We start from the raw sequence: 57,671 nt of genomic DNA, 5'->3' as shown, positions 1-57,671 counted from the left end.
CGCTGCAGTCGGGCTAAACTCACTGGCAACAACAACATCTGTAGGGACAGGGATATCGCCGCCACGGCTTTGTGCATTGGCCACTAAACGCTTAGCTTCATCAACTAAGTCAGCTTCAAAGAGTGATTTACCCACTTGATGGCCTGCTGCTGCAACAAAAGTATTAGCAATACCACCGCCTACAACTAACTGATCAACTTTAGTTGATAAGCTTTCAAGTACCGTCAGCTTAGTTGATACTTTTGAGCCACCCACAATCGCCACCATTGGACGAGCTGGATTATCAAGTGCTTTACCTAACGCTGCTAGTTCACCTGCAAGTAGCGGGCCAGCACAAGCGATAGGCGCATGTAAACCAACACCATGGGTTGATGCTTGCGCGCGATGAGCGGTGCCGAAAGCGTCCATTACGTACACATCACATAATGCAGCCAATTTTTTAGCTAATGCTTCATCGTTTTTCTTTTCGCCAATATTAAAACGCACATTTTCAAATACAACCACTTCACCCACTGACCCAGTAACGCCATCAAGGTAATCACTGGCAAGTGAAACTGGGCAATCTAATGCCTTTTGTAAGTAGTTAACCACTGGCTGCATTGAAAATTCAGCATTAAATTCGCCTTCAGTTGGGCGACCAAGGTGAGACATCACCATTACTGCAGCGCCTTTTTCAAGGGCCAGCTTAATTGTCGGTAAAGCAGCGCGTAAACGTGCATCACTGGTAACAACACCGTCACTGACTGGCACGTTAAGATCTTCACGAATAAGCACACGCTTATTGGTTAAATCTAACTCACTCATATTGATAATAGCCATGGAGATATTTCCTTTTAATTTAAAAACAAAGCTGTTGTTACAATTGAGCGCTTTACCTCATAAGATAAAGCGCTCAACTGACATAAATTAATTACCGTTATTTTTAGCGTTAATCATCGCTAAACTGGTATCAAGCATTCGATTAGCAAAGCCCCATTCGTTATCACACCACAGTAATAGCTTTACTAAATGCCCTGCACTCACCCGAGTTTGAGTGCCATCAACAATACTGGAACGAGGATCGTGGTTAAAATCACACGATACTAGTGGTTCATCAGTATAACCCAAAATAGCATTAAAACGACCGCTGGCGGCATGTTCTAGCACATGATTTACACTGGTAATATCAACCAGTTTATCAACGGTGACTGATAAGTCGATTGCGGTCACATTGATGGTTGGAACGCGCACTGAGATCGCTTCAAACTTGTCTTTCATGTGCGGTAAAATCCGCTCGATGCCACGGGCAAGTTTAGTATCAACTGGGATAATTGACTGACCTGCTGCGCGGGTTCTACGTAAATCATCATGGTAGGCATCAATCACTTGCTGATCGTTCATCGCTGAATGAATTGTTGTAATTGCGCCGCTTTTTACTTCAAAGTGCTTATCCAGTACATCGATGATTGGCACGATGCAATTGGTGGTGCAAGATGCATTTGACACCACAGTATGATGCGGCTGAAGTAAGTGATCATTAACCCCGAATACGATAGTGCCATCAACATCGGCAGAAGATGGATGACTTATTAGCACTTGTTTGGCCCCTGCATGAATGTGGGCTTCACAGGCTTGCCTTTCAATTAAGCTGCCGCTGCACTCATAGACAATATCGATGTCTAACTCTTCCCAAGGTAATTTACTGGCGTCAGCTTGATGAAATAGTTGGATGACATCATCACCGATATGTAATTGGTCTTCATGCAATTTAACGCTGTTTTGAAAGCGGCCATGGGTGGTGTCATATTGGGTTAAATGACTAATAGCGGCAGGTTTAGCAAGCTCGTTAATGGCAACAATTTGGATCTGTTGACGTTTACCCGATTCGTATAAGGCACGTAAGATTGAACGGCCTATTCGGCCATAACCATTGATAGCAACTCGGATCATTGAGGGTTAAGCTTCCTCTTAACAGTACTCAGCAGAATTCAGATAAAAAAACGGCCTGCAAGTGATTGCAGGCCGCCATTATACAGATTAAAAGGCTAAAAGTTTACCCTTTAATTGAGTCGCTTAGGGATTAACCTAATGAGTTAACCGTATTAACGACATTCTCAACAGTAAAGCCGAAGTGTTTAAGTAAGTCGCCACCTGGCGCTGATTCACCAAAGGTCGACATACCAACCACTGCGCCATTGAAACCAACATACTTATGCCAGAAATCAACGTGAGCTGCTTCAATCGCAACACGCTTAAGTACTGATGAAGGTAAGACAGACTCTTTATACGCAGCATCTTGCTTATCAAATACGTTCGTTGAAGGCATAGAAACAACGCGAACCTTTTGACCTTTTTCAGTCAATGCTGCTGCCGACTCTAATGCAAGTTGTACTTCACTACCTGTGGCAATCAAGATAACGTCTGCAGTGCCTTCACAATCAGCAAGTACGTAACCACCTTTAGCAACATTGGCTAACTGCTCGGCTGTGCGCGCTTGTGCTTTTAGGCCTTGGCGGCTAAAGATTAATGAGGTTGGCGACTTGCGCGTTTCAATTGCTGACTTCCAAGATACTGCGGTTTCAGCAGCATCACATGGACGCCAAACCGTCATGTTTGGTGTCATGCGTAAGTTAGCTAATTGCTCAACCGGTTGGTGAGTTGGACCATCTTCACCTTGGCCAATTGAATCATGGGTATAAACAAAGATATTTTGAATGCCCATAAGTGCTGACATACGTACTGCATTACGTGCATATTCCATGAACATCATGAAAGTTGCACCATAATTGATAAAGCCGCCATGTAATGATGCACCATTCATGATCCCGCTCATACCAAATTCACGTACGCCGTAGTAGATGTAGTTACCAGCTGGATCGTCTTGAATACCTTTTGAACCAGACCAAAGGGTTAAGTTTGAACCGGCTAAATCAGCACTACCGCCTAATAACTCAGGTAGCATTTCACCGAAGAAACCAATGGCATTTTGTGATGCTTTACGACTGGCAATGCCTTCAGCTTTATCTTGGCACTCTTGAATAAATGCTTGTGCTTTAGCTTCGAAATCTGCTGGTAAGTCACCGTTTAATACACGACGTTCAAATTCAGCAGCAAGCGTTGGCTCTGCCGCTTTATACGCTGCAAATTTTTCATCCCATGCTTTTTCGTTAGCCACGCCAACTTCTTTAGCATCCCAACCTTGGTAAACATCAGCAGGAATTTCAAATGGCGCATGTGGCCAGCCAAGGAATTCACGTGCTGCAGCGATCTCAGCATCACCCAGTGGTGCGCCGTGACAATCATGGCTACCAGACTTGTTTGGCGAACCAAAACCAATGACAGTTTTACAACAAATCATTGTTGGTTTGTCTGTTACTGATTTAGCTTCTGCGATTGCAGCGCGAATAGCATCACTGTCGTGACCATCAACACCCGCAATAACATGCCAGCCGTATGACTCAAAACGCTTAGGGGTATCGTCAGTGAACCAGCCTTCGACGTGACCATCGATAGAAATACCATTGTCATCCCAGAATGCAACTAGCTTACCAAGACCTAAAGTACCCGCTAATGAACATGCTTCATGGGAGATACCTTCCATTAAACAGCCATCACCTAAGAAACAATAAGTGTTGTGATCAACAATCTCGTGACCTGGACGGTTAAATTGTGCTGCTAAGGTTTTTTCAGCAATCGCCATACCGACAGCGTTACTGATACCAGCGCCTAAAGGGCCAGTAGTGGTTTCAACACCCGGTGTGTAACCAAACTCTGGATGACCCGGTGTTTTAGAATGCAGCTGACGGAACTGTTTTAGTTCTTCAATCGGAAGTTCGTAACCCGATAAATGCAGTAAAGAGTAGATAAGCATTGAACCATGACCATTTGATAAGATGAAACGGTCGCGATCGGCCCAGTTAGGATTGGTTGGGTTATGCTTTAAAAAATCATTCCATAACACTTCAGCAATATCTGCCATACCCATTGGTGCGCCTGGGTGTCCAGAATTTGCTTTTTGAACGGCATCCATACTTAACGCACGGATTGCGTTGGCGAGTTCTTTACGAGATGACATGCTCTCTCCTGCTTGTTGATGATGAGGTCTAGCGGGCAATTGTGGGGACATATTTTCCCCTACTCAGCGATGGGACGCAAATTATAATTAAATATAAGTAGCAATTTTTTATCCCAAGCAATACTGCTTACACCTGACGATATTATTAATGGCTCGATTTATACCATGTTATCGGTAACATTTAAATCACATTTACACCAATAATTAACATTTTGTAAAAGTTGAACTTTGGATGCGTTGGGGAGCCAATAGCTGAAATGATAACGGGAAGGAAAAAAAGGCCAACATCCTTGTTGGCCTTATAAAGGTCATTAAACAATAAGAAGTACTGCCACCAACCCGATTAATTATATGACTTGGTAATTAAAGGGGCTGATATTAACAACGAGTTTACAGTTAGTTTTTTAAACTATTTCTGAACACGTTTACGTTGGCGAATACAAGCCATGATAAGTAACATCATCCAACCCATACCCATAGCGCCACCGCTACTGCTTTTAGTTGGTTCTTCGATTACTGGAGGTATAACCTCTGGCGCTGCGGCAACCGTTAGTGTGAACATACTAAATGCTGATAACTCACCATCTGTTGCAGTCACTTTAATTTCAAATGTCCCCGCTTCAGTCAAGCTGCCAGATAACGTCATGCCATTGATACTTAATGAATCAAGACCTGTGACGCTGTAGGTCAGTTCTTCGCTTTCTGCATCAGCAAATACATCTGTTAAATCAACAGTAAAGGCAACACTGCCTGAGTCAGTAAGCTCAGTTTCAATATTGCTAAGTGGATTAACTACCGTTGGCGCCGTATTAACTGGCACTTCAACAGGAGCCAAACCTTCAACTTTAACCAGCGTAGCACCAATATTGCGTTTAAGGTTTGCCTTAGTCCCAAGCTCTACTAAGCCGTAATAGACTTCATTTTCAGCCAATGGTTCTAATGATTCAGAATCATCAAGGTAGCCATTCACTGTTAACGTCACATCAAACTCTTCATCTTGAGCTACTGCGACTGGCGCATCAACATCAAACGAAGCTTCATTGGTATAACCAACATGAGTTAATCGAATAGTGACATCATCAGCTTCATCTTCAACTGTGCCACGATAATTATGAGCAAATATCCAATAGTTACCTGTAGGTGGCGTTTCAATCAAACAACGCTCATTTGAGTCTTCATTACCACTGATACAGGCCAGAGAATAAAACACCTCTAAGGCACTAGGAATACCATTACCATCCTCATCAACACCAACAAATAAATCCATATCAGGTGAGCTTGAGTCAATAATTTCAACCACTAAGCGCTTAGTATAAGGTTTAACGGTTGTCGCGATAGTATGGATAGTATGCTGATGCATCCAAGGGGCATTTCGTTCAGCATCATTTGATGAACCAATTGCAGAGCCTTCAAACAGTTGTGACTTATAAAGACCAAACCCTTTAACCTGCAGCTCGGTACTCCCTGAACTGGTGATATCTTCAATGACGACTTGGTTTTCAACATTGTTGATTTTAGCTGAGACTTCCGCTATCACTTCACCAGCTTTAAAGCCAATAGTTGCCTGCAGATGAGTATCACTCATGCTGGCATCACTGTTGATTAAGTTTACATAACCATGAACCCATTCATCGGCAAGATTTTCATTTGCTCGAGCAGTGATGGTTATCTCTTGAGAGCCACCTGCTTGTAAGCTAAACGTTGCTGGCGAGACTTCTAAGCTAAAGCCATCATTTAAGTATTCAGGCGCTGCAGTCCAACTGCTGGCTTGGGTCGCCGTTACAGTTCGAGTCCAACTACAAAATGAAATACATAAATTTTGCACCATAGATGTTGAGTTAAGGGTACTTGGGTCGCCATCTTCAGTCGGTGAAGCATCTAAATAATCTTGCTTAGTAATATCAAGTAACAGGCCTGCATTAACGGCATCATTAATGCGTAAACTACCGGCGCCTTGATCAAAGAAATCAGAGCGTTCAGTAACCCCATCAAAATCATCATCTTTATAGGTCACCTGATGGGCAGTTGACATCATTGCTGACTGAGCCTGTGCTGGTGTCCAGTCAGGATGAGTCGCTTTTAGTAGCGCTAATGCACCAGCAACATGGGGACTAGACATTGAAGTTCCCGACATGGTGGTGTAAGGAATATGTCCGCCTTCTTCAGCATATGGCATATCTTCAGCATTAGCGGCATAAATATCTACACCAGGGGCTGCAATATCAGGGGCAAAGATATTGGGATATGGCAAGTTAGGCCCACGAGAAGTAAAGCTACCAGCAATATCACCCGCAGCAGGATCTTGAACCATTGATGACGCGGTAATCGTCACTTGATGATCGCTACCTGTTGCTAACCAATCAACGAGAGTTTGACCGTTATCCATATCCAAATGTATGGCAGGGATAAGATGGTTATCAGCATTGGTAGAGTTGGCATCAACGTCGGTATTAATCAAAATCAAACCACCAGCGCCGCCTAACTGAACGTTAAGCCCTTTACGCACTCGCGCAATATCACCACGTTCACAGATAACAATTTCACCATCAAAGGTACCCGCTTCAAATGGCTCTAAACATAATGCATCGCCAAAATCTTCTGCTAACACTACCTCACCAGTGTATTCCTGTGTAGCACCTTTACCGGTTAACGCAGCAGGAGTTGACTCGCCACCAATAAAACCTGTTAATTCTTTAGCTGTAAAACTTCTGTCGTGCGTATAAGCCGCAACTGTGGTTATCCAAGGTGAGTTACCAGGTGAGCCCACAGTTTGTGCATCTGGGCCACTATTACCGGCAGATGTTGCCACATGGATACCTGCATCACGGGCATTTAAAAATGCCAGAGAATCTTCAGATGTCCATGGATCACGAGCTGAACCGCCCACAGAGTAATTAATCACGTTAACGCCATTGGCAATTGCATGTTCAAGTGCCAAAACTGTTAATTCTGGGTAGCAACCATAATCATCACATACTTGGTATGAAACAATATTCGCATGGGGCGCGACACCACTAATATCATCGAAAACATAACCGCTTTGACCAGTTATCACGCCTTGTTCATCTGTCACACTTAGGTAATAATTTACATCATGTAAAATATTACCTGCTGCAGTTGAAGCAACATGGGAGCCATGACCATTAAAGTCATAACCTACTTTAACTTTATCTTCGATATCATCATAATTGTCATCAATGATGGCTGAACGAGAATCGACAATTTCAGGGTAACTAACAATACCGATGAGCTTATCATTACAGTATTTAGGGTAATCTTGACAATCACCCAAATAATTATTTTCACCTAATGGATTGATATGTTGATAACCATCAACACCTTGGGCTGCAAATGACGGGTGAGTCGCATTAATACCAGTATCAATAATACCGACAACAACCCCTTCACCTTGCGTGCCAACACCCGAGGCTGAGCCATCCCAGATTTGTTTCGCACCAATAAATGCAGGGCCTGATGAAGTATGTAATTGGTGCAAACCAATTTTTTCAACATTTTCAACATCGTTATCTTGTGCAATAACGGCTGCTTCAGCAGCTGTCAGCTCGACAGCAATTGCATTCAATAATACTTGGTACTGATGTTTTGGCGTTAAAGTACGTCTGACTTTAGCGCTTAAATTTTGGGTAATTGTAGCTTGCTGTTGTTCAAGGTATTGGCCGTAATTAATACTGACTCTAGAGTTTAAATCCAACACACCTTTGGCTGTTTTATTTTTTTGGTTAGATGCCTGAATGTTGGTAGCACTATAGCCCATAATATCGCCTTGATAACTGGCGACAGGACTATCTTTAAAACGTACAAAGTAAAGTTGATCTGAACGAGTTTTATCACCGCGGACTTGTTGTAATTTTTCTTGACCCGGAATGACAGAATTGATCTGTTTTACATCATCACTAGCAGCAAAACCTGAGTTGACCATGGTCGCTGCGGTGAAACCGAGAACCAAACTGATACGACTTAATTTCATTTGATTTTCCTATTTATATAAAAAAGGGAAAACCCAGTAAGGGTTTTCCCATTAACACTTATGGACGACGACGAATCGCAACCAAACCACCTAACAACAGTGATAACCAACCTAAGCTGCCGCCTGAACTTTTAGCTTCAAACTCAGATTCAACCGTCATACTATGACTTTCTTCATGGATACCATCTGAAGCAATCACGGTTAATTGATAAGAACCTTCCTCTTCAAGTTCACCTGTAACACTCATGCCATCGATAGAAAGTGATTTAAAGCCGCTACCTTCTACAGAGTAGCTCAATACATCCCCTTCAGGCTCAATAAATAAACCTGAAATATCAATACCAAACGTACCAGCCTCACCTTTTTTGAATACCATAGTAGGTACAGATAGTTGCGCAGCTACCGCCTGGTCCAACATTGGTGCCATATCATTAATGTTATTAACGCTAACGTTAATCACCGTTGTTTCACCAACTGATTGACCTTTTTGAGTCACAACTTTAACGTCGTAGCTAGTGGTGTTTTCAAAATCTAAAGCTTCAGGGTTAGCCACATAAAGCTCATGGGTTTGTTGATTTATCGCAAAAGGGCTACCCGGTAATGAGTTAACGATATGTAATTCAAACGCTTCAAAGTCTGTAGGGCCGTATGCAAAGAAACCCGCCGTATCAAGTTCGATGGTACCGACGATGCTGTTCACCTCTGCAGTCTCATCAATTGCGAACGATTGATTTTCTTTAACTTTAGCGACAATGGCACCATCACCATCAGCATATGAGTTGTAACCAATTTCAAAGTAATCATCATTAGTACTCATAACCAAGAAGCCTTTAGGTGCTTCAGGGCCACCGACACCAGCCATTTCACTTCTACCAGCTGAGGCAATATAGACTTCTTGTCCAGGCTCAACCGTCAAGGTTTGAGCAAAATCCATCGTCGTTAAATCATCTTCTTCACCTTTAACAGCAAAACCGACTTTAACTGAGCGATCAAAGACAGTGTCAGAACACACCTCTTGGCCTGCCCACTCATCAAAATAACAAGATGAATCAACACTATAAGTGCCGCCTCTTACAGGGTTAAACTGGGCAATCGGTGCTGCATAGTCATTACCTGAGTCACGGTCAGTTTCAATATGAAAACCTAGGTTTTGATCGAAATCTTCAACACTATCTAACTCATGATGAAATAAATCTTCTACACAGATTTGTGACACGACATTACGACCATTATTGGTGAAATAAGTCGGTAAACTAGATTCAGTTAGTCGAGCTGCAGGGTTTTGCCAGTCATACGCTTGGTTATAATCAATAAAATATGTTGTTGGTTGGCCTGCATCATTTAAGCTCACAAATGGCTGGTTAATCATCTCAGCTTCATCCCAGATATTGGCACCTGTGAATGATTCATTCCAACCGTTATCTAACACCGCTTGTTCATGAAATAAGTCATAAAAGAATAATCTATCACCCACTTTATCGATATAATTTGCTAAGCTCATTTGTGCAGGTTGGAAAAAATTAACTGCAATGCTTAACTTTTTACCTGTAACGCTACACATCGCATCATCAAAAAAAGCCCCACCAACAGCACGAATTTTATGACCCTTTAACTCTGCTTGTTCTTCTGTCTCTGTCGGGTTATCAATCAACAATGGGAATGCTTGAAGTGTCGTTGGGGTATTGGAATGATTGACAAATGAAGCGACAAAACTCTGATAATCAGAGTAACCGTTTAGATCTGGGTAATGATTTAGGGCCCACTCAAGATGGTTATATTCAGTTTCATACGTGTCAGGGTTCCAGCCTAAATACTCAGGAAACTCAGTCGCATTTGGTCTTTTAGTTACAGTGGTATTATTGCGGGCTTTAACCATCCAGCCTAAATTAAGCTCAGGTTTACCTTCTGATGCCAGCGTGATAAAGCCATTTAATTCAGTCAGAGTTAAATTCGCATCGGTATGATCTGCCGTCATCATTAATGGCCATTGTGGCAATTTTGTGCCATCAATGAATAAAGTTACTGGCACAACAATACTTGAGTTTGCAGGAATACTAACTGACTCAGGTAGAGTAACCATTAGTGCATCATGAGCCGGTTTTTCACCTGTAGGTTGGTAGCTGACTGAGTAAGTTTGTGCACTATCTGATACGTTTTTAATGACGAGGTTTTTATGGATAGTTTTACTGTCAGCAACTTCGTGCATGCCAAATTGAATATAGGGTTGGCTACTATCCGCTTCCCACATAACCAATGGTGATGCGACTGCATCTTCGACACTTTCAACGCCGTGACCTACCGATAAAATCTCAGCAGCTGTCATTCCATCTGTACGTAAAATGCCATTATTTACTGCTGTATTAGCTAATATCGCTTTAATCTCTACAGGGCCAAATGACGAGTGATGACTTTTTACAACAGCTGCTGCTGCAGCAATACGTGCAGCGCCTGCAAGTGCACCAGAACGAGACCCAACTCTAGCGGCGTCAGCATCCTCATTTGAAATCAATACCACTGGCTGATTGTCAGTATAAGTCACTAACTCAGGTTTAAGTGCTTGTGAGCCGCGAACGGGCCCCATTGGCGCCCATGATGGTACAACTAATGTATCGTCATCACCACGTTCCACAGCACCAACTGTAATCACAGCTGTAGGGCTACTATCGTAAGCTAACCAGCTGCGGTGTTTGGTTTCTGCCATACCATTTAACGAGTATTCAGCTAAATTACCAGAGTGTGAAACAACCGTTAAGCCTTGAGCTGCTGCGCGAGTTATCATTAACTGCATTAAGCCGACACTGGCATTACCGTCAATATCATAAAAAGCCGCAGCTCCACCTGCATCCATTAATGCGATATCTAAATGATCAGACATATCGCCATCTTGGTTAGGATCAAGAATATGCTCTAGCGCCTGGATGACCGTAGCTGCGGTAGGGCCTCGACCAGAAATATAGCTCGGGTCCCAAGTGGCACCAGAAACGTTATAAACTTTATAGGCATGTAATTTTGCAGCAGGGGCTAATTGATGAACAATACTGGCAAGCTCAGTTCCCATACCCGTTGGATAAACCCAGCCATTCCAGCTTTCATAAGATAAATTTTGATCGATAGGGTTGGCATCTATACCAAAGTTTTCGCTGGCTAAATCCCAACCACCGGCAACCACTTCAGTTGGAAAACCGGCATATTCAATTGCGCCATATGACATTGCTTCTAGGTAACTGCCCGCTTCTGGCGGTACTTCAGCATCGCTAGCATCACCATAAACACCTGAACCACCGAACTCAGCTAAAGTATAATCGATACCTGTTGAAATAATGGCCACGCTTACACCCGTACCGGCAGTCTCACTGCCTGTATATGGCGTTAGCATTGTTATTTCTTCTTCTGCATCCGCCGCGACTGTTGCTGTATTCAATTGAGCGTTGTTTACTGCAAAGTTATGCTCTGCCGCAACAGGGCTAAGACGCTCTTCTTTAAATACGTTAGTGACATTAGCTAAAGCACGCATTGATGGTAAATATTGCGGATCAATTTCAACAGTAACCAAGTTAGCCAACAGGCTAGAATTAAAAATCACTTTGGCTGAACTGTCGATTTGATTAAGGCTTTGAATAAAGGAATCTTGAGACTGCTTTATTTGCTGTTGAATTTGCTTACTAGAACCAGTCGCTACTGTGGTTGGATGTTCTAAATAAAATGTGTAAGCAGCGCGCTCAACATTTTGACTATATGATGATTTTGCATCATTTTGAACAGCGGCCTGAGCGGCTCCTGACAAAATAGCTGCAGAGACGCACACGGCGACTACACATTTATTAAATTTCATTTCCATTCCTTCACGTTAATTTGTGTTATTTGGCCTTTTATAAGGCTCTAACTAATTAGTAACGTGTAAAGAGCATAGTCACAACAAACGCTAGCTCACTTAATACTCCATTTTATCTCTCAGCATCTCTTCTGGATATCTTTTAAATATCTTATTTTTTAAAAACAAGATCTTACATGCAATTTTAGAATTGGTAACTTGCAACATCTGCCTCGTTAGCGACTTTAAGCGTTAACAATAAAGACTGCTCATCGGCACTGGATAAGCCAAAAAATTTACGAATTGTATTAGCGGGAAATGACATCACAGTTTCAACGTCGCCCGTGGTATTGATACGCTGAACTTTATCTTGTTGGTTTGTTCGCTCAACAAAATAAACAAAGCCATTTTCATAGAAAAATGAGCCGAAATCATACTTAGCTAAACGACTGGTAATTTGGGTACTTTGATTATTCTTAGCGTCAAAGCGCCAAATACCATTTAGATTAAAGCGTGACATATACAGCACATCGGGTGATTCACCTTCTACCGCGTAATTACCTTGGCCTATTTTAATCGGCTCTAGTTTCCCCCCTAAGGAATAACGGTATATACCACTTCGGTCGTCTTTCGTTCCTTTGAAATAGATGGCTTTACCGTCTTTTGACCAACTTAAATTATCAGCAGCAAGCTCGCCAATATCGACACTTTCAAATAACTCTGACTGAATATTACCTAAATAGAGTGTTTGCTGTTGATCTCGGTTAATGTTGACAGCAAACATTTCACTAATTGGTGAAACACTAGCAATACCGGCATTACCCATATTCCTCGTCAGATTTTTGCTGTTAACCTGATTGTTTTTCCAAATCGACCACAGTTTGGAACGATTAGATAAAAATAAAATATCCCCAGTCGTTTTTGAATAACGGGCATACATGTCTCGTGAAGATGAAGAGATTTTTCGCAGTACTTTTTGATTTTGATAACTCAGTTGAGCAATATACTCTTTTGAAATATGCTCGCTAATAAATAGCGTCTGGGTTACATCGGAATAAGTGACGCTACTGATTAAACCAGTAAATGGAATGGTATGCTGAACATTACCTAACAGATCAATTTTAGATATCACTAAATTTGACCCTTCGATATGATTCACATAAAAGCTATCATTTTGATAACTAAAGTCATAGTCAATAATACTGACACTATTTGCTATTAAATCAATAGTTTCGTTGTCAGCACGTTTTAAAATTAAGCTCATTTGAAGCGATGAGCTTTTCTCTCGAATAAACGCAAACTCATCCTTATTGCTTAATTGATGCGGCGAAAAGTCCACCTCATTTTTACCAGGAAGAGTTAATTGTGTGCTTTGCTTTGTCGCCATAGAATATGAAAATAGTGCAACTCTATCAGTAAGTTGCTTGGCAAATATCAGCGTATCTTCATCAGTGCTTGACCAAGTTAGCACCCGCTTAAATGGCAGATAAAAACACCCTTCTGTCACGAGTTCATCAGTATTATTTTGTAAGTGCCTTACTCTTACTTGGCAAACACCACTGGCTAAAACTCGCACGTAAGCCAGTTTTTGATCGGACGGGGACCAGGCAGGAGAAGCCTCTTCACTATCGACAAACGAAATTAATTTCAGTGGTGAGTCATTGTTATTAAGCTCTTTAATATAAATTTTGCCCGGCTGCAGACCATTACGCCATTGCATCGCAAGGTATTTGCCGTCATTGGATACGGCAATATGCTCTTCAACCCCTTCAAAATTGGTCACTTTACTTTTTATTGGTGACACTAAAGCAGCTGCGGCTTCAGGCTGGGTAAAGGATTTGATAAATTGATAAGCGGAATAACCGAGTAGTATCACAAATACGAGCACAAACACAGCCAACACAGTATGTGTACGGCCAGCCTTTTCGTTCGAGATATCAGAAAGACTAACCCCCTGCTCAACTGGCGCTAAAATAAGCTTAATCGGCAACACCAGTTGGTAACCAAGCTTTGGTAATGTCAGCAGTAAATCATCTTCAATATGTAAATCTTTAAAGGATTTTCGTATTAACCATACTGAATTAGTGAAACCTTTTTCACCAACAGCCTGATTACCATCCCAGATGGTATCAATTGCAGTTTGGCGAGAGACAATATGATCTGGACTATCAATAAACAGTTTCAGCAACTCAAACACTTTAGCCGACAACTTAATTGTCTTATCACCACAGCTTAAGGTCATTATGCTGCAATCTAACGTACACGGCCCTATTTGATACTGAAGTAATGCCATCAAGTCTCACCTAGTAATTTGTTATTATTATTATTTTCACTAGTCATCATAAATATAAATCAAATAAAAACCATTCTACATACAAGCCGTTTGATACAAAATTAATTAAGCAACTGTTAAGAAAGGAATTAACCAGCGTTACAACTTGTATCAAAACGTAAACAGTCACTTTATATACATAAATATTGTTAGTTATACCTTGGTAGTATACAAAATAGCGTACCAGCTAACAATTGCGTTTACATTTATTTAACAAGCGATTTGTGTTGATATTAGTGCTTTTTCCAGTGAGAAACGCTAAAGGCACAGCAGCATTATTTAAAACACAGCTTACTTGTCCGATTTTATTCAATAAATGCATAGGGTTAACCAGACTATTTTTTATTCAGAGCTTACCTTCACTCAATGCAAGTCAAACTCTGTATAAATAGCATAAAGTGGAACATGGCTGGTTTATACAAGGCTTAATGACCATAGTTCTAGTAAGTCATTAGGAAATTCTTTATTGATAAGCCCACATCCACTGGCTAAATAAATTGTTTAATTTAGCATACAGCCTTCAAAAATATCACCACAAAAAACAACATAAAATCAATACAATCATAACGATAATAACTATTGATTTCTGAACAAGCTTTTTGGTTAAATTTAATTATTTGCGGCATTGCACAATTTTTGACTTATTATCGTATTGGGGGGTGTTATCATTTTTAAATTCGACTAAAATAGACGTCTAGATGTAGATACCTCTACACGTTCAAATTCAAAAAGACGAGATTTCCCATTATGGCAAACCACTTGTTCACCTCTGAGTCGGTCTCAGAAGGTCATCCAGATAAAATCGCTGATCAGATTTCTGATGCAGTATTAGACGCAATTTTAGAGCAAGACCCTAAAGCGCGTGTTGCTTGTGAAACTTACGTAAAAACAGGCATGGTATTAGTCGGTGGTGAAGTCACAACTTCTGCATGGGTTGATATCGAAGAAATCACTCGTAAAACCGTACGTGAGATTGGTTACACCCATTCTGATATGGGTTTTGATGCTGATTCTTGTGCCATTTTAAATGCTATTGGTAAGCAGTCTCCTGATATCAACCAAGGTGTTGACCGCAGCGATCCTGCAGAGCAAGGCGCTGGCGACCAAGGTTTAATGTTTGGTTATGCAAGCAACGAAACTGACGTATTAATGCCTGCTCCTATTACTTACGCTCACAAACTTGTGAAGCGTCAGTCTGAAGTACGTAAAGATGGCACCTTACCTTGGCTTCGCCCTGATGCTAAAAGCCAAGTAACCTTTGCTTATGATGAAGGTAAAATTGTTGGTATCGATGCAATCGTATTATCAACTCAACATCGTGAAGATGTTAGTCAGGAAGACTTAATCGAAGGCGTAATGGAAACCATCATTAAGCCAGTTTTACCATCACAATGGTTAAACAAAGATACTAAGTACTTCATCAACCCAACTGGCCGTTTTGTTATTGGTGGCCCTGTGGGTGACTGTGGTTTAACCGGACGTAAAATTATCGTTGATACCTATGGCGGCATGGCGCGTCATGGTGGTGGTGCTTTCTCAGGTAAAGATCCATCAAAAGTTGACCGCAGTGCAGCATACGCAGCACGTTATGTAGCGAAGAACATCGTTGCAGCAGGTCTTGCAGATCGTTGTGAAATCCAAGTTTCTTATGCAATCGGTGTGGCAGAGCCTACCTCAATTAGCATCGAAACATTTGGTACCGGTAAAGTATCAGAAGACGTATTAATTAAGTTAGTTCGTCAACACTTCGAACTACGCCCTTACGGCTTAACAGCGATGTTGGATTTGGCTCGCCCAATTTACCAACAAACTGCTGCATATGGTCACTTCGGCCGTAACGAATTCCCATGGGAAGCGACTGATAAAGCTGAAATATTACGAGCAGACTCAGGTCTGTAATTCGTTCAAGTAAATTCAGCACAAAAAACCGTCATTTGACGGTTTTTTTATGGCTGCGATTCAATCATCGAATTAACGTGTGAGGTTAACTTTCTCTCTCGTTAAGCAGTAATCGCTACCGGCCATTCTTCCGATAACATCTAATTTGTCACTGTCGATTCTAAAATCATCAATAATGTCATCTCTGACATGGATCGCGACGACATCACCTAACACCAAATGGCCCGACTGCGGCCCATGGCCTAGATCGATAATCTGATTGAGTTTACATTCAAAGCTAATTAGGGCTTGTTTTACTAAACTAGGGGCAACGTTTGTGGCGGCGACTTTTTCAATACTGGCATAGTCAAATTCATCAACATCTGCCGCGACTTGATGACAGGTTTGATTCATGGCAGCCAAGTCTTGATAGCTCACAGTGTTGATCACAAACTCTTGCTGCTGGCGAATATTAACTAAGGTATCTTTCTCTTTACCTTCATCCGCCCCCATAGGATTAAAGCACAGCACCGGTGGATTGGCGCTTGCCACTGTGAAAAACGAAAAAGGCGCAAGATTAGCAACCCCTTCAAGCGATACAGTAGAAACCCAAGCAATGGGTCTAGGACTGACACCGCCAATCAATAATTTATACATTTGCTGATTGCTCAGCTGTTGTGGCGACAATATCATGAGTTTTCCAACCGTATCTCGACTAATCAAATAAGTGTAGCTTGCGTATAAACACAAAAAATAGTGATGCATTAAAAGCAAACAAAAACAGCATGTTGAAATAATAACCCAGTAAACTAGCATTCAGCTATTATTCAAACAAGCCCATTTCAACCACCATAGCAACAAACATTCCATTAACATATCAAATCAGCCATTAGACTGACTCAGTAAACCTCGTCACCATCTTAATCTGTCATTAAATTTGCTAATATGCTTCTGCCAAGCACTTAAAGGGGGAGTTATAGGACTTAAATGCCCTATGTTTAAGGCTCAATGACTTTTTATGAATGAAGAATACAACAGCAAACTGAAAAGGCGTGACATGCAACAAACTCAATGGATCGTTACTGAACCATCAGATCCGGCAATGCAAATGATCCGTCTTCAACAGCTACAGTGGTCGGCATTAAAACAGCTGTACCGCCAACAAATGCCGTACTCGAAACCCACATTAAAAGACAAAATTGCAATTATTAGCAGTGACAATCAGGTTAGCGCTGAAATGCATCACAGCGGTGACACTAACGCTAGCACTGACGTAAATCGCCCAAGGGCAAATAACATTATCGCCGCCATCAGAATTAAACCGGTGGGACAATGGCAATTAATTACCGGTCTTGTGGTGTCCAGTGAGCATCGCGGCCAAGGCTTGGCCCACAAGTTACTTGAATTCATTACTCCAGAACTACAAGCAAATGATTGCTACGTTTTCGCTTTGCCTCACCTAAGTCATTTTTATCAACAACATGGCTTTGTAAAAGTACAACTGGCGGTTAATGACATTCAGCAACTTTATCTAAAGCACCATTTAGCGCAAAAACCATTAGTGTTAATGAGGCGACAAACGCTTTAGTTATCTGAGCCAGTTATTTACTCGAGTCATTTGCGAGAGTCATTTGCGCTAACTAGATAATGTAATCAACGGATAAGCTTGCCACAAAGAACAAACTAGCAATGGTCAAAATGTGCGGTTTCCACGCACATGAATGAAATTTGTTGCAATGACAAAATAGGTACCGTGATCTTAACGGCAGTTGCTAACTCTATTAGGGCGGCATCCTCAATAAGCAAAATCGGCTGTTGATAACCATTAGTGCGTCCACAGCTAATCCACTGTTGCAGCCACTTTACCCCATAGATTAATTGCGCTGCTTGAGTATCGCTATTTGACTCAAGCTGAGCCTTGATTTCATAAGCCTCAAATTCACACCCATTTGCCGCCAATACCCCGGCTACTATTTTGAGGTTTTCAAATGCCGATAACCTTAAAGGTAAGTAGGCGGCAAATAAATCATCAAATTGCGCGGCTGTTATTTGTTCCATTTAAACCTCATTAATAATGTATTAAGTTTAAGTACATATAAACTCAAACAGGCCTGCTACTTAAACTAGCAGTGCTTTATGTCATCAAGCACTGCTAATAGCTGGCACTCACAGCAAGTACTAACAAATAGTAATCACGCTGCTGAAAGCCAAAATAATCGACTACTTCCATCGATGCCTTACGGGTATGCGCGGCAAATGATAATGCATTATCTTCAGCAATGAAGGTGACCATATAAGATAACTTTTTGCCTACATGCCTTGCTAACTGACTAACCAGTTGTTCAAAAATGCCTTGGCCGCGATGATTGCGATGGATCCAAATAGGACCATATTGGCAACTGTTACTCTCAGACAAACGGCTATAACCCATTTCGATACTGGGTATGCGCTTTAATATCGCTTGATAGATAGGCCAAGACTTAAAAATAGACCACGGGCCGGCAATCACATAGCCAATGATATTACCTTCTATCACAGCCAACATAATCCACCCCTGATTTATCAGGGTTAATATTTGTTGCTGTGAGAAGCTTTGACCAGTCATCGCTTGAGTCTCTGCGCCTAATTCATCATGCAGATGCGTCAGTTCAAGTTGGGCGATTTCTGCCGCATCTTTTATTTGCGCTAATCGATAACTAACGGTCATTTATTCTGCTCATCATCAACTGAATTAGGTTGCTGTTTCTGTGCCCAGCCAAAAACTAACGCTATCGGGTAAGGGGCCATAATCACAAAACCAATCCCAATTAAGCTGGCAATCAATAACATCCCAGAGACTTGGTTTGCCATTTCAGTAAATAAATACAGGCCCGCACCTGCAGCAACAGCTAACAAACCTAGCGAATGCAATATCTTAAAAATTTTATTCATTTAAATAACTCTTACTGGCTGATCTCGTGAGTATATCGTCAGATACCGATATGATACTGCATGTCATTGCAGCCACCTTACTCTTTAATGCTACATTCAATATTTTCATTAATTATTATTCAAGATAAAAATATTACTTAAACTCAGTATATACTAAGGATATTGATGACCCTATTTGGAAATGCCTCTCATGTTCAAACCCCTCTTTGGTGCTTGTTTCGTTATATTTGGACTTAGTGCTTGTCAAAGTACCCCGCCACAAGTGGAAGCTGTGAACTTACTTGGCAGTTGGCATATTGAAACCGCCTTGTCTAATCCGGTGATTGATAATAGTCCAGCCCAAATCACCTTTGCTGAAGAAGGTAAATTATCCGGCAACAACAGTTGTAACCGCTTCTTTGGTGACTATAGCCAACAGCAAGATCTACTGTCATTAACGCCTGCCGGCACCACTAGAATGGCTTGTGTTGAAGTATTGATGCAGCAAGAACAAGATATTATGAAAGCAATGCCACTAGTCAGTAACATTAAGCAATCGGCATCGGGTAAGTTATTACTGAAGTCTGAAGATGGCGCCACATTGCTAGTCTTAGTCAAACAAGACTAGATTTTAATTGGCTTTAATATATAAAAAAGAGTGAAGCCATGGCTTCACTCTTTTTGTATCAATCGTTAACTCAATGGCTTAGCTAGGTGTTTTTACCTGAGCCGCCTCACTTTGTTGTAACTCAGTTTCCGCCTGCTGCACAATAACTGCAGACTGCTCCATATCCGCATTGTAATGCTCAACATCCAGCTCATCTTCAGAACGGGCAATAATGGTGGTTGCCACTAGATCACCAGATACGTTAACCACCGTTCGCGCCATATCTAAAATTCTGTCGATACCGGCAATAATAGCCACGCCTTCAAGAGGTAAGCCTACCGTTGTCAGCACCAAGGTTAACATCACCAGACCCGCACCAGGCACGCCCGCTGTACCGATAGATGCCAATGTCGCAGTCAAAATGATAGTAATATAATCGACCCAAGTTAAATCAATACCAAAGGCTTGGGCTACAAATAATGCGGTTACGCCCTGATAAAGTGCAGTACCATCCATATTAATGGTGGTTCCAAGCGGCAGCACAAAGCTTGAAATCTTCTTATTTATGCCTAAATTTTCACTGGCGCACTTCATACTTGCAGGTAAGGTTCCTGCTGAACTTGAGGTAGTAAATGCCACCGCAATGGCATTAGCAATACCTTTAAAGAACTGTAATGGGTTTAGCTTGCCAAACACAGTTAACACTACACTGTAAAAACCTAATACATGTAATGCACAGCCCAAGTATACCGCGACGATAACCTTAATTAATGGCATCAACATATCTAAGCCATACTCACCAGCAACCCATGCCATTAAACCAAACACACCATATGGCGCTAACTTCATTACCATGTCAGTTAGTTTGTACATAGCTTCTGCTAAGCTTTCAAATAGACGAATAGCAGGCTTACCACGCTCACCAATCAGAACTAACGAAACACCTAAAGCCACAGCAAAAACAATTACCTGTAAAATTTGGCCACTGGCTAAAGCTGCTACTGGGTTAGTCGGCACAATATTAATTAAGGTCTCCATTAGCGTTGGCGCAGCTGTTAAATCGGCAGCAACTTCAGCACTTTCAAGGCTAAGCCCTGCACCTGGTTGCATGATATAACCCACAAGCAGGCCAATACTGATAGCAATCGAAGTGGTGCCTAAATAAAAGGCAAAAGACTTAAAGCCAATTCGGCCCATTTTCGCCGTGTCCTGCATAGAGGTCACACCAACAATGAGCGAGCAAAATACCAAAGGAATAATTAACATTTTGATGGTATTTACAAACAAAGTACCAATGGGTTTTAAATAGTTGGCATCTTCACCTAGGCTTATCCCGGCTATGATACCTAGCACCATACCAATGAGGATTTGTAACCACAAAGGAACTGACATCCAGCGAGACCAACCTCGACCGAGAAGAGAAGGAGCATGTTTTGACATTTAAGAAACCTTTTGAATTATTTTGTAGGGTTGAGTAATGACATTCGCTGTAGTTATTCATATCCGAAACTATTTTCAATATTCCACCAGGGAAAGTGTAAAAAATCCGCATAAAAATCAGCGAAGCATACTAGCATGACTAATATGTGGAATGAGGTAATCTAGCTCATTTAAAACAAGTCTCTTTGCTATAAGATATCCAGTGTTATTAAAGCTGACTTTTTGTTATTATTTCGCAACCTCATTTAACCTAGCAGTAAGCCCAATTAACACCTAAGCTTCAAAAACACTCTCATTATTAACGTCGCCAATCTTCAAGGAATAGAGTGCCGCCGGCGGGCGTTCTCTTTCGATTAAATAACTCCAATAGTCATCATCAAAACCTGCAAGAAAGTTATCCTGTTTACCACGAGATTTTAAGATTAACCACCACCAGACAATACCCCAACTACCAAAGGTGGCTATGGTGAGGATAAAGTGAAACAAATGGTTAATCGAAGGCTGTGAAAGCGATTTTACTGTAGTAGCATGAGCTAGATGCTGCCGATTAGGATGCGACATATAGCGTATGACACGAAATTTATAATATCGATATGGCGGTGTATCCATGACCACATCGACCTTATTTATTGACTTGTTTTTTGATTTTGACTTGCTCATAACCGCCTCCTAAAACAAAACAAGTATGATTATTAAGCATAGCAGCTTAGACTTTAGTCGAACAAAAATTAGCACTATTTTTACATCAAGGACCCACAATGAAAATTAGAAAAGGCCAAGATACTGACTTAGCAGCATTAGTTGCATTTAACCAAGCGATGGCAATGGAAACAGAGCAACTACACTTGGATAATGAGCAACTCACCAAAGGGGTGAGCACTATGCTAAACAGCCCCGAAAAAGGCTTTTATTTAGTGGCTGAAATTGATGGAGACATCGTGGGGTCATTAATGGTCACCCTTGAGTGGAGTGATTGGCGCGCAACTAACTATTGCTGGATCCAAAGCGTGTATATCCGTCCGCAAAATCGTCGCCAAGGGATTTATGGCAAGCTTTACCAGCAAGTAAAAGCAATGGCTGAGGACATGGGCGGCGCGGCTAGTTTCAGATTATATGTAGAGCATGATAATCATGCCGCCCAGCAAACCTATAAGGCACTCGGCATGGAGCAAAGCCATTATTTGATGTTTGAACAGCTTCCAGAAGCTAACTAATCAGCGCTAAATATCAAAAAATCTCAATAAAAAAGGCTTTCAAATGAAAGCCTTTTTATCATGACATCAGTTCAATAAATTAATTAATGACGCTTCAAGTTGTGATTTCAAGCTGTGATTTCAAGCTAAAAATCAAGCACAAAGGTTTGTCACTTTAATGGCTAAGCCGCCTTGACTGGTTTCACGGTATTTAGAGTGCATGTCTTTGCCAGTCTCATACATAGTCGCAATCACTTTGTCTAAGCTCACTCGAGGCTCTGAATTACGACGAAGCGCCATACGCGATGCATTAATCGCTTTAACAGATGCTATGGCATTACGCTCAATACAAGGCACTTGCACTTGACCTGCCACTGGATCGCAAGTTAACCCAAGGTTATGCTCCATGCCGATTTCTGCCGCCATACACACTTGTGAAGGTGAGCCGCCCATTAACTCCGCCAAGCCCGCCGCCGCCATAGAACACGCCACACCGACTTCACCTTGACAGCCCACTTCAGCACCAGAGATTGACGCATTACGTTTATAAAGCGAGCCGACTGCCGCTGCTGCTAAAAAGTAGCGACTGCATTCTTTAGGACCCACCTTTTGAATAAACTTATTATAGTAAGCTAATACCGCAGGAATAATCCCAGCAGCGCCATTGGTTGGCGACGTCACCACGCGGCCACCAGCGGCATTTTCTTCGCTAACGGCTAAGGCAAATAAGTTAACCCAATCAATGATTTCCATTGGATCATTACTTAACAGTTCACTGCGCAATAGTTCACGATGTAAAGCTGGCGCTCGGCGTGACACTTTTAGCGGCCCCGCTAACACCCCTTCAGTATGACAGCCCTTTTCAATGGCGTTTTGCATGGTTTTCCACACTAAACTAAAGCCTGCGTACATATCTTCTTCAGTACGAAAACACAGCTCGTTTTGCTTCATCAAACCACTGATACTTAAACCTGACTCTTTGCAGTGCGCCATGAGTTCATCGGCAAAATTAAAGTGATAAGGTACTTTTACCCCATTCGTGTGAGTTTGATTAAACTCAGCTTCATCAACAATAAAGCCGCCACCAATGGAGTAGTAGGTATTACTGTACACACAGTCATCACCAATCCAAGCATGCAACTTCATCGCATTTTCATGTAATGGCAGAGTTTCAGGATGAAACACTAATGCATCTGTAGGAAACGCCACATGATGAATCGCATCACCAATGATAATTTCTTGAGTTTTAGCCACTTGAGCAATGAAGGGTTCAATGGCTTCAATATCCACAGTTTCAGGCTCATTACCGGCTAAGCCCATAATAATAGCAATATCGGTATGATGACCCTTTCCCGTTAGTGACAAAGAACCGTAAACATCCACGGTAAACTTAGTAATTTGTGTCAGTTGCCCTTTATTGATTAAATCATCAATAAATCGATTAGCCGCTTTCATTGGGCCTACGGTATGAGAGCTTGATGGACCAATACCAATCTTAAAGATTTCAAATGCACTAAACATAGATGTACCTCATCACTTTTGTATCTAAGGGCGCGGCATTGGCTATCATGTCAAATCAACATCGATTTCACTTAATTAGCTTATTTAACTTAATTAAGTTGCACCAAAACAACACACTAAAACAGGAAAGATAAAACGGGAAAGAGGAGCATCAAAGATACTCCTCTACTACAGCAAAACTTGAAGTAATTTAGCTCATTAAGCCAAATAGAATCGCTGTCATAGCAAGTAAACCAGCAATAACCACAAACACATTACTAATGCGGCCGCGGTAAGCTTTTAGCGCAGGTACTTTATGTACAGCATACATAGGCATTAGATAAAGGATTGCCGCAATAATCGGGCCGCCTAACGCTTCAATCATGCCTAAGATACTTGGGTTAATAACTGCAACAGCCCAAATACTTAAGAACATAAATACCAGAATGCCTTTGTTGATTTTGGTATCTGAAATATCTTTTTTACTGCTACTTAATTGCTTAGTAATAATCCCTTTTAAGCCTTCAGTTGCCCCTAAATAGTGACCAAAGAAAGACGAAATAATCGCAATAAACGCAATAATAGGACCAAAGTAGCTCACAAAACCACTTGAATGCACATTAGCTAAGTAAGACAGAATGGCTAAGTTTTCACTCTTAGCTTCAGCAAGTTGCGCTGGGCTTAATGATAAAACACATGAGAATACGAACAGCATCACGAAGCCCACAAGCATCATTGAAGTATTACGTAAAATTACATCTGCTTTTTTAGCCGCATTGTTGCCATGCTCACGCTTAAGTGACACTGAGAATTGTGAAATAGCAGGAGAATGGTTAAAAGCAAATATCAATACCGGAATGGTTAACCAAACAGTACCAAAAAACTCACCTGCTGAAGGCACGACTTGTAGCGCATCCATTTTCCAATCGGGAATTAAATAAAATGACATAAATGCCAGAATAGCGACCAATGGGTAGACTAAAAACTGCGTCACTTTCAACATGAACTTTTCACCCGCAACCATCACTGACATCATGCCAATGATCAATAAAGCAGATAAAAGAACACGTGGAGGAGAAGCAAAACCTAGCTGATGGACAATGAAACTATCAACTGTGTTAGTAATACCAACACCGTAAATAAGCACAATAGGGAAAATAGCAAAGAAGTATAAAACAGTAATCGCTTTACCTGCGTTTACGCCAAAATGCTCTTCAACCACTTGAGTAATATCACTACCTGGTTTTTTAGAAGAACACACAAAGCGAGATAAACCGCGATGAGCAAGGTAAGTCATAGGACCAATAATAACGGCCATCATGACTAAAGGCCAAAAACCGCCCATACCCGCATTAATAGGTAAAAATAAAATGCCTGCACCAACTGCAGTGCCAAATAAACTTAGCATCCACGTAGTATCTTGACGACTCCAGCCTTTAACTTGAGTTTGCTCACCTTGGGTTGCCACAGCAACATCCTGCGCACTGATTGTATCTCTTTGCATGAAATAACCTTTAGAGGTAACTGATTTTGACGCGGAGAATACAGTGTTCTTAATTAAGAATAGTGATCTAGCTCATTTTTTTGATCTCACACAGCAATAAGAAGGGCGTAATGTGCGCATGATCAAGTATTAACTTGGTTACTAATACAGCTTCATTAACAACAATTAATTTATTGCCAACATTAGATTCAAATGACCAACAGCGAATGTACTGCAAAGTCACAAGCCAAAGGGGTTTAAACACTAATAATCTAGTGAATACTTGAGTATTTCAATCAAGTAATTCAAGATTTTTTGATGATAAAATCGCCTTGTCACTGTCGAAGGGGAAACGAGAAGGTTAGCTTGAAACAGAAGGTTAGCTTGAAACAGAAAGTTATCTTGAAACAGAAAGTTAGCTTGAAACAGAAGGTTCGCTTGAAACAGAAAGTTCGCTTGGAACAGAAAGTTAGCTTGAAATACCAAGTCGACTAACAGCTGAGTTAATACCCACTCAGCAAAACGTCGAATTTAGCTATTCACAGCGCTAAACTCGACTTCACTCCAGTGACATAGCCTATAAGGAGATCACTAGCCCGTTCTTAAACTTAAAATGGCGGCTATATCCAGCGGCTTGTCATATTTGACAAACTCAGTCAGTTTTTGATCAATGGCGTAAATCGACATGCGATCGGCCAATTCATTGCCTTCAATCCCCACGTGGGCGGCAACGTGCTCAATCTCCATATCATCTTTAATGGCATCATAAAGTTCATGTGCTTGTTTAATCACTTCAAGGTTAGCAATATCACCAGCAGTCTTGCGCTTCCAGCCTTTTGACTTCCAGCCATAAGCCCAATTGGTGATGCAATTAATCGAATATTGAGAGTCACTAAGAATTTTAACGCTTTGATTAGCCTTAATGGCCTTTTGTGCCACTAATAACGCCTGATATAGGGCATTTAATTCAGCACTATTATTGGTGCCATTGGGATTATATAAACCAAACCACAGCTCAGCGACTGCACCATCACGGTAAATCGCCATGCCTGATCCCGCTTTACCTGGGTTAGGCTCGCAGCCGCCATCAGTAAAAACCATCACCTCATGACTGGATAAATCCATTTTAGCTTTGCTGCTCGATGTTGTTTTAGTGGCAGCGCCAGCTTTACTTTTAGCGCTAAAAGCCGCTTTAGCCTCAGCCTCAGTCGGGAAAGATTTGTATTTTGCTTGGGGAAATTTATCCACCTGCTTCTTGGTATAATCCCAACTGGTAAAAATGCCGGTTTCACGCCCAGCCCAAACCACATAAAACTTCTTCGCCATAATGACTTCTCTATAAAATCGCTTAAGATACTCAATGCGCATCAGTTTAGCGTATGACGCAGCAAAATCACCAACAGATCAGTAAAACTTGGATACTTAATTTATGTCTCAAGCACCACTCACCATTATTGTCGGCTCAAATAACCCGGTAAAAATCAATGCTGCCAAACTGGCCATCAGTCAGTATTTTCCTGATCGCAAAATTAATTGCAGCGGCATGCATGCGCCCTCGTTAGTGGCCGATCAACCGATGACAGATGCAGAAACCAAACAAGGGGCCATTAATCGCGCCCAGTTTTGCCAGTCGCAATATCAATCAAATGCCCAAGAGGCTGACTTTTTTATCGCCATGGAAGGTGGCGTTGATAATTTTGACCATGGCCCAGCAACATTTGCTTATATGGCGATTATTCATAACCAACAACTATCAGTTGGTCGCAGTGCGCTACTGCCATTACCCGCTCAAGTTTACCAAGCACTAGAGCAAGGTGAAGAGCTCGGCCATGTTATGGATAAACTATTTAATACCCACAACATTAAGCAAAAAGGCGGCGCAATTGGGTTACTGACTCACGGCTTAGCAACCCGCGAAAGCATTTATACCCAAGCGATTATTCTGGCGATGGCGCCGTTTATGAATGCTGAATTTTTCAACAAATAAATTCACCATGGTGATAAGTTACTTTGTTTTCTCAGCAAAGGTTGTTAACTTCAAAGTAACTCGTTTCCATAGGAGAATTAAATGGAATATCAACGCATAGCGCATTCTAGCCTTGATGTTAGCAAGATTTGTCTTGGTACCATGACATGGGGCGAACAAAATACCCAAGCCCAAGCTTTTGCACAAATGGATTACGCCATTGGCCGCGGAATTAACTTTATTGATACCGCTGAAATGTATCCTGTGCCACCCAGTGCTGACACCCAAGGTGAAACCGAGCGCATTATTGGTCACTACCTTAAACAAAGAGGCAATCGCGATAATTTAATCATTGCATCAAAAGTGTCAGCTGCAGGCCCTAAAAGTGATTTTGTTAGACCAAACATGGCCTTAGATTGGGTTAACATCCACCAAGCGGTTGATGCATCATTAGAGCGACTGCAAGTTGACACCATTGATTTATATCAGCTGCACTGGCCTGATAGACACTGTAATTACTTCGGTGAGCTACTTTATGATCAACTGGATGATGAGCACCAAACACCGATATTAGAAACCTTAGAAGCATTAGCCGAAGTCATTCGCCAAGGTAAAGTGCGCTATATCGGCGTGTCCAATGAAACGCCTTGGGGCTTAATGCAGTACCTTCGATTAGCCGAAAAACATGGCTTACCGCGTATTATCAGTGTGCAAAACCCTTACAACTTACTTAACCGCAGTTTTGAAGTGGGCATGTCTGAAATCAGCCACCGTGAAGAATTGCCCTTGCTGGCCTACTCACCTTTAGCTTTTGGCGCATTAACAGGTAAGTATGAAAAGAATCAGTGGCCAGAAAACGCCAGATTAACGCTATTTAAGCGCTTTGCTCGCTATAACAGCACCGCAATGGCCATTGAAGCCACCCAAGCTTATGTGGATTTAGCCCGTGAGTTTGGTTTGTCGCCAACCCAAATGGCGCTCGCCTTTGTTAATTCAAGACGCTTTGTCGCTTCAAACATTATTGGCGCTACCAATCTTGAACAGTTAAAAGAAAATATCGATAGCCTTGATGTTAGTTTATCCGCTGAGCTTATTGGCCGCATCAACGAGCTGTCTAACCTTTATCGCTTACCTTGCCCATAACAAGTGTGAATAACAGGGTTTAATAACACCTTTTGCCAATCAGCATATTGATGCTTGCAATAAGCGCTACAATCTATGAAGATCGTAGCGCTTTTCTTATGCTGAAGCGATAACTTCAGCAGCCCATCATTAACTTAACGAGCTTTCAATGACAGTGCCTGTGGATACCGTTTTAATTAATAACGCCTTTGATCACCAAGCGATTCGATCTCAGTTTCCAATATTGGATCAACAGCTAGATGATAATCCATTGTGTTATTTAGACACGGCAGCCACCAGCCAAAAGCCTGTTTGTGTCATTGAGGCAATGACGGACTATTATCAGCATGATAATGCCAATGTGCATCGCGCCGCCCATCAGTTATCAGCCAGAGCCACTGCCAGCTATGAACACGTTCGTAATCAAGTTAAGCAATTTATTAATGCAAGCCGAACTGAAGAAGTTATCTTCACTCACGGCACCACTGAATCTATCAACATGGTCGCCGCAGGCTTAAGCAAACAGCTTAAAGCTAACGATATTATTTTAGTTGATAGCGCCGCCCATCACGCCAACTTAGTGCCATGGCAGCAATTGGCCAAAAATACCGGCGCTGTGATTAAACCCATTCCACTGAATGAGCATTTATCCATTGATATCAACGCTTATTCAGCACTGCTAAGTTTAAAGCCTAAGCTCGTGGCCATAAGCCATGTAACCAATGCGCTGGGCTCGGTAAATGATGTCAGCCAATTAGTTGAGCTTGCCCAGCAAGTAGGCGCACTAACCCTTGTTGATGGCGCTCAGGCCATCGCCCATATCGATGTCGATGTACAACAAATTAACTGCGACTTTTACGTGTTTTCAGGCCATAAAATGTATGGTCCCACTGGCGTTGGGATCTTATATGGTCGTTATGCTGAGCTCGATAAGCTTGAACCGCTGCTCACCGGCGGCGAAATGATAAAGTCGGTGAGTTTTGACGCTACCACCTTTGGGGAGCTGCCCAATAAATTAGAAGCCGGCACCCCAGCGATTTCAGCGGTTATCGGTTTAGGCGCCGCCATTAGTTTTATCAATGGACTGCCAAAAGCTGAGTTACTGGCCCATGAGCAAAGCTTACTGAGCTATTTGCAAGATGAACTCAGAAACTTAGGCGATATAACCCTTATTGGGGCAACGGCGCATAATATTGGCGTGGTTGCGTTTAACTTGGCACAAGAGCATCATCAAGATGTTGGGATACTACTTGATCAACAAGGCATTGCCGTTCGCTGTGGTCACCACTGCGCCATGCCATTAATGCAGCAGCTAAACATTAAAGGTTGTTGCCGAGCATCCATTGGCCTCTATACTAATAAGCAAGACATTGACCTGTTTATCACGGCGCTTGGCAATGTCAAAGAGCTACTGTTATAGCTTTAAGTTTTAGCTTTAAGTAATAGCCGGATGTTTTAGTCTGATCTTTTAGGCTGGCTTTTTAACCTTAGCTTTATAGCTGCATATACTCTCCACCACCTGATAGTAAATTGAGAAAATGACTAACCAATTACCACAACCCCAAGAGCACTGTTTTAAACCGCTAGATAATAAGGTCGCTCAAGCTGTCAGCGCGATTGAGTCAGCAAGCAACTGGCAAGATAAATACCGTCAAATTATGCTGGTTGGTAAAGCCCTACCGCCACTTGATGATGCCTTTAAGCTAGAGTCAGCCCAAGTCAAAGGCTGCGAAAGCCAAGCATGGCTTTACCATAAAGCGATTGATGGCAAACATTTTTTTTGTGCCGACAGTGATTCACGTATAGTTAAGGGTCTAATTGCTATACTGTTATATGCCACTCATACAAAAACCAGTGCCGCCATTAACGCATTTGACTTAACTGAGTATTTTGAACAATTAGGACTCAGTGGCCAATTAAGCCCATCACGTACCAATGGGCTTACCGCACTCGCCAATGCTATTAAGCAATACGCCGCAAATTAATCAATCATGATTACGAGCGTCAAAAGGAATAACTATGTCTGAAAGCGCTTGTAACCAAAACAGAAGAACCCTACTAAAAGCAATTGCTGCAACCAGCTTACTTTGCCCGCTGTATAGCTCTTCTGTGTTTGCCGCTCCCAAAAAGCGCCTCTATATTGATGGTTTATCATTTCTACCGGAAAACCTAGCAGATGTACGCGCATCAAAACTTGATGCTTACATCTGCGATATCTCCGCCATTGAACCCATTACACAGCCTGATGGCACCACCAATTACAAACGCAGCTACAAAGCCTGTATCGAAAGCATTAAGCAGGCTGAAAAAGTGGTCGATGATAACCCATCAGTGTTATTGCAAGGGCTAACAGGTACCGACATTGCCAAAGCCCGAAATGAACAGCGCACCGCAGTTTACTTTCAAATCCAAGGCGCTGACTGTGTTGAAGCCGATGCCGATATCGCTAACAGCAGCGACAAGCCTTGGCCACAATTAAATGAATTTCACCAACACGGGTTACGGGTGCTGCAGCTAACCCACCACTACGGAAACCGCTTTGCCGGTGGCGCATTAGACAATGATGGCTTTCAAAGCCTCAATAAGCCACTAACCGCTGATGGTCAGGCATTAATCGCCGAGCTTAACCGTCGTAATATTCTTATTGATGTTAGTCACTCAAGTCCGCAAACCGCACTGGATACCGCTAAAGCCTCCACTAAACCCATAGTGCAAAGCCATGGCGCTGTGCGCTCCATCGTCAATAATGCTCGCTGCTCACCCGATGAAGTGATCCGCGCCATTGCCGATACAGGTGGCGTGTTTGGTATTTTCATGATGAGCTTTTGGCTCACCAATAAGCCAGTGCCGAGTATTGATGATTATATTCGCCAACTTGATAGAGTCGCTAGACTGGGCGGTATGGATGCGGTGGCCATTGCCAATGACTTTCCGCTGCGGGGCCAAGAAAACTTACTGGCGTTAAATAACAATAACGCTGAAGGGGTAAAACAATACCTGGGTTGGTGGCAAAGTCTTGCGGATAAAAATGTCTTAGGCTTTGACCATACCCCAGAGCATGTGGTTATCCCAGAATTTAACCATATCGACAGAATGAGCCGCATCGATGATGCACTAGCTAAAGCACGCTATAAGTCCAGCGATAGAGACCGCTTTTTAGGTGGTAACTGGCAAAGAGTGCTTAAACAAGTGTTGGTTTAGACCTACATCCTTTATTTCCAAACTCCGTTTGGATTAACATCGTGGCGCTTCGCCCACACCAGAGTCAAGGGGGAAAGCGCTTGTCCCCCTTAACAAACCCTCAGCGCCCCGCCGAAAAATGCTGAAAAGCGCATAGTTTTCGATGGGGATCGATCCAGCTTCTGACTTCGTTTGTTGACTGCTTCAGACTTATTCGAAAATGCTAACGCTTCCGATGGTGCATCCATGCACCTCGAAAGCTATGCTCACATCCATGTGAGCATCACGCTATTTTCTTCAACGTCCTCAATTCAAATTGAGTCTTTTGGATTTTTATCTTTATATCTTTTTAATCTTTTATTTGGCACGAATACAGTCTAATCGAAGAAGCAATAATCCCAGTGTAGATGCAGCAGCGAGCTTCCAAAACATGGCAAAGTTTTACAGAGTGAAACGCTCTGAGCGAGAGGCATGGATGCCGAACTGGCCTTTTAACATGGATGTTATTTGTTTTGGCAGAGTCTACATGGACCTTTTGATTTATATAAAGAATGCGGCGTCTCGCAGCTGTATCTGCACATAAGGTCGCTCTTTCACATCCATGTGATCGCGACATTCGTATGTCCTATACAGCACCTGCGGCAGGCAATTGGTTATATTGAAGTAATGAACTTAGATAAGCTAGCCAACAACAACTAAGTAAAACATTGAACTAAGAGCATAAGTTATATTAAAGTATAACCACTTAAGGACAAAGTTAGGTAGCCTCGAACACAATCATCGAGCACGCCATTTAGGGAAGAAGAAGCCATTTCATAATGATTCGTCAATCAACTTCCACTTTAAAGTTTACTCTGACCCAACTACTTTGACCCAACTAATTTTATTATAAATTAAATAAAGGCAGGGATTTATCCGAGGCGCTGGATAGTAAGCTGTTATGCGCATGTCGAATGCATTATTAAGGAATAAAAATGACAAAAATAATTACTTTGTATAATCACAAAGGTGGCGTATCCAAAACAACTACGTGTTTTAATCTTGCTAAGTTACTTTCAACCAATGGTAAAAAAATACTTGCTGTTGATGCTGACCCTCAATGTAATCTAACGGAATTAATGCTTTCTCCGCAGATAGCACGCTTAGATGAATTGGAATTAGAGACTCATCAAGAAAAAGAGATTCAAGGTACGAGCTTACTAGAATTACTAAAACCAAGAATTGAAGGTGAAGTAGCTGAAATACCTCTAGAATCAGTTGAAACTATAGATATCGATGAAAACCTTATCTTAATGAAAGGTGATGTTAACTTAAGTTCTATAGAGGACTCTTTAGCAGAGTCGCATATTCAGCGCTTTTCAAATAAAACGCATGAAAAGAGAACTTATGTCGCTATAGCGGATCTATTAAGAAGGTTTGGGGATGCAAATGATATTGATTATATTCTAATTGATGTAGGTCCTAGCTCTGGAGCATTAACTCGAGCATGTTTCTTAGCTTGTGATGCTTACTTTGTACCAACGTGCCCTGATCGATTTAATGTTCAAGCGATTGGGACTTTATCTACGATAATAGGTAAGTGGATTAAAGATCACCAACAAATAAGAGATGATTTCCAAGAAATTGGGCTGCCAGTCCAACATGGATTACCTAAGTTTTTGGGCGTGATATTACAAAGCTTCAAAATAAGGGGGGGGCAACCCAAGCCTACATATCTTATGTGGATGGAGCGAATTCCCCGAAAAGTAGAGCACTCTCTGTACCCTGTAATTTCCAAGTTTAACAGTGAAGATTATGATCTTACATCCGGTTTAACAGGAGACAATATTGTAGTATCAAAAATTAGAGACTTTGAAGGTCTTGCTCCAATAATGCAAGAGCATGGTAAACCTATGTTTGATCTAAGTCAGGATGACACCAGGGTTATGGATCCAAACAATAGAGCGTGGACTGGTGCCGCTTGGACTGGTGCCGTTGCACGTATGGCTGATTATAAAGAGTGTATTTCTCAATTAGAAACTCGTCTTTTGGAATTAGATTAATGAGCTTAGATTTAAAAACACACATAGTTGCTTTTATTGATTTACTCGGTTTTAGCTCAATGGTTTCACATGACTGTGAAAAGCCAGAAGGCGAGCAAAAATATATTTCTAAGCTTTATGATATTCATAAAAAAACAAAAGAAATATCTGCTCGTTTACCAGGTATGACTTTAACTCAATTTTCTGATTCTGTAGTTCTTTCTGTACCATATAGCGTCGATAATTTTAGTTCGATATGCCAGATTATTTCTAGTTATCAATATGATTTATTGTGTTCAGGCATACTTTGTCGTGGAGGTGTTTCTTATGGTAAACACTTCTCTACTGAAGATTTTTTATTTAGCCACGGCTTGATTGATGCTTATAATATTGAATCTAAACTGGCTTTAAATCCAAGAGTTGTAATCTCGAAAGCTCTTATTGAACTGGTTTTTGGAAGTACAGCTAATGTGAATGACCAATTACTTTTGGAAGAAAGTGATGGCTTATTTTTTCTTGGTTATCTAAATGGGGAAACAGCCGCTGATAACCAAAAAGTTTTAGAGAAGATTTTACCAGAGAAACTTAGTGAAAATCCTTCTATTCGTGCAAAGCAAATATGGATAATTGATTATTTTAATAGTAAATACCCAGAAAATAAAATACGAGAGGCCCATAGATTCAGTGTCTGTTGCACATAACTATTCGCTTAGCAAAGCTTTACAAACTCGTCTCTGTCCAAAAATAAGCTAGATAAGCTCTAATGTAGTGGCCAGTTTTAGTTAGCCACTTCAAATATCTTTGCTCGCCAACAGAGAGTTTCAGTCGAAAAGACGCATAATTGATAATTCCTTTGAGCTTCGCTTGCAAGGTAAACATCAAGATTTTAAGCTCGACAAACTCTAGGCTCGACAAATTTTAGACAAAAAAAGCTGAAACCTAGGTTTCAGCTTTTTTGTTTGGAAATGCTAACTGTTAGCTAGCTTTAGAAGCTAGGTAACTAAACATTAGCCACCAAAGTCATCTAACAGTATGTTCTCTTCTTCAACACCTAAACTTTCTAGCATGGTGATCACTGAAGAGTTCATGATTGGAGGGCCACACATGTAGAACTCACAATCTTCTGGCGCTTTATGATTCTTAAGATAGTTTTCTAATAATACCGTATGAATAAAGCCGGTATAACCGGTCCAGTTATCTTCAGCTAAAGGCTCTGACAAGGCCACATGCCATTCAAAGTTGTCATTTTCAGCGGCTAAGGTATCAAAATCATCTTGGTAAAAAATCTCTCGCGCTGAACGCGCCCCATACCAAAATGACATTTTACGTTTCGTTTGCTTACTCTTAAGTTGATCAAAAATATGCGAACGCATCGGCGCCATACCTGCGCCACCGCCAACAAACACCATTTCAGCGTCTGTTTCTTTGACAAAAAACTCACCGAAGGGCCCAGAAATAGTTACCTTGTCGCCAGCCTTTAAATTAAAGATATACGACGACATTTTCCCTGGGGCTAAATCGTTGCTTGGCGGCGTAGCAATACGCACATTCAGCATGATGGTGCCTTTTTCATCAGGGTAGTTCGCCATTGAATAAGCACGTAATACTTCTTCATCCACGGTTGAAACTAGGCTAAATAAGTCGTACTTATCCCAGTCATCACGATACTGTTCTGGAATATCAAAGTCAGCGTATTTCACCTCATGGGCCGGGGCTTCAATTTGAATATAACCACCGGCTTTGAAATGAACATCTTCCCCTTCAGGGACTTTCAGTAGCAGCTCTTTAATAAAGGTCGCTTGGTTGTCATTAGAAACTACCTCACATTGCCACTTTTTAACCCCAAAGATCTCTTCATCCACTTCCAGTTCCATGTCGGTGCGCACCGCAACCTGACACGCTAACCGGCAGCCTTCTTTGGCTTCTTTTTTGGTGATGTGGTCAAGCTCTGTGGCTAAGATATCACCGCCACCAGATTTCACTGTGACCCGACATTGGCCACAGGTGCCGCCACCGCCACAGGCCGATGGAATAAAAATACTGTTGCTCGCCAGTGCGCCAAGCAGTTTATCACCAGCAGGTGTGCACACACTTTTGTCTGCATCACCATTAATGCCGATGGTGACATCACCCGTACCCACCAATTTGCTTTTGGCGAATAAAATTATCATTACCAGCAAACTTACCACTATGGTAAACATGCCTATGCCAATTGCCATTTCCATTAAATGCACCTTCTCAACAGTTGCTGATAACAAGCAGTCTCATGGCTCAGTTTTACTAAAACCCGTGATTCAAGCATGAGTGAGTCATCTATAAGCGAATTCAAATTTGTTTGCATTTTCACGCCTTACAAAGTGATGCCAGCAAATGACATAAAACCTAATGCCATTAAACCTGTAGTAATAAAGGTAATGCCAATTCCTTGCAGCCCTAGTGGGATAGCATGAAATTTCATCCGTTCACGCAGCCCTGCGAGTAAGACAATGGCCATCGCCCAGCCCACTGCACTACCTGCTGCAAACACCACAGATTCGCCTAAGTTATAGTCACGGTTAGCCATGAAAATAACTCCAGCAAAAATGGCGCAGTTCACCGTTAATAGCGGTAAGAAAATACCTAAAGATTGATACAAAGTTGGAATGTATCTTTCTAAAAACATCTCCAAAATCTGCACTAATGCGGCAATCACCCCAATAAAGGTAATTAACTGTAAGTAGCTTAAGTTAAGCTCAGGGAAGCCCGCCCATGCCAGTGCACCAGGCGCAAGGATATTCACGTAAATCAGCTGGTTTACCGGTACAGCTAATACCATCACCACAATCACCGCAATACCTAGCCCAAAGGAGGTTGAGACCTTTTTAGATACCGCAAGGAAGGTACACATGCCTAAGAAAAAAGACAGTGCCATATTGTCGATAAAGGCCGCTTGAATAAATAAATTAATATAGTGTTCCATTGCCATTATCCTCTCTTACGCTGCACAACATTGATCGCCCAAATCATCACGCCGATCAAAAAGAATGCGCTTGGTGGCAAGGTGAACATTTCATTGGCAAGATACCAACCACCGTTTTCGATAGTCGTAAATATCTCTTTGCCAAATAAGGTTCCGCGTCCTAGTAGCTCACGCACAAAGGCGACACTTAATAAAATCACCCCGTAGCCCATGGCATTACCTAACGCATCAACAAATGCCAAATGCGGCGGGTATTTCATCGCAAATGCTTCTGCGCGACCCATGATGATACAGTTGGTAATAATCAAACTGACAAATACAGATAACTGCTTTGAAAGCTCATAAGCCACATCCTGCAACACCATATCAACGATAATTACCAAGGAGGCAATGACCGTCATTTGCGCAATAATACGCACGCTGCTAGGGATAAAATTACGAATGCTCGAAATGATCACATTGGAACACACTAAAACAAAGGTCACCGCCAGTGTCATCACCAATGCGGTTTGCATTGAATTACTGACAGCCAATGCAGAACAGACCCCTAGCACTTGCATCGCCACTGGGTTATTGGCAAAAATCGGTGAGGTCAGAATTTGTTTAGTTGAGATAGTCGTACTCATTATTTCGCCTCCGTAGTGGCAAACTGGTTAAGAAAGGTTTGATAACCTTCTACACCAAACCAAAATTCAACCGCACGTTGAATGCCCATACCCGTTCGGGTTGCGCCACTAACGCCATCAACACCGTGAATATCACCTGCTTTAGCGCCGCCTTTGATAACCTTGATTGAAATTTTGCCTTTATCATCAAATAGCTGTTTGCCTTTCCATAAGTCAGTCCACTGGGGATCTGTTACAAAATCAGCAATACCTGGGGTTTCGCCATGTTCGTAGAAAATAATATTCTCAACGGTATTTAAATCTGGCTTAACGGCCAAATAACCATAAATCATCGACCACAGCCCTTTACCATAAATGGGCATCACCACGCTGGATAATTTGCCATTAGTATCAAAGACTTCAAATACGCGGATATTATCTGCACGGCTTTTAATTTTGGCGGTATCTTTTTTAGGTTTTGATGATGTATCAGGGTTTATCGCTGCCATACGCTCATCAAAATCAAGTAGATTGGCATGTTCAACAAACTCACCCGAGTCTAGATTTACCATTTTAGGGCTTACTCTTTGTTCAAATAATTCCCTAAAGTCGCCGCCGCTGATATCAATATTAGCGGCCCGTAATACAAACTGCTGCACTTCATCACGCTTTTTAACCAGCTTACGTTCTTTGAGAATTTCAGCGGTACCGGTGATCATAAACGAACAGACTAAACTGAGGCTGATGATAAAAATCATCGTGCCTGCTATGCTATCTTTCTTATAGGCCATGACGTTTTAGTCTCCGTTTAATGTTGGCGCGAGCCACCAGATAATCGAATAATGGCGCCCATAAATTAGCGAATAAAATCGCCAACATGATCCCTTCGGGTAACTTCACATTCAGCACTCGAATGAGTATGGTCATAAAACCAATTAATGCACCGTAGGCATACTTAGCATTGCGGGTATAAGAGGCGGTTACCGGATCGGTTGCCATAAACATCATCCCCAGAGCAAAACCACCGGTGACTAAATGCCATGTCCACGGCATAGCAGCCATAGAGCTTTTTTCCAGACCAACCAGATTAAACAAGATAGCGGTAGCCACCATACCAAGCATGACACCGGCAACCACTCGCCAATCTGCCACTCTGGTGAGCAACATAACGCCGCCACCAATCAAAATAGCTAATGTGCTGGTTTCACCAATAGAGCCTGGAGTGAAGCCTAAAAATGCATCCATCCAAGCTGGATCTGATAAGGCGCTAATCCAGCTGACATCGGCAAACATATTCGCGCGACTGGCAGCGGCTTGGGTTAAGATGGTAGCACCTGAGAAACCATCAGCAGCCACAAACTGGCTAAGAGCCGCTACTTCGGTCGGATAGGCAAAATAGATAAAGGCGTAACCCGCTAACGCTGGGTTTAAAAAGTTATAACCCATGCCGCCAAACATTTCTTTGGCAACAATAACCCCAAAACTCACGCCTACAGCAATAATCCATAAGGGTGTCGATACTGGCACTATGATAGAAAACAGCAATGCGGTAATGAAGAAGCCTTCATGTAACTCTTGGCGCCGCACTTTGGCAAAAACCACTTCCCAAACTAAACAGACAAACAAGGTCATCAGGTAGATTGGCACATAATAACTGGCGCCATAAGCCATTAAGCTGACAAAACTTGATTGCTCAGTTAATTGGCCAAATAACATTGAAAACAAGCCTGACTGCCAGCTCTCAGGTTGAGTTGCCCCAGCCATGATGGCAATTTGGGCTTGCAAGCCTAAGTTATACATCCCAAAAAAGATGGCGGGTAATAAGCACATACCCACAATATGCATGGTACGTTTTACATCAATCGCATCACGGACATGGACTTTACCTTTGGTACTACGACCACGGGCTATCCATAATGACCGCAAGTAACTTTTCATCGAGTCGCCATGAGCGTAATAACGATCCTGATGACCCGGTTTCTTTTGTTGCTGACTCATTAACCTTCCCTCTCGATGATATCTAGGCAAGCACGTAACTCTTTACCAAAGTCATACTTTCCGGGACAAACAAAGGTACAAAGTGCTAGATCTTCTTCGTCTAATTCTAAAGCGCCTAATAGCTGCGCTTCATCGGTATCTCGCACCACCAGATCTCTCACCAACAAGGTCGGTAAAATATCCAAAGGCATCACCCGAGCAAGCTGGCCAAAGGCCATCATCGCACGAGGAGAGCCACCAGCATGGGTGGTAAAATCAAACAGTTTTTTGGTACGGCTAAAGCCTGACATCATGATGCCAGTGAGTGAGAACTTTTCTTTATTGCGGCGCACCCAAGGTAATAACTCGTGACGGGCGTTTTCTGTCAGTACACAAACTTGATTATGATAACGACCTAAGTAGTTATAAACCCCAACTGCGGTATGGCCACAAAGCACTGAGCCCGATACTACCCGAGAGTGAATATCTTCAATTTCATTTTCAACTAGCTCACCCAAGTCGGCCCCTAATTGGGTGCGCAGTAACCTTGGCTTTAACACATTGGGCCCTGCAAATGACACCACTCGTTCACTAAATAGCTCACCGGTTTGAAACAGCTTGCCAAAGGCAATCACATCTTGATAGCCAATATGCCAAACTACCCGCTCAACACTCACTGGATGCAGCAGGTGAATATGAGTACCTACCAGCCCAGCTGGATGAACACCGCCAAATTGATATGACTCAACTTGAGCTAAATCATGGCCAGGTAACGCCTCACCTTGATCATGACACAGCATCACTTTGCCATCGGTTAAACGGGTTAATGCCTGCATCCCCACTGTAAATGCTTGTGGCTGCTCAGCGATAATAACTCGCGGATCTGCAGCTAACGGATTACTGTCCATGGCGGTAACAAAGATTGCCGATGGCCTAGTATCTAACGCAGGAATTTTTGAGAAAGGACGGGTTCTTAACGCGGTCCATAAACCACTGTTAACCAGATTGGTTTGCACCGCTTCGCGGGATAATGCCAAGACATCATCACTGGTTGCAAAACTTATTGCATCATCGCCTTTACAACGGATAACTACCGATAATAGCACCCGTTTTTCACCGCGATTAATGGCAATAACTTCGCCACTCGCTGGTGCAGTAAAGGTCACTCCGGCAATCTTTTTATCTTGAAAAAGCGCTTGGCCTTTTTTAACGATATCGCCTTCTTCAACCAACATAGTCGGCTTTAAACCAACATACTCTTCGCCTAATATGGCAACTCTGGTTGGCTTTGCTGTGACGTCGATTATTTGTTGCGGCTCACCCGCTATAGGCACATCGAGGCCCCGTTTAATTGTTATAACCTGATTTGAGGATCCAGCCATTACTTGTAACCTTTAAAATTCAGATACCACATAATAAATAGATTTGTGACCTAAATCCGCTATTGAGGTCACACCTTTTGAATAAATTGTGAAACAAATATACTAACAACGACTAAATTCGGCCAAAAGTTTGAACTGAGACCGATATTCAATTTCAAAACAGGAAGTAAAGCACAAAAATCAGTATCAAAAACGCTACCTAATGCGTAACTAACCCATGTATCACAGTTTAACATAGACACAGTTCACACTAATCTCAATAAAAGCTGTATGAGAATTACAAAAATCAAAATTTGTAAGCTGAGCACTGAGATAAGAATTAGCTTGAAGCGATAAAAATGTAAATATGAGGGCAAGTATGAAGGGAAAATATTAATAGCAGGCCTGAATAGCTCAACATTAAAAATGGCCAAGACTGTCGTCTTGACCACTTAAGTTCATGCGATCAAAAAGTATCGGTAAATATAGCTTAAGATAAAATCCGTTACACACTCACTTGAGACTGAATTTGTGCAGCTGAGTACTCTTCAGGATTAAACCAGTTGAGGCTGTCAGCTAATGACACCACCTCACCGATAATCATCAATGCCGGCATTTGCAAAGCAGGATCTGCAGCCAGCTGCGATAACTCACTTAACTTACCGATAAAACGTTGTTGTGATGAGGTCGTCGCCTTAGAAACAATAGCCACAGGCGTATCACCATCACGGCCACTACTCATAAGTCCATCACGGATAATCTCTGCGTTCAAAATGCCCATATAAACCACTAGGGTATTATTGGGATTTGCATAACCTTGCCAGTCCATCGGCCGACTTTGTAATTGGCAATGACCCGTAATAAACGTGACCCCTTGAGAAAAATCTCGGTGGGTTAATGGAATGCCAGCATAAGCAGCGGTGCCACTGGCAGCAGTAATACCTGGGACAACCTCAAAAGCAACCCCTGTTTCGGCTAAGGTTTGCAGCTCTTCGCCACCACGGCCAAATATAAACGGGTCACCACCTTTAAGGCGGACGACGTTTTTGCGGGTATAAGCTTTAGTCACCAGTAACTGATTAATTTCATCTTGGCCGGCGCTATGCTTGCCAGCACGTTTACCAACAGCAATTTTTTCTGCACTTTGTGGGATTAAATCTAAGATGTCTTGGCTAACAAGGGCATCGTACAGGACGGCATCAGCTTGCTTTAACACGCGATAAGCTTTGAGAGTGAGAAGCTCAACATCCCCAGGCCCTGCACCGACTATCCATACTTTACCTTTGGCCTCTTGACCCGGTATTGAAACCAATTCCATTTCCCAAAACCCCACAGTGTTTACTTAGCATCAAATATAGCCCTTTATATATTCCATATATAATAGATATTACTTAGCTTTTATTCCATTTGGTTATATGAAGCCTATTAAATGTCATCAAATAGCCTTCGAAAAATAAAGATCAAGCGACTGCTGTAAAGCTCAAGCTAAAAATGATCAGCGCTTTTCATTTGTAACCATAGTGTTAGTCTAGAAAAATATAATAAAGGGAGCTTTTAATGATACCAACATGGATCAGATTATGGTTTAGCGCAGCCATGTGCATAACGCTAAGTCCACTTGCTTTAGCCGAGGACTCGCTCGTTGACAAAAGGGTAAAAAATGAGCTTAAAACCTCAGAAGAGCGCTTTGTCATCACCCCCCATAAAGTCAATTATATATTGCCATACACTTATAACGACAACCCAAATGTTGACCCTTATATAACGCTTTCTAAAGATGAAAATACTGAAGAAGTCATTGATAACGCTGAAGCAAAATTTCAGATAAGTTTTAAATTTCCGCTGTGGTATAACGTTTTTGGCGACAATGGACACCTCTATTTTGCTTATACCAATCAATCTTACTGGCAAGTCTACAATAAAGAGATTTCCTCACCTTTTAGAGAAACTAACCATGAACCGGAAATGTTCATGCTGTTTAATAATGATTGGCAAGTGGCTGGGTTAACAAATTCGTTTTGGGGTGTGGGGGCTGTGCATCAATCTAACGGCAAGTCAGGTTCACTTTCACGCAGTTGGAATCGGATCTACGGCACCATGGTATTTGATAGAGGCCCTTTTGCATAAGGCATTAAAGCGTGGTGGCGTATTCCTGAAGATGAAAAAGTAACCCCAAACTCACCTGAAGGCGATGATAATCCTGATATTGAAGACTATATGGGCAACTTTGAGTTAACAGCCGTCTATGGCCTTGATGAGCATATGTTTACCTTAATGGGTCGTAATAATTTACAAAACCCAAATAAAGGCTCAATAGAGTTTACTTGGAACTATCCGATATTAGGCAATTTACGCTTATATACTCAGTACTTTAATGGCTATGGTGAAAGTATGATTGATTATAATCATCATAATCAGCGTATTGGGATCGGGGTTTCAATTGGTGATATTCTGTAAAAACAAGCCATTATAAATAATAAAAAAAACAATAAAAACAACAATAAAAAAGGTGAAGCTGCAGTTATATACAGTTCACCTTTTTTTTTCAATACCCGACTAGCTTGTTAGCAACTTAGTAAGCTTTGCTATCTCCACGTGTTGAGATAACAATGCCTTTATCGGTAATATCAAAGTTTACCTGCATTCGCATATCGTAATCTTTGAGCATTTCTAGCTCTTCAGGCACTTGCTCACCGTTTTCTTCAATAAGTGAGAATACCGGCGTCAGCACTTTTTGATAATCAATCGACATATTCGCTAAGCCATTAGCGACCAGCGGTTCTTTAGCCAGCTTATTAGCTAAATCCTCACCTTTATCACCACTATAAATCACAATGTGCTGATCTTTAATGGCCATTTGAGCGCTTACCCCCATTGAAGGTGGCAGCATTAGCAATGAAGACACATCAACAGGATCACCATTGGTCTCCAGTTGAACTTGGGCTAACTGAGGCACAAATGGCTTAATCATGTTTAATAGCATTTCTGGGTTTTCAGCCGATAAGCTAATCAGTGCATCTAGGTGCTTAAAGCCTGGCTCACCATTTTCGTCAGTTAAAGAGAAATCAACAATCGTTGCACTCATGCCTTTAACCCCATTGGCCATGCCCGTCATCATCCCTAGCATTGCCGGATTTTGACCGCTAATTTCATATTGAATTTGCGCTAGTGCTTCACACTGATAGCTCGGCGTTTGTAAATCTTGCCAAATTTCAGTTAATGCAGGTGCTAATTGCGCCGCATCAAGCCCCAGTGCTATCGACATAGCATTGTCAGTTAGGCTATTAGTGAAACTAGGAATAAAACCGCGCATTTTATTAAATGCACCTAAAATCACTTGGTTGTTAGACTCAACTACCATTTCAGCATCAAACTGGGCTTCTTTACGGCTGACATTAAATGCTTTTAAGCCCATAACCGTGCGCGGCCAATTTGCAGCGATAGCATCAAGCTCTGTTTGACACTCAGCCGTTTTAAACTCTGCAAAAGGATCACTGCCAGTGCCATCTAACTCGCCCAACTTAGTTAACTGTTTAGCCAGCATATTGCCATTAGATGAGGTTAATCCTTTCACTAATTCCACATGGTTTATAAAGCTTATACTGTCGTTCAAAAAACCATGAGTCTTAATAATATCTTCAATAATGCCACTGTCACTAATTGGATTATCAACTTTAGTTAACCCCAGCGCTGTTGCTAATAATTCTGGCTTATTGAATGAGGTATTTAAGGTTACTGTTAACCAGCCATCTTGCTGGGCAACAACTAAATCAATCGATTCATCGTCATCAACCAGTGAATAAGCGCGGTATTCTAAGCCTTCAATGGTTTCAGTTTTATGGGCTAAACCGCTTTCTTCAGACGCTTTATCCAATACTTTCCAAATAGCTTGTTCATCAGTGACTTGCACTTTAAAGACTGGCAATGCCCCTAGAGTGTAGGTATATGACTCAATCTTAGCTGGTAAACCAAAGGTTGCTAAAAACAGTTCAGGGTTTTCAAGGCTAGTTAAATAGCTTTTATATAAACTGACAAAAAATCCCTCTTGGGCACTTGAATATGGACCGGCTTGCTCAATCTGCTCTAGCTGGGCAATACTATTTTGCCCCATAGGCATTGAATACAAATAGTCTTCTAAAGGAAACGGGGTAAGTTGCCCTGAAAAAAATAAAGTATCAGCGGGAATATACGCTAGCATGTCGTTATCTGTAGTGGTTGCACCATCGTTATTCGATAGCATGTATGCGCCTGCACCAGCAGCGGCAATTGCAACAGCGATAGCCAGTTTTTTCATTATTTTGTGCTCCATAATTCACATGTAAGTAATAACAAGTCACTCTTCCTTGAGAGTAAATGCTTAGTTAATGCCAATAACTCAAATAGGTTAAGCATGGCAATAATTTAGCACACTTTTTATCTTCAAATCATATCGATGAATGACAAAGCACTGGAACTAAACAAATATTAATCATCAAGGGCTGTATTAAAAAAACGGTTATGAGGATATAAAAGCAGATGATGTATTACAGGGGAAGGTTGCTCGGTTGGCCACAATTAAGACCAACCGAGACAACCAAAAGATTATGCTTACGCTAGCAAGCCAATCACTACACACTCGTTTTACGAGCGAGGCTTTGGAGGTACGTGGCGTGCAAAAACATGCCTAAAGTGTCGACAAAACCATCTACGGGAACTTCTTAATCTAGACTATAGAATTAACAAATGCCTAATTGTTTTTGGCTAAATATCACGATATAAAGCAACAGAGGTAAATATCAGTCATTGGTTTTAATACTTTGGTCGAAAGCAATGCTAGCGATTAATAATAAGCGCTCGCATTAGCAGTAAATATTAACCTTAGCGACCCATATGTTGCGTTCAACATCCCTATTGACTCTTTTATTGAGTCCCAAAAAATATTAAACTCAAAAAAATATCAGCCTCATTGGACTGATATTTTTATAACCAAATGACTAACCTGCAATTGGCTAAATTTCGTAATGTAATCCACATTCACGCTTCAAACCATTGAATCGGGTTTCTTCTTCGCTCATCCCTAATTCAAGCGGCTTACTTGAATGAGTGTCACCAACTGAAACATATCCCTTTTCCCACAGCGGGTGGTAAGGGAGTTCATGTTCAGTTAAATACTCATGCACATCTTTGTTGCTCCATTCAATAATGGGCAGCAACTTATATTTATCACCATGTATTGCAAGAATCGGCAGTGCTTCACGGCTACTGGCTTGTGAGCGACGCAGCCCGGCAAACCAAGTGCCGACATTCAGCTCAGCCAAAGCACGTTGCATAGGTTCCACTTTATTAATGCGATTATACTTTTCTAACCCTTCAAGATCTTGTTCCCAAAGCTTACCGTAACGCGCCTCTTGCCATGCTGATGACTGCTGTGCGCGAAATACCTGTAGGTTTAAATCCAGTCTTTGGGTTAGCTCATCAATAAATTGATAGGTTTCTGCAAACAAGTATCCGGTGTCAGTTAAAATGACCGGAATATCTGTCTGCGCTTGGCTTACCATATGCAACATAACGGCAGCTTGAATACCAAAACTTGACGATAAAGCATGTTCGCCAGGCAAAAAAGCTAATCCCCAAGTGACTCGCTCTTGCGCGGTTAAATCGGCTAAAAAGCGATTCACTTTTTCTAGCACTATTTTTTGCTCTGACTTCGGAGCAGTTAATAGTGCTTGCAACTCATTGTGATTAATCATCGTGTTAACCTCTGTAGCTAACGCATTAGCCATGAAAATCTACAGCTGCATCGTTCACTGCTTTGATAATGCCAAAACGAACTGTAAAGTTACCGAAGGTTTCACCCGCATCACGTTCTAGTACATACAATCCGAATATTCTGTCTAACTCAGCTAAAATTTCAGCTTCTTGAATATTCTCTTTGTACATCTTATTAAGTCGTGTGCCTTCAAAGCTTGCACCTAAATACAAGTTATAACGGCCTGGCGCTTTACCTACTAAGCCAATTTCGGCCGCAAACGGTCTCGCACAGCCATTAGGGCAACCTGTCATTCTCACCACAATAGCTTGCTCACTAATACCGTGCTTAGCTTGCAGCGCATCAATATGGTCAATAAACTCGGGGAAATATCTTTCTGCTTCGGCCATGGCTAATGGACAGGTAGGCAGCGCCACGCAGGCAATTGAATGACCACGGGTTTGACTGATAACCTTGCCAAAAAATCCATGTTTGCGGGCTAAATCTTCTATTGCCGCTTTATCTTGCTCAGCAACCCCAGCAATAATCATGTTCTGATTAGAGGTCATTCTAAAATCACCTTTATGGATTTTAGCGATTTCTCTTAAACCTGTTTGCAGCGTTTGACCGGGTTCATCTTTAATGCGGCCACTTTCAATAAATAAGGTTAGATGCCAGTTGTTATCTAAGCCTTTTACCCAGCCATAACGGTCGCCACGATCGCCAATTACCACCTCACGTTTAGGCTCAAAACTCACCCCGGCACGCTTTTCAACTTCCGCTTTAAACTCTGCAACCCCATGATCAACAATGGTGTACTTTAAGCGTGAACGCTTACGATTAACGCGGTTACCCCAGTCACGCTGTACTGTCATGACCGCTTCAGCGAATTTAATCACATCGTCAGTTTTAATAAAGCCAAAATCATCCGCTAGACGCGGGAAAGTCTCCACCTCACCATGGGTTGAGCCCATACCGCCACCAGCAACTAAGTTGAAGCCAACTAATTCACCGGCCTCTGCCACTGCAATAAAGCCTAAATCATTGGTGTATACATCCACATCATTGTCAGGTGGCACAGCTACGGCCATTTTAAACTTACGTGGCAAGTAGGTTTTACCGTACACAGGCTCGTTAGTTTCGGTATCAAGCAGCTTTTCTTTATCTAACCAAATTTCAGCATAGGCATGGGTATGAGGCAGCAAATGATCTGATAACTCTTTGGCCACCGCGTAAGCCTGTTGATGTAACTTCGACTCGATTGGGTTTGGGTTACACATTACGTTGCGGTTAACGTCTCCACAGGCCGCAATAGAATCTAACGCCGCTCGATCAAGGCCTTGGATCAGCGTTTTTAAATTACGCTTTGGAATACCGTGGTATTGAAAGGTTTGACGGGTGGTCAAACGAATACTGTTTGATGTGGTTAGCGTTGATGAGATTTTATCCACATCTAACCATTGCTCAGGACTACAAATGCCACCAGGCACACGGGCACGCAACATGAAGCTGTATAGCGGCTCAAGTTTTTGCTCTTTGCGCTCGATACGCAAATCACGATCGTCTTGTTGATAAAAGCCGTGGAATTTGATCAACTGCTGATCACCATCGCTAAACGAACCGGTAACTTGGGTATCTAAGCCTTCTTTAATGGTGCCGCGCAGGTAATCACTGTCGGTTTTTAAATATTCATTTACTGCTAACTTTTGCTCACTCATCCTGTGGCCTCTATCAATGCTTTTATGACGCTGGGGATATCACATCACCAGCGTGAATATTATTTTCGTTATGCTTATTTCGAACTCATTCAGTCTGTATTTAGTAAACGTCTTTTTGATAACGTTTCGCACTGCGCAGCTCTTCAAGGTACTCCTCAGCGCCTTGTGCATCTAAACCGCCATACTTAACCGCTACATCTAATAAGGCTTGATGGACATCTTTTGCCATACGCTCTGCATCGCCACAGATATAGAAATGCGCGCCATTTTGTAGCCATGCCCAAATCGCTTCACCTTGCTCAGCAATACGATGCTGCACATAAATTTTATGTTGTTGATCACGTGAGAAAGCCACATCTAAGTGCGATAAATCGCCCGCTTTTAGGTACTGTTGCCACTCAACTTGGTATAAGAAGTCTTGCTCGAAATGCGGATTACCGAAAAATAACCAGCTATCGCTGTTAACGCCGTCGGCAGCGCGTTGTTGCATAAAGGCTCTAAATGGCGCTACACCCGTGCCTGGGCCAACCATGATCACTGGAGTATCGCTATTTTCTGGCAAACGGAAATGCTTATTGGGTTCAACGTACACCTTAACTTGCTGACCTTCTTCGGCTGAAGCTAAGAAGTGCGAAGCGCCGCCAAAACGCGCTTGACCTGCACGTTCATCTTCAACCAGTGCCACGGTTAAATGCACTTCGTTTTCAACTTCTGCTTGGCTAGAAGCAATGGAATACAAACGCGGTGTTAATGGGCGTAATAAACTCACTAAGGTTGCAGCATCGATTTTTACTGGATACAAACTGATTAAGTCCGCTAATTGATGACCTAATACAAACTGGCGAGTTTGCTCTTTATCTGCAGCAATCGCGCTAAGCTCTGCATTCCCCGCAAGCTCTGCCCATGCCGTCACAAGACCTGGGTAAAGTTGGGTTAGCTCTTTTTTATCTGTTAGTGCCTGTTGTAGTGATAAGGTATTTTTACTCACAACAACTTCAGCTGCGCCGTCTAATGCTAGACCGCTTATCACTTCAGTGACTAAAGCCTCGTTATTGGTAAACCAAATACCTAAGGCATCACCCACTTGATAATTAATACCTGATTCGCCTAAATCGATTTCTACATGGCGAACATCACGATCTGAATCACGACCGGTGAGCTTTTGACTTAATAACACTTCTGCTTCATAAGAATTTTGCTTGGTAAATTCGCTTTCACCCGCAGACTTGGCTGTATCAATTGACACCACACTAGCACTGCTAGTTTCAACTAATGGCTCAACCGCTGTTATTACCGACTCAAGCCATTGCTCTGAAGCTTCTTCGTAATCAACATCACACTCAACAAGAGGCAATAATTCTTTTGCCCCTAAAGCAGATAAGCGTTCGCTAAAGTCTTTGCCTGTTTGGCAATAAAACTCATAGCTTGAATCACCTAAGGCCAAAATTGAAAAGTTAAGTTGATCTAACTTAGGCACTCTTTTTGAAGCAAGGAACTTATGTAATTCAATAGCATCATCTGGCGCTTCACCCTCGCCATGGGTACTGACCACCGCAATCAAAATGGTTTCTTGCTTTAGCTGACGCACATTGTAATCAGCCATTGAGCTTAAATTAACCGCAAAACCTTTAGCGGATGCCTTAGCAGCTAACTCTTTAGCGATACCTTGACCGTTACCGGTTTGACTACCAAATAAAATGGTCACGGTTTGCGCAGCACTGGCCTCAGGTTCTGCCGATACCAGCCCTTGGTTTGAAGATGCTGCCAAATAGCCACTTACCCAAGCTAATTGCACCGCAGATAATTCAGAAGTGAGCTGTTTTAGCTTGTCGACTTGTCCTTGAGACAATGGCGATGCGAATGAAGAAAGTTCTTTTAACAACATTGGAGAGCCCTATAACAGTTTAATATCATCAGATTACTCCGATTCTTTAAAACCAAAAAAGACTAAAAGTTGATTCTTTATTCCATTAAGGAATATGCAAAGCTGCATTTTTAAGCTACAAAAGTGTGGTCTAGTGCAAACTTTTAGGTCAGACCTCGGTAAAAATGTGATTTAGCGCATTAATTACTTGTTTCAAACCTAATAATTGCCAGAATGAGGCACTTAAAAAAATTGTGCTTCATAAAAGGCACTTTAAAAAATGAGTATTTAAAACAGTTATGTAATAAGTACTCAAACGACCCGACCCTTCCCTATCAAAATAACTAAGAGGTTGTCCTTTTGAAATTAGGTCTACCGAAAGAGAGTCACCCAGGTGAGTTACGTGTTGCGTTAATCCCTGCCAATGTGACCGCATTATTGAAAAAACAGCTACAAGTGATCGTAGAATCAGGCGCTGGACAAAACGCAGGCTTTACCGACGACGATTATGTCAAGGTTGGAGCCACGATTGCTTCTTCAAGAGAAGCATTACTCGCAGATGCCGATATCCTGACCGTGGTTAACTGTAAGGGTGATCAATTTGATGAAATTAAAGCTGTAATCAAGCCTCATCAATTGGTTATTGGCATGATGGACCCACTGATTAATCCTCAGAATGCACAAGCTATTGCAGACACGGGTGGCAGCGCGATTGCCTTAGAATTAATTCCGCGTATTACTCGCGCTCAAAGCATGGATATCTTGTCATCAATGGCAACGATTTCAGGCTATAAAGCTGTGTTACTCGCCGCTCATAAAGCGCCGCGTTTATTTCCAATGATGATGACAGCGGCTGGGACATTAAAACCCACTCGCGCCTTTATCATGGGTGTGGGTGTTGCAGGTCTTCAGGCCTGTGCAACCGCTAAGCGTCTCGGTGCAGTTGTCGAAGCCTATGATATTCGCCCTGCAGCGCGCGAGCAGATTATTTCTGTTGGCGCAAAACCAGTTGAGCTTGATATCGAAGCAGAAAACACCGAAACCAAAGGTGGCTATGCTACCGAGCAAAGTGATGACTTTTTAAAGCGTCAACAACAAGCGATGGCGAATGTGTTAGCACAACAAGATATTGTGATTACCACAGCAGCCATTCCTGGCCGTAAAGCGCCGGTGCTTATCACCAAAGAAATGCTTGATGGCATGAAAAATGGCACCATCATTGTTGATTTAGCCGCAGAATCAGGTGGCAACTGTGAATTAACCCGCGTTGATGAAGTTGTGATGCATAATGGCGTGATGATCTTAGGGCCATCTAACGTACCTAGCACTGCTGCGAATCATGCCAGCCAAATGTATGGTAAAAATGTCGAGAACTTACTGAACTTAATCGTCAGTAAAGAAGGTGAACTGGTTCTTGATTTTGAAGACGAAATTGTTAGAGACACTGTTGTTGCCCATGGCAAAGAAGTCACCAGTGCTCGCCTAAGAGATTTATTGGGTCTTGCGCCTTTAGCAACGCCTGAAGCTGACACCAGTGTAGAGGAAAAAGCATAATGGATATGACCTTACTATTATTACTGACGCTTTTTGTCGTCGCAGTATTTTTAGGTGTTGAGCTGATCACGAAAGTACCACCGACACTGCACACGCCATTAATGTCTGGTTCGAATGCTATTTCAGGTATTTCACTGGTGGGCGCCCTACTGTCAGCAGGTTCTGGCGGTGGCATTATGGTGAATGTACTTGGCTTTATCGCCGTAGTGCTGGCTACCATCAATGTGGTCGGTGGTTACATGGTCACCAACCGTATGCTCGCTATGTTCAAGAGGAAATAGACTCAATGACAACAATTATTTATTTGGCTTACCTTGTTGCCGCAGTCCTGTTTATTCTTGGTATTAAAGGACTGACAAAACCTAAAACTGCGGTTCGTGGCAACCAATTATCAGCCATGGGTATGTTTATTGCTGTGGTGGTAACCCTATTTGACCAAAGCATTCTTAGCTATGAGTGGATCATTGCCGGCGTGCTATTAGGTGGCACTATTGGCGCGGTGATGGCGACTAAAATTAAAGTCACCGACATGCCACAAATGGTTGCCCTACTAAACGGTTTTGGTGGTGGCGCCTCACTCGCGATTGCAGCGGCAAGTTTCCTTGACCCTACTGCAGCCACTAGCATGGTCGCGTTAATTTCTATCGGCGCGACGATTATTATTGGTGCTGTTACCCTTTCAGGTTCATTTGTGGCTTTTGCTAAGCTGCAAGAGCTTATTTCAGGTAATCCAATCAAAGTTCCTGGTAATAAAATCCTTAACGCGCTGCTGCTTATCACTGCGTTTGGCTTAGCCATTGCGCTAGTCATTAACCCTGCTAACGTCAGCTTAATGTATGCTTTAGTGGCTGTGGCTGTGGTATTGGGTGTGTTATTAGTGGTACCAATTGGCGGCGCAGATATGCCGGTTGTTATTGCACTATTGAACTCCTATTCTGGTATCGCCGCTGCAACAACTGGTTTCATTACCGGTAATACGGTATTGATTATCTCTGGTTCACTGGTTGGTGCATCAGGGATTATCCTCACCCAAATCATGTGTAAAGCGATGAACCGTTCATTATTTAATGTCTTATTCGGTGTGATGGCTGAAGGCGGCGAGAAAGTCGATGCTGATGAAATTTACGCCGGTAAAGTGAAATCAACTTCGCCAGATGAAATTGCCATGATGCTAGAAACCGCTGAACGTGTGGTTATTGTCCCAGGTTACGGTTTAGCCATGGCGCAAGCACAGCATGCAGTTCGAGAGCTTGCTAACGTTTTACAAGAGCGTGGAGTAGATGTGAAGTACGCTATTCACCCTGTTGCTGGCCGTATGCCTGGTCATATGAACGTGCTACTTGCAGAGGCTGAAGTGCCTTATGAACAGTTAGTTGAAATGGATGAGATTAATCCACAATTTGCGCAAACGGATGTGGCGATTGTTATTGGTGCCAATGATGTTACCAACCCAATGGCACGTGAAGATAAAGGTAGCCCCATCTATGGCATGCCAATTCTAAACGTCGATAAAGCCCGCACCGTGGTGGTAATTAAGCGTTCATTAAGCCCAGGGTTTGCAGGGTTGCCTAACCCATTATTTGCCATGGATAATGCGCTGATGTTATTCGGTGATGGTAAAAAAGGCATTGTTGAGCTCACCCAGAGCTTAAAAGAAGCTGATTAATTTTGAACATGTTAGATAAACACTCTAAAAAGGCCGCTTAGCGGCCTTTTTATTAAAAAGCGTTTCATTACTATCACTGGCAGAATAAACTATCACTGGCAGAATAAGCTATCAATAATCATGCATTGTCATTATTGACGAATTTATGAGTAAAATGTACAAAGGATACACGGATTGGTTTTCAAGCTTTAGTTCGTTTTAACACAAGGATGATTTTCTCAGATGGACCCATTGGCTTCACAAATTCAACAGCTCACAGCTCAGTTAAATCAACTCACCCAAGAGAATGATTCACTTAAGCAGAAACTAAAGCTGTGTGAAGAGAAGCTGTCAGCAACACTCGATGGCACAGGCTTATGTCTGTGGGAGCAACATATTCCCTCTGGCGATCTGACCATTTTTAATCAAGAATGGGGCGCGTTACTGGGCTATACCCTTGAAGAGCGCGCGGCCAATATTTCTAGCTGGAAAAGCCATTTACATCCTGAAGATAAAGACTGGGTCATTAAAGCTTTTGAAGATCACCTCACAGGTAAAGAAGAGGTTTATCGCGCCGTTCATCGAATGATCCATAAAAATGGCACCACCAGCTGGGTTTCAGACAGGGGCCGTATCGTGGAATACACCTCAGATGGACAACCCTTAAGGATCATGGGCACCCATATCGATATTACCCAAGAAAAACGCTACGAACTCGACTTAGCCCGCCTTGCCCACCAAGACCCTCTTACTGACTTACTAAACCGCGCAGCTATTGAAAAAGCTTACCTGCAGATGCAGCAACAGAAAGGCTTTAACTCAGGTAGTTTATTATTTATCGATGTTGATAATTTTAAAGGCGTTAACGACAAATATGGACATCATTTTGGTGATTTAGTCCTAGTCGAAATCAGTAATACTCTTAATCATTATTGCCAAACCTTAATCTCAAATAATAACGTCAGCATCGCTCGGCTCGGTGGTGATGAATTTGTGATTATTACCGCAATTGATGATTTTGCAACTATCAGCCTGCTGGCGCAACGATTAATCAAGCACTTTACCCGATTACACACAATAGAAGATAAATCAGTATCACTAGGGTTAAGCATTGGTATTAGCAGCTTTGATCAGACAGACTCATTCACCCAAGTTTGTGAGCAAGCTGATAATGCCATGTATGGCATAAAACAATCGGGTAAACATAACTATTCATTTTCCCAGCCAACGTTAGCACCAAAAGTTCAGCACACTGGCTAGGAGTTGTTGATGTTTCGAGATGAATGTTGACTACCAAAGTTCAGCTGCAGCTCAAGTTAAAAAATGGCTACAACAGCGACGTTGTTCATTTTCGACAATATCTACATGCTATAATCCTGAAATAAACCTTAGCGCTTACTTAGTTTTTTATAACCTCTTATTCAGCTAGGTATGAACAATTATTCTAATAATGATGAACGGTAAGCCCCTCTATGCCTAAAACAAGCTCTTTATTTACCGCGTTTATTTGTTTCAGCACATGTAGTTTTTCGGTCATAGCTAACAATGACCAACACCAAAGTGCTAATCCACCAAGCAAAGCAGATACTCACACTGCACCAGAGGTTGAATATTTCCCATCAACTTGGGGAGTTGGCATTGGCGTGCGTAAAGCTGATATTCCTTATGCCACTGACGATGATGATGTCTATGACGTCATGCCATTAATTGAATTTGAAAATGACTACTTTTACCTAAATGGCTTAGAAGGCGGGGTTCATTTATGGAAAAATGCAGAGCATCAAGTCAATATATACAGTCGTTTTCGGTTCGTTGACATCCCTAAAGAATATCAAAATCAAACCCAATCAGACGCCTTTGATTTTGGTTTTCAATACCGCTTTCAAAAAGATGGCCTAGAAGCTGACGCCGCAATTATGAGTGATGGTAACAAGCGCTTGTATGGTTATACTCGTACACAATACCACTGGCATAGTGGTGATTGGCAATTAAATCCTTATGCCGAGTTTCAATGGAAGAGCAATGATTTTAATGAGTATTACTATGGCTTAGAGCTAGCCGACCCCGGTGCTGGATTGGCTTTTTCAGCAGGAGTTAATGCTCGCTATCACCTTGCCAGTAATTTATACCTATTGGGTAACTTTGGGGTAACCCGCCTTGAAGATGATATTTATCATTTACCCACCATTGAAAATCAATATCAATTCGAGTCCTTCTTGGGCTTTGGCTTTTTCCCCGACAGTAAAAAGCCCAATACCAATCCAGTGCCTAAAGAAAGCGGCGAATTTTTAAGAGTGGCCCATGGCTGGGCAACGCCTTCAAATTTGAATGATATTTTAACTGGCAATGCCAAAGGCGATCGTTACAACAATCAAATGACCTCGGTTTTTTATGGCATCCCATTAAGTGATAGTTTATTTACCTTACCTATTGATTTGTACTTAACCACTGGCGCTGTGTGGCATCATGACTCAGAGGTGCAAGACAACTTAGCTGAAGGTGTACTTGCAGTTAAAGCCTTTTACACCATAGATTTAGGCTGGCGTTTTCGTATCGGGGTTGCTGAAGGGTTATCTTATGTCTCTGATGTCACCTACATTGAAGCCAGCGAACTTGACGAAAAAGATTATCGCCCCTCAAAACTACTTAATTACTTAGACTTTTCATTTGATGTTAACTTGGGAGATGTGTTCAACCACGCCCCAATGAAAAACGCATGGCTGGGTTATAGTATCCATCACAGATCGGGGATTTTTGAAACTAGCTCGGCTTTTGGCCGCGTCAAAGGTGGCAGTAATTACAACTCGGTTTATCTGCAGTGGCACTTTTAATTTAAAAACCACCATAAAAAAACAGATCATAAGCACATTTAAAAGCGACTTAATTAGTCGCTTTTTTTATAACATTGAAGCGCGAGGTTACAGTACTCATCAGAGTTATAACTTATTGTCCTCAGCCTCTTTATTGACTAATTGCGCCGCCTCAGAGAATTGCTCAACCAACCACTTATGGGCCTTATTCTCGCCCATTAACATGACTAATGTCGGGGAAATAACCTCAATAAGTCGTTGTTGCCGCCAAAATATATATTTGGGTAACGCCAGTGTTGCACCTCGGCCAAATGTGCGTTGCACTAGGCTAGAGATTTCAGCAATTTCAGTATCATCAAATAGCGCTAATTGCGGATATATTGTGGTAATAAACTCGCTGTAGCGGTCAAATCCTTGTATGTCTTTAAGTTGATATTGGCTCAATAACCAGTATAACTGCGGTGAACTCCAATGGCTGATATTATGTCGATTGTTAATCAAATCCATATTACGGCGATGAAACTGCTGCCAAGCTAAATTCAAATCGGGGCGGGTTTGTGCAATACGCCACACTAAATACATGTCCGCCAACCATTCATGTTGATAGGCAGACAGCTTACTAGGAAGTATATCGCCGATTAAGGCAATATTTTCTAAATGCCCGACCTCATGCCATAGGGTTAATTTAACTTGTTCTAACAGCGCTAACTGATAGGTCTGCCCATTGATTGCGGTTATCGTTTGGGTAAGAGGCTGCTTAGCGCTGACGATAATAATGCCGGCGATATCATGGTGATTAACCGCTAACACCATTGCGGTTTTACCCCCTAAATGAGAGCTGATTTGCGCGTCTTTCGGTAATTGGCTCACGACCTCAATAGGTAAGGCGTTCAAGCAACTGAGGTAACGACTTTCATCGCACACAATTGCCTGCTTGTTACTAATAGGGATCCAACTAAATGAACTTGAATTATAGGGGGAGATGGTGGGGGCGAGTGCGGTTTTTATCTGAAAAGGCAAGTGAGTATCAGCCAGCAATGGCTGGCTGAGCACTAGGGTACTGATTAAAACGGCACTCTTTATAATGGCATTTTTTAAAACGGCGCTCTTTAAAACAGCACTCTTTAAAACGGCACTGGCCATTAAGTACAGTGCCCGCCTATTCACTACTTGTTAGCCATGATATTTTCAATAATTGCCGTAGTAGAGACGCCGTCTTCAAACCCAAGAATTTCGACACTACCACCAGCAGCTATCACTTCCTTACCTCCGGCCACTTGTTCGACTTTATAGTCTCCACCTTTGACCAACAAATCTGGTAATAAGCGGCTAATGACGCGCTGCGGAGTATCTTCACTGAAAGGAATAACCCAATCAACTGACGCTAAGCCCGCTAAAACAGCCATACGGCGATCAATTTGATTCACTGGGCGACCATCACCCTTTAAACGCTTCACCGATGCATCATCATTAACGGCAACAATTAAACGATGGCCCAATTCTTTTGCTTGCTGAAGGTAGCTTACGTGGCCCGCATGTAAAATATCAAAACAGCCATTGGTCATGACTACCTTTTCGCCGCGAAGACGCGCTTGCTCAATGGCATAAGCTAACTGATCTTCAGTCACTACGCCAAAGCCTGACTCGCCTTGATTTAAAGCTAAGGCTTCAATGAGCTCAATTCGGGTGACAGTTGCGGTGCCTAACTTAGCCACCACCACACCTGCAGCAATATTAGCGATAGAACAAGCCTGTGCTAACGAGCTACCCGCCGCCAGCGAACTTGCTAATGCTGAAATAACCGTATCGCCAGCCCCTGTCACGTCATAGACTTCACGGGCAACTGTTGGGATATGTAGCTCAGCATCATCATGGCTAATCAGCGTCATGCCTTTTTCAGAGCGGGTCACCAAAATGGCAGTGAAATCGTTATCTTTAATCAGCTTTTTGGCTTTTGCGATTAAA

The 57,671-nt window shown here is 42.1% G+C and carries 44 protein-coding genes and 1 pseudogene (2 of these 45 cut by a window edge); 17 read left to right on the top strand and 28 right to left on the bottom strand.

Features of this window, described 5'->3' with window-relative positions; all coding sequences use genetic code 11:
- The 6 genes from BM739_RS11710 to BM739_RS11685 all read right to left on the bottom strand — a co-directional run.
- Positions 1-819, bottom strand: the 5' portion of a protein-coding gene (locus BM739_RS11710; protein ID WP_076540819.1) for a phosphoglycerate kinase. Its footprint begins 357 nt before the window's first position; 819 of the gene's 1,176 nt are visible here — the first part of the coding sequence; its start codon is at positions 817-819; the stop codon falls past the left edge of the window.
- Positions 820-906: 87 nt separating this feature from the next.
- Positions 907-1,929, bottom strand: a complete 1,023-nt coding sequence (gene epd / locus BM739_RS11705) for an erythrose-4-phosphate dehydrogenase (RefSeq protein ID WP_076540818.1) — start codon at positions 1,927-1,929, stop codon at positions 907-909.
- A 130-nt stretch (positions 1,930-2,059) separates the two neighbouring features.
- Positions 2,060-4,054 (bottom strand): transketolase, encoded by a 1,995-nt coding sequence (gene tkt / locus BM739_RS11700; protein ID WP_076540816.1) that lies wholly within the window; start codon positions 4,052-4,054, stop codon positions 2,060-2,062.
- A 409-nt stretch (positions 4,055-4,463) separates the two neighbouring features.
- Positions 4,464-8,042, bottom strand: a complete 3,579-nt coding sequence (locus BM739_RS11695) for a S8 family serine peptidase (protein ID WP_076540815.1) — start codon at positions 8,040-8,042, stop codon at positions 4,464-4,466.
- 58 nt (positions 8,043-8,100) lie between these two features.
- Complete coding sequence (locus tag BM739_RS11690) at positions 8,101-11,874, bottom strand: S8 family serine peptidase (protein ID WP_076540813.1); 3,774 nt, start codon at positions 11,872-11,874, stop codon at positions 8,101-8,103.
- A 184-nt stretch (positions 11,875-12,058) separates the two neighbouring features.
- Positions 12,059-14,146: a winged helix-turn-helix domain-containing protein gene (locus BM739_RS11685; RefSeq protein WP_076540812.1), complete on the bottom strand. Its 2,088-nt coding sequence runs from the start codon at positions 14,144-14,146 to the stop codon at positions 12,059-12,061.
- 786 nt (positions 14,147-14,932) lie between these two features.
- Between BM739_RS11685 and metK the strand changes: the two genes are divergently transcribed.
- On the top strand, positions 14,933-16,084 hold the full coding sequence (gene metK, locus BM739_RS11680) for a methionine adenosyltransferase (protein WP_076540810.1): 1,152 nt from the start codon (positions 14,933-14,935) through the stop codon (positions 16,082-16,084).
- Positions 16,085-16,156: 72 nt separating this feature from the next.
- On the opposite strand, the gene BM739_RS11675 is transcribed toward metK, so the two are convergent.
- Positions 16,157-16,756 carry a flavin reductase family protein gene (locus BM739_RS11675; protein ID WP_076540808.1) on the bottom strand — a complete coding sequence of 200 codons (600 nt, stop codon included), beginning with the start codon at positions 16,754-16,756 and terminating at the stop codon, positions 16,157-16,159.
- A gap of 325 nt (positions 16,757-17,081) precedes the next feature.
- Here BM739_RS11675 and BM739_RS11670 point away from each other — a divergent pair, with 325 nt between their 5' ends.
- Positions 17,082-17,651, top strand: coding sequence for a GNAT family N-acetyltransferase (locus BM739_RS11670; RefSeq protein ID WP_083698140.1), 570 nt, complete (start codon positions 17,082-17,084; stop codon positions 17,649-17,651).
- A gap of 95 nt (positions 17,652-17,746) precedes the next feature.
- Here BM739_RS11670 and BM739_RS11665 read toward each other — a convergent pair whose 3' ends face one another.
- The 3 genes from BM739_RS11665 to BM739_RS11655 form a co-directional block, all read right to left on the bottom strand.
- The gene (locus BM739_RS11665) at positions 17,747-18,121 is read right to left on the bottom strand and encodes a hypothetical protein (protein ID WP_076540804.1); all 375 of its coding nucleotides are present in this window, start codon (positions 18,119-18,121) and stop codon (positions 17,747-17,749) included.
- A 94-nt stretch (positions 18,122-18,215) separates the two neighbouring features.
- A complete protein-coding gene (locus BM739_RS11660; RefSeq protein WP_076540802.1) occupies positions 18,216-18,770 on the bottom strand; it encodes a GNAT family N-acetyltransferase in 555 nt (184 codons plus the stop codon).
- On the bottom strand, positions 18,767-18,994 hold the full coding sequence (locus BM739_RS11655; protein WP_076540800.1) for a hypothetical protein: 228 nt from the start codon (positions 18,992-18,994) through the stop codon (positions 18,767-18,769). Before BM739_RS11655 ends, BM739_RS11660 begins: the two co-directional genes overlap by 4 nt.
- A 190-nt stretch (positions 18,995-19,184) precedes the next feature.
- Here BM739_RS11655 and BM739_RS11650 point away from each other — a divergent pair, with 190 nt between their 5' ends.
- Positions 19,185-19,601 carry an META domain-containing protein gene (locus BM739_RS11650; RefSeq protein WP_076540798.1) on the top strand — a complete coding sequence of 139 codons (417 nt, stop codon included), beginning with the start codon at positions 19,185-19,187 and terminating at the stop codon, positions 19,599-19,601.
- 78 nt (positions 19,602-19,679) lie between these two features.
- Here the strand turns inward: BM739_RS11650 and BM739_RS11645 are convergent, their stop codons facing one another.
- Both BM739_RS11645 and BM739_RS11640 read right to left on the bottom strand, forming a co-directional pair.
- On the bottom strand, positions 19,680-21,020 hold the full coding sequence (locus tag BM739_RS11645; RefSeq protein WP_076540796.1) for a dicarboxylate/amino acid:cation symporter: 1,341 nt from the start codon (positions 21,018-21,020) through the stop codon (positions 19,680-19,682).
- Positions 21,021-21,293: 273 nt separating this feature from the next.
- Positions 21,294-21,680 (bottom strand): hypothetical protein, encoded by a 387-nt coding sequence (locus BM739_RS11640; protein ID WP_368483157.1) that lies wholly within the window; start codon positions 21,678-21,680, stop codon positions 21,294-21,296.
- Between the two features lie 98 nt (positions 21,681-21,778).
- On the opposite strand from BM739_RS11640, the gene BM739_RS11635 reads away from it, so the two are divergent.
- Complete coding sequence (locus tag BM739_RS11635) at positions 21,779-22,234, top strand: GNAT family N-acetyltransferase (protein WP_076540794.1); 456 nt, start codon at positions 21,779-21,781, stop codon at positions 22,232-22,234.
- Positions 22,235-22,366: 132 nt separating this feature from the next.
- Here the strand turns inward: BM739_RS11635 and BM739_RS11630 are convergent, their stop codons facing one another.
- The 3 genes from BM739_RS11630 to BM739_RS11620 form a co-directional block, all read right to left on the bottom strand.
- Positions 22,367-23,734, bottom strand: coding sequence for an L-serine ammonia-lyase (locus BM739_RS11630; protein ID WP_076540792.1), 1,368 nt, complete (start codon positions 23,732-23,734; stop codon positions 22,367-22,369).
- 190 nt (positions 23,735-23,924) lie between these two features.
- A complete protein-coding gene (locus BM739_RS11625; RefSeq protein ID WP_076540790.1) occupies positions 23,925-25,217 on the bottom strand; it encodes a serine/threonine transporter in 1,293 nt (430 codons plus the stop codon).
- Positions 25,218-25,787: 570 nt separating this feature from the next.
- The gene (locus BM739_RS11620; RefSeq protein WP_076540788.1) at positions 25,788-26,522 is read right to left on the bottom strand and encodes a ribonuclease H family protein; all 735 of its coding nucleotides are present in this window, start codon (positions 26,520-26,522) and stop codon (positions 25,788-25,790) included.
- A 103-nt stretch (positions 26,523-26,625) separates the two neighbouring features.
- Here BM739_RS11620 and yjjX point away from each other — a divergent pair, with 103 nt between their 5' ends.
- The 7 genes from yjjX to BM739_RS11585 all read left to right on the top strand — a co-directional run bounded on the left by yjjX (position 26,626) and on the right by BM739_RS11585 (position 34,186).
- A complete protein-coding gene (gene yjjX, locus BM739_RS11615) occupies positions 26,626-27,183 on the top strand; it encodes an inosine/xanthosine triphosphatase (protein WP_076540786.1) in 558 nt (185 codons plus the stop codon).
- 81 nt (positions 27,184-27,264) lie between these two features.
- Positions 27,265-28,305, top strand: a complete 1,041-nt coding sequence (locus BM739_RS11610) for an NADP(H)-dependent aldo-keto reductase (protein ID WP_076540784.1) — start codon at positions 27,265-27,267, stop codon at positions 28,303-28,305.
- Between the two features lie 148 nt (positions 28,306-28,453).
- Positions 28,454-29,704 carry a cysteine desulfurase gene (locus BM739_RS11605; RefSeq protein ID WP_076540782.1) on the top strand — a complete coding sequence of 417 codons (1,251 nt, stop codon included), beginning with the start codon at positions 28,454-28,456 and terminating at the stop codon, positions 29,702-29,704.
- 118 nt (positions 29,705-29,822) lie between these two features.
- The gene (locus BM739_RS11600; protein ID WP_076540780.1) at positions 29,823-30,269 is read left to right on the top strand and encodes a SufE family protein; all 447 of its coding nucleotides are present in this window, start codon (positions 29,823-29,825) and stop codon (positions 30,267-30,269) included.
- Positions 30,270-30,303: 34 nt separating this feature from the next.
- The gene (locus BM739_RS11595; protein ID WP_076540778.1) at positions 30,304-31,485 is read left to right on the top strand and encodes a membrane dipeptidase; all 1,182 of its coding nucleotides are present in this window, start codon (positions 30,304-30,306) and stop codon (positions 31,483-31,485) included.
- 953 nt (positions 31,486-32,438) lie between these two features.
- On the top strand, positions 32,439-33,506 hold the full coding sequence (locus BM739_RS11590; RefSeq protein WP_076540777.1) for a ParA family protein: 1,068 nt from the start codon (positions 32,439-32,441) through the stop codon (positions 33,504-33,506).
- On the top strand, positions 33,506-34,186 hold the full coding sequence (locus tag BM739_RS11585) for a hypothetical protein (RefSeq protein ID WP_076540775.1): 681 nt from the start codon (positions 33,506-33,508) through the stop codon (positions 34,184-34,186). Before BM739_RS11590 ends, BM739_RS11585 begins: the two co-directional genes overlap by 1 nt.
- 306 nt (positions 34,187-34,492) lie before the next feature.
- Here BM739_RS11585 and nqrF read toward each other — a convergent pair whose 3' ends face one another.
- The 7 genes from nqrF to cobA form a co-directional block, all read right to left on the bottom strand.
- Positions 34,493-35,710 carry an NADH:ubiquinone reductase (Na(+)-transporting) subunit F gene (gene nqrF, locus BM739_RS11580; protein ID WP_076540773.1) on the bottom strand — a complete coding sequence of 406 codons (1,218 nt, stop codon included), beginning with the start codon at positions 35,708-35,710 and terminating at the stop codon, positions 34,493-34,495.
- Positions 35,711-35,835: 125 nt separating this feature from the next.
- A complete protein-coding gene (gene nqrE, locus BM739_RS11575) occupies positions 35,836-36,444 on the bottom strand; it encodes an NADH:ubiquinone reductase (Na(+)-transporting) subunit E (protein ID WP_076540866.1) in 609 nt (202 codons plus the stop codon).
- Positions 36,445-36,449: 5 nt separating this feature from the next.
- On the bottom strand, positions 36,450-37,070 hold the full coding sequence (locus BM739_RS11570) for an NADH:ubiquinone reductase (Na(+)-transporting) subunit D (protein WP_076540771.1): 621 nt from the start codon (positions 37,068-37,070) through the stop codon (positions 36,450-36,452).
- The gene (locus BM739_RS11565) at positions 37,070-37,840 is read right to left on the bottom strand and encodes a Na(+)-translocating NADH-quinone reductase subunit C (protein WP_076540769.1); all 771 of its coding nucleotides are present in this window, start codon (positions 37,838-37,840) and stop codon (positions 37,070-37,072) included. Before BM739_RS11565 ends, BM739_RS11570 begins: the two co-directional genes overlap by 1 nt.
- Positions 37,830-39,047 (bottom strand): NADH:ubiquinone reductase (Na(+)-transporting) subunit B, encoded by a 1,218-nt coding sequence (locus tag BM739_RS11560; RefSeq protein ID WP_076540767.1) that lies wholly within the window; start codon positions 39,045-39,047, stop codon positions 37,830-37,832. Before BM739_RS11560 ends, BM739_RS11565 begins: the two co-directional genes overlap by 11 nt.
- On the bottom strand, positions 39,047-40,408 hold the full coding sequence (locus BM739_RS11555) for a Na(+)-translocating NADH-quinone reductase subunit A (RefSeq protein WP_076540765.1): 1,362 nt from the start codon (positions 40,406-40,408) through the stop codon (positions 39,047-39,049). Before BM739_RS11555 ends, BM739_RS11560 begins: the two co-directional genes overlap by 1 nt.
- Before the next feature lie 484 nt (positions 40,409-40,892).
- On the bottom strand, positions 40,893-41,705 hold the full coding sequence (cobA, locus tag BM739_RS11550) for a uroporphyrinogen-III C-methyltransferase (protein ID WP_076540763.1): 813 nt from the start codon (positions 41,703-41,705) through the stop codon (positions 40,893-40,895).
- Positions 41,706-41,983: 278 nt separating this feature from the next.
- On the opposite strand from cobA, the pseudogene BM739_RS11545 reads away from it, so the two are divergent.
- Positions 41,984-42,844 (top strand): annotated as a pseudogene (locus tag BM739_RS11545) (phospholipase A).
- A 115-nt stretch (positions 42,845-42,959) separates the two neighbouring features.
- On the opposite strand, the gene BM739_RS11540 reads toward BM739_RS11545, so the two are convergent.
- From BM739_RS11540 to BM739_RS11525, 4 genes are all read right to left on the bottom strand, one after another.
- Positions 42,960-44,681, bottom strand: coding sequence for a hypothetical protein (locus BM739_RS11540; protein WP_076540761.1), 1,722 nt, complete (start codon positions 44,679-44,681; stop codon positions 42,960-42,962).
- Positions 44,682-45,375: 694 nt separating this feature from the next.
- Positions 45,376-46,149: a phosphoadenylyl-sulfate reductase gene (locus BM739_RS11535; RefSeq protein ID WP_076540759.1), complete on the bottom strand. Its 774-nt coding sequence runs from the start codon at positions 46,147-46,149 to the stop codon at positions 45,376-45,378.
- Entirely contained in the window at positions 46,142-47,833 is a 1,692-nt protein-coding gene (gene cysI / locus BM739_RS11530; protein ID WP_076540757.1) for an assimilatory sulfite reductase (NADPH) hemoprotein subunit, read from the bottom strand. The genes BM739_RS11535 and cysI overlap by 8 nt, the downstream gene beginning before the upstream one ends.
- 100 nt (positions 47,834-47,933) lie before the next feature.
- Positions 47,934-49,718 (bottom strand): assimilatory sulfite reductase (NADPH) flavoprotein subunit, encoded by a 1,785-nt coding sequence (locus tag BM739_RS11525; RefSeq protein ID WP_076540755.1) that lies wholly within the window; start codon positions 49,716-49,718, stop codon positions 47,934-47,936.
- Positions 49,719-50,057: 339 nt separating this feature from the next.
- Here BM739_RS11525 and BM739_RS11520 point away from each other — a divergent pair, with 339 nt between their 5' ends.
- The 5 genes from BM739_RS11520 to BM739_RS11500 all read left to right on the top strand — a co-directional run bounded on the left by BM739_RS11520 (position 50,058) and on the right by BM739_RS11500 (position 55,727).
- Complete coding sequence (locus BM739_RS11520) at positions 50,058-51,251, top strand: NAD(P) transhydrogenase subunit alpha (protein ID WP_076540753.1); 1,194 nt, start codon at positions 50,058-50,060, stop codon at positions 51,249-51,251.
- Between the two features lie 5 nt (positions 51,252-51,256).
- A complete protein-coding gene (locus tag BM739_RS11515) occupies positions 51,257-51,532 on the top strand; it encodes an NAD(P) transhydrogenase subunit alpha (protein WP_076540864.1) in 276 nt (91 codons plus the stop codon).
- A gap of 5 nt (positions 51,533-51,537) precedes the next feature.
- On the top strand, positions 51,538-52,917 hold the full coding sequence (locus BM739_RS11510; RefSeq protein ID WP_076540751.1) for an NAD(P)(+) transhydrogenase (Re/Si-specific) subunit beta: 1,380 nt from the start codon (positions 51,538-51,540) through the stop codon (positions 52,915-52,917).
- A 222-nt stretch (positions 52,918-53,139) separates the two neighbouring features.
- A complete protein-coding gene (locus tag BM739_RS11505; RefSeq protein WP_076540749.1) occupies positions 53,140-54,156 on the top strand; it encodes a sensor domain-containing diguanylate cyclase in 1,017 nt (338 codons plus the stop codon).
- Positions 54,157-54,368: 212 nt separating this feature from the next.
- A complete protein-coding gene (locus BM739_RS11500; RefSeq protein ID WP_076540748.1) occupies positions 54,369-55,727 on the top strand; it encodes a MipA/OmpV family protein in 1,359 nt (452 codons plus the stop codon).
- 105 nt (positions 55,728-55,832) lie between these two features.
- On the opposite strand, the gene BM739_RS11495 is transcribed toward BM739_RS11500, so the two are convergent.
- Entirely contained in the window at positions 55,833-56,849 is a 1,017-nt protein-coding gene (locus tag BM739_RS11495; RefSeq protein WP_083698139.1) for a hypothetical protein, read from the bottom strand.
- Positions 56,850-56,872: 23 nt separating this feature from the next.
- A protein-coding gene (hldE, locus tag BM739_RS11490) for a bifunctional D-glycero-beta-D-manno-heptose-7-phosphate kinase/D-glycero-beta-D-manno-heptose 1-phosphate adenylyltransferase HldE (RefSeq protein ID WP_076540746.1) crosses the window boundary here: on the bottom strand, positions 56,873-57,671 show its 3' portion. Its footprint extends 632 nt past the window's final position; only the last 799 of its 1,431 coding nucleotides appear in the window; its start codon lies off the right edge, out of view; its stop codon occupies positions 56,873-56,875.

Origin of the sequence: Shewanella sp. UCD-KL21 (assembly GCF_001957135.1) — a bacterium.
Taxonomy (GTDB): Bacteria; Pseudomonadota; Gammaproteobacteria; order Enterobacterales; family Shewanellaceae; genus Shewanella.
This window is presented reverse-complemented; position numbering and strand designations above follow the sequence as displayed.

Excerpts from the sequence above, each read along its gene's own strand:
- BM739_RS11665 (WP_076540804.1), bottom strand. The coding sequence starts at position 18,121 with ATGGAACAAATAACAGCCGCGCAATTTGATGATTTATTTGCCGCCTAC.
- BM739_RS11510 (WP_076540751.1), top strand. The coding sequence starts at position 51,538 with ATGACAACAATTATTTATTTGGCTTACCTTGTTGCCGCAGTCCTGTTT.
- BM739_RS11605 (WP_076540782.1), top strand. The coding sequence starts at position 28,454 with ATGACAGTGCCTGTGGATACCGTTTTAATTAATAACGCCTTTGATCAC.
- BM739_RS11555 (WP_076540765.1), bottom strand. The coding sequence starts at position 40,408 with ATGGCTGGATCCTCAAATCAGGTTATAACAATTAAACGGGGCCTCGAT.
- BM739_RS11610 (WP_076540784.1), top strand. The coding sequence starts at position 27,265 with ATGGAATATCAACGCATAGCGCATTCTAGCCTTGATGTTAGCAAGATT.
- BM739_RS11565 (WP_076540769.1), bottom strand. The coding sequence starts at position 37,840 with ATGGCCTATAAGAAAGATAGCATAGCAGGCACGATGATTTTTATCATC.
- BM739_RS11595 (WP_076540778.1), top strand. The coding sequence starts at position 30,304 with ATGTCTGAAAGCGCTTGTAACCAAAACAGAAGAACCCTACTAAAAGCA.
- BM739_RS11625 (WP_076540790.1), bottom strand. The coding sequence starts at position 25,217 with ATGCAAAGAGATACAATCAGTGCGCAGGATGTTGCTGTGGCAACCCAA.
- BM739_RS11515 (WP_076540864.1), top strand. The coding sequence starts at position 51,257 with ATGACCTTACTATTATTACTGACGCTTTTTGTCGTCGCAGTATTTTTA.
- BM739_RS11650 (WP_076540798.1), top strand. The coding sequence starts at position 19,185 with ATGTTCAAACCCCTCTTTGGTGCTTGTTTCGTTATATTTGGACTTAGT.
- BM739_RS11675 (WP_076540808.1), bottom strand. The coding sequence starts at position 16,756 with ATGATATTGTCGCCACAACAGCTGAGCAATCAGCAAATGTATAAATTA.
- BM739_RS11635 (WP_076540794.1), top strand. The coding sequence starts at position 21,779 with ATGAAAATTAGAAAAGGCCAAGATACTGACTTAGCAGCATTAGTTGCA.
- BM739_RS11500 (WP_076540748.1), top strand. The coding sequence starts at position 54,369 with ATGCCTAAAACAAGCTCTTTATTTACCGCGTTTATTTGTTTCAGCACA.
- BM739_RS11685 (WP_076540812.1), bottom strand. The coding sequence starts at position 14,146 with ATGGCATTACTTCAGTATCAAATAGGGCCGTGTACGTTAGATTGCAGC.
- BM739_RS11590 (WP_076540777.1), top strand. The coding sequence starts at position 32,439 with ATGACAAAAATAATTACTTTGTATAATCACAAAGGTGGCGTATCCAAA.
- metK (WP_076540810.1), top strand. The coding sequence starts at position 14,933 with ATGGCAAACCACTTGTTCACCTCTGAGTCGGTCTCAGAAGGTCATCCA.
- nqrF (WP_076540773.1), bottom strand. The coding sequence starts at position 35,710 with ATGGAAATGGCAATTGGCATAGGCATGTTTACCATAGTGGTAAGTTTG.
- BM739_RS11525 (WP_076540755.1), bottom strand. The coding sequence starts at position 49,718 with ATGTTGTTAAAAGAACTTTCTTCATTCGCATCGCCATTGTCTCAAGGA.
- BM739_RS11630 (WP_076540792.1), bottom strand. The coding sequence starts at position 23,734 with ATGTTTAGTGCATTTGAAATCTTTAAGATTGGTATTGGTCCATCAAGC.
- epd (WP_076540818.1), bottom strand. The coding sequence starts at position 1,929 with ATGATCCGAGTTGCTATCAATGGTTATGGCCGAATAGGCCGTTCAATC.
- BM739_RS11640 (WP_368483157.1), bottom strand. The coding sequence starts at position 21,680 with ATGAGCAAGTCAAAATCAAAAAACAAGTCAATAAATAAGGTCGATGTG.
- nqrE (WP_076540866.1), bottom strand. The coding sequence starts at position 36,444 with ATGGAACACTATATTAATTTATTTATTCAAGCGGCCTTTATCGACAAT.
- BM739_RS11620 (WP_076540788.1), bottom strand. The coding sequence starts at position 26,522 with ATGGCGAAGAAGTTTTATGTGGTTTGGGCTGGGCGTGAAACCGGCATT.
- cobA (WP_076540763.1), bottom strand. The coding sequence starts at position 41,705 with ATGGAATTGGTTTCAATACCGGGTCAAGAGGCCAAAGGTAAAGTATGG.
- BM739_RS11695 (WP_076540815.1), bottom strand. The coding sequence starts at position 8,042 with ATGAAATTAAGTCGTATCAGTTTGGTTCTCGGTTTCACCGCAGCGACC.
- BM739_RS11600 (WP_076540780.1), top strand. The coding sequence starts at position 29,823 with ATGACTAACCAATTACCACAACCCCAAGAGCACTGTTTTAAACCGCTA.
- yjjX (WP_076540786.1), top strand. The coding sequence starts at position 26,626 with ATGTCTCAAGCACCACTCACCATTATTGTCGGCTCAAATAACCCGGTA.
- cysI (WP_076540757.1), bottom strand. The coding sequence starts at position 47,833 with ATGAGTGAGCAAAAGTTAGCAGTAAATGAATATTTAAAAACCGACAGT.
- BM739_RS11560 (WP_076540767.1), bottom strand. The coding sequence starts at position 39,047 with ATGAGTCAGCAACAAAAGAAACCGGGTCATCAGGATCGTTATTACGCT.
- BM739_RS11660 (WP_076540802.1), bottom strand. The coding sequence starts at position 18,770 with ATGACCGTTAGTTATCGATTAGCGCAAATAAAAGATGCGGCAGAAATC.
- BM739_RS11585 (WP_076540775.1), top strand. The coding sequence starts at position 33,506 with ATGAGCTTAGATTTAAAAACACACATAGTTGCTTTTATTGATTTACTC.
- BM739_RS11540 (WP_076540761.1), bottom strand. The coding sequence starts at position 44,681 with ATGAAAAAACTGGCTATCGCTGTTGCAATTGCCGCTGCTGGTGCAGGC.
- BM739_RS11535 (WP_076540759.1), bottom strand. The coding sequence starts at position 46,149 with ATGGCTAATGCGTTAGCTACAGAGGTTAACACGATGATTAATCACAAT.
- BM739_RS11495 (WP_083698139.1), bottom strand. The coding sequence starts at position 56,849 with ATGGCCAGTGCCGTTTTAAAGAGTGCTGTTTTAAAGAGCGCCGTTTTA.
- BM739_RS11655 (WP_076540800.1), bottom strand. The coding sequence starts at position 18,994 with ATGAATAAAATTTTTAAGATATTGCATTCGCTAGGTTTGTTAGCTGTT.
- BM739_RS11505 (WP_076540749.1), top strand. The coding sequence starts at position 53,140 with ATGGACCCATTGGCTTCACAAATTCAACAGCTCACAGCTCAGTTAAAT.
- tkt (WP_076540816.1), bottom strand. The coding sequence starts at position 4,054 with ATGTCATCTCGTAAAGAACTCGCCAACGCAATCCGTGCGTTAAGTATG.
- BM739_RS11670 (WP_083698140.1), top strand. The coding sequence starts at position 17,082 with ATGAATGAAGAATACAACAGCAAACTGAAAAGGCGTGACATGCAACAA.
- BM739_RS11570 (WP_076540771.1), bottom strand. The coding sequence starts at position 37,070 with ATGAGTACGACTATCTCAACTAAACAAATTCTGACCTCACCGATTTTT.
- BM739_RS11690 (WP_076540813.1), bottom strand. The coding sequence starts at position 11,874 with ATGAAATTTAATAAATGTGTAGTCGCCGTGTGCGTCTCTGCAGCTATT.
- BM739_RS11645 (WP_076540796.1), bottom strand. The coding sequence starts at position 21,020 with ATGTCAAAACATGCTCCTTCTCTTCTCGGTCGAGGTTGGTCTCGCTGG.